Annotated in this window: 33 protein-coding genes, 1 tRNA gene and 1 other RNA gene (1 of these 35 running past the window's edge); 5 read left to right on the top strand and 30 right to left on the bottom strand. The window is 72.0% G+C overall.

What is annotated here, in order from left to right; all coding sequences use genetic code 11:
* Positions 1–474: 474 nt before the first annotated feature.
* Together ACFV88_RS07025 and ACFV88_RS07020 are read right to left on the bottom strand one after the other, a co-directional pair.
* Entirely contained in the window at positions 475–2,265 is a 1,791-nt protein-coding gene (locus tag ACFV88_RS07025) for a DEAD/DEAH box helicase (RefSeq protein ID WP_385486894.1), read from the bottom strand.
* 235 nt (positions 2,266–2,500) lie between these two features.
* Positions 2,501–4,141 carry an MFS transporter gene (locus tag ACFV88_RS07020; protein WP_385486892.1) on the bottom strand — a complete coding sequence of 547 codons (1,641 nt, stop codon included), beginning with the start codon at positions 4,139–4,141 and terminating at the stop codon, positions 2,501–2,503.
* Between the two features lie 183 nt (positions 4,142–4,324).
* Between ACFV88_RS07020 and ACFV88_RS07015 the strand changes: the two genes are divergently transcribed.
* Positions 4,325–5,287, top strand: coding sequence for an N-acetyltransferase (locus ACFV88_RS07015; protein ID WP_385486890.1), 963 nt, complete (start codon positions 4,325–4,327; stop codon positions 5,285–5,287).
* Positions 5,288–5,363: 76 nt separating this feature from the next.
* Here ACFV88_RS07015 and ACFV88_RS07010 read toward each other — a convergent pair whose 3' ends face one another.
* Both ACFV88_RS07010 and ACFV88_RS07005 read right to left on the bottom strand, forming a co-directional pair.
* Complete coding sequence (locus ACFV88_RS07010; RefSeq protein WP_385486888.1) at positions 5,364–6,587, bottom strand: alpha/beta hydrolase family protein; 1,224 nt, start codon at positions 6,585–6,587, stop codon at positions 5,364–5,366.
* Between the two features lie 141 nt (positions 6,588–6,728).
* Entirely contained in the window at positions 6,729–7,127 is a 399-nt protein-coding gene (locus tag ACFV88_RS07005; protein WP_385486886.1) for a VOC family protein, read from the bottom strand.
* A 221-nt stretch (positions 7,128–7,348) separates the two neighbouring features.
* Here ACFV88_RS07005 and ACFV88_RS07000 point away from each other — a divergent pair.
* Both ACFV88_RS07000 and ACFV88_RS06995 read left to right on the top strand, forming a co-directional pair.
* Positions 7,349–7,423 (top strand) — tRNA-Cys (locus tag ACFV88_RS07000).
* 121 nt (positions 7,424–7,544) lie between these two features.
* Positions 7,545–8,363 carry a hypothetical protein gene (locus ACFV88_RS06995; protein WP_385486884.1) on the top strand — a complete coding sequence of 273 codons (819 nt, stop codon included), beginning with the start codon at positions 7,545–7,547 and terminating at the stop codon, positions 8,361–8,363.
* Here the strand turns inward: ACFV88_RS06995 and ACFV88_RS06990 are convergent.
* From ACFV88_RS06990 to ACFV88_RS06945, 10 genes are all read right to left on the bottom strand, one after another.
* The gene (locus tag ACFV88_RS06990) at positions 8,315–9,601 is read right to left on the bottom strand and encodes an SUKH-4 family immunity protein (RefSeq protein WP_385486882.1); all 1,287 of its coding nucleotides are present in this window, start codon (positions 9,599–9,601) and stop codon (positions 8,315–8,317) included. The genes ACFV88_RS06995 and ACFV88_RS06990 overlap by 49 nt on opposite strands.
* A 137-nt stretch (positions 9,602–9,738) precedes the next feature.
* The gene (locus tag ACFV88_RS06985; RefSeq protein WP_385486880.1) at positions 9,739–12,066 is read right to left on the bottom strand and encodes a xanthine dehydrogenase family protein molybdopterin-binding subunit; all 2,328 of its coding nucleotides are present in this window, start codon (positions 12,064–12,066) and stop codon (positions 9,739–9,741) included.
* Positions 12,063–13,925, bottom strand: coding sequence for a 2Fe-2S iron-sulfur cluster-binding protein (locus ACFV88_RS06980; RefSeq protein ID WP_385486878.1), 1,863 nt, complete (start codon positions 13,923–13,925; stop codon positions 12,063–12,065). Before ACFV88_RS06980 ends, ACFV88_RS06985 begins: the two co-directional genes overlap by 4 nt.
* Positions 13,922–14,815, bottom strand: coding sequence for an FAD binding domain-containing protein (locus tag ACFV88_RS06975; protein WP_385486876.1), 894 nt, complete (start codon positions 14,813–14,815; stop codon positions 13,922–13,924). Before ACFV88_RS06975 ends, ACFV88_RS06980 begins: the two co-directional genes overlap by 4 nt.
* A gap of 392 nt (positions 14,816–15,207) precedes the next feature.
* Positions 15,208–16,920, bottom strand: a complete 1,713-nt coding sequence (locus tag ACFV88_RS06970) for a beta-N-acetylhexosaminidase (RefSeq protein WP_385486874.1) — start codon at positions 16,918–16,920, stop codon at positions 15,208–15,210.
* Between the two features lie 188 nt (positions 16,921–17,108).
* Positions 17,109–17,948, bottom strand: coding sequence for a carbohydrate ABC transporter permease (locus ACFV88_RS06965; RefSeq protein ID WP_385487410.1), 840 nt, complete (start codon positions 17,946–17,948; stop codon positions 17,109–17,111).
* 152 nt (positions 17,949–18,100) lie between these two features.
* The gene (locus ACFV88_RS06960; RefSeq protein WP_385486872.1) at positions 18,101–19,072 is read right to left on the bottom strand and encodes a carbohydrate ABC transporter permease; all 972 of its coding nucleotides are present in this window, start codon (positions 19,070–19,072) and stop codon (positions 18,101–18,103) included.
* Positions 19,073–19,089: 17 nt separating this feature from the next.
* Positions 19,090–20,427 carry an extracellular solute-binding protein gene (locus ACFV88_RS06955; RefSeq protein WP_385486870.1) on the bottom strand — a complete coding sequence of 446 codons (1,338 nt, stop codon included), beginning with the start codon at positions 20,425–20,427 and terminating at the stop codon, positions 19,090–19,092.
* Between the two features lie 712 nt (positions 20,428–21,139).
* Positions 21,140–21,427, bottom strand: a complete 288-nt coding sequence (locus ACFV88_RS06950) for a DUF3039 domain-containing protein (protein ID WP_385486868.1) — start codon at positions 21,425–21,427, stop codon at positions 21,140–21,142.
* A 70-nt stretch (positions 21,428–21,497) separates the two neighbouring features.
* Positions 21,498–22,070, bottom strand: a complete 573-nt coding sequence (locus ACFV88_RS06945; RefSeq protein ID WP_385486865.1) for a YqgE/AlgH family protein — start codon at positions 22,068–22,070, stop codon at positions 21,498–21,500.
* Positions 22,071–22,321: 251 nt separating this feature from the next.
* Between ACFV88_RS06945 and murA the strand changes: the two genes are divergently transcribed.
* Positions 22,322–23,668, top strand: coding sequence for a UDP-N-acetylglucosamine 1-carboxyvinyltransferase (murA, locus tag ACFV88_RS06940; protein WP_385486863.1), 1,347 nt, complete (start codon positions 22,322–22,324; stop codon positions 23,666–23,668).
* Positions 23,669–23,917: 249 nt separating this feature from the next.
* On the opposite strand, the gene ACFV88_RS06935 is transcribed toward murA, so the two are convergent.
* From ACFV88_RS06935 to ftsE, 14 genes are all read right to left on the bottom strand, one after another.
* Positions 23,918–24,199, bottom strand: coding sequence for an HU family DNA-binding protein (locus ACFV88_RS06935; RefSeq protein ID WP_385486861.1), 282 nt, complete (start codon positions 24,197–24,199; stop codon positions 23,918–23,920).
* 334 nt (positions 24,200–24,533) lie between these two features.
* Complete coding sequence (locus tag ACFV88_RS06930; protein WP_385486859.1) at positions 24,534–25,958, bottom strand: NAD-dependent malic enzyme; 1,425 nt, start codon at positions 25,956–25,958, stop codon at positions 24,534–24,536.
* 464 nt (positions 25,959–26,422) lie between these two features.
* Positions 26,423–28,762 carry a HelD family protein gene (locus ACFV88_RS06925; RefSeq protein ID WP_385487408.1) on the bottom strand — a complete coding sequence of 780 codons (2,340 nt, stop codon included), beginning with the start codon at positions 28,760–28,762 and terminating at the stop codon, positions 26,423–26,425.
* Between the two features lie 297 nt (positions 28,763–29,059).
* The gene (locus ACFV88_RS06920; RefSeq protein ID WP_385486857.1) at positions 29,060–29,851 is read right to left on the bottom strand and encodes a zf-HC2 domain-containing protein; all 792 of its coding nucleotides are present in this window, start codon (positions 29,849–29,851) and stop codon (positions 29,060–29,062) included.
* Positions 29,848–30,426, bottom strand: coding sequence for a sigma-70 family RNA polymerase sigma factor (locus ACFV88_RS06915; protein WP_385486855.1), 579 nt, complete (start codon positions 30,424–30,426; stop codon positions 29,848–29,850). Before ACFV88_RS06915 ends, ACFV88_RS06920 begins: the two co-directional genes overlap by 4 nt.
* 203 nt (positions 30,427–30,629) lie before the next feature.
* Positions 30,630–31,232 (bottom strand): CGNR zinc finger domain-containing protein, encoded by a 603-nt coding sequence (locus ACFV88_RS06910; RefSeq protein ID WP_385486853.1) that lies wholly within the window; start codon positions 31,230–31,232, stop codon positions 30,630–30,632.
* A 588-nt stretch (positions 31,233–31,820) separates the two neighbouring features.
* Complete coding sequence (locus ACFV88_RS06905) at positions 31,821–33,116, bottom strand: acyltransferase (protein WP_385486851.1); 1,296 nt, start codon at positions 33,114–33,116, stop codon at positions 31,821–31,823.
* A complete protein-coding gene (locus ACFV88_RS06900; protein ID WP_385486849.1) occupies positions 33,113–35,287 on the bottom strand; it encodes a glycosyltransferase in 2,175 nt (724 codons plus the stop codon). Before ACFV88_RS06900 ends, ACFV88_RS06905 begins: the two co-directional genes overlap by 4 nt.
* Entirely contained in the window at positions 35,284–36,042 is a 759-nt protein-coding gene (locus ACFV88_RS06895) for a hypothetical protein (protein ID WP_385486847.1), read from the bottom strand. Before ACFV88_RS06895 ends, ACFV88_RS06900 begins: the two co-directional genes overlap by 4 nt.
* Positions 36,043–36,412: 370 nt before the next feature.
* Positions 36,413–36,782: a transfer-messenger RNA gene (ssrA, locus tag ACFV88_RS06890) on the bottom strand.
* 165 nt (positions 36,783–36,947) lie between these two features.
* Positions 36,948–37,427, bottom strand: a complete 480-nt coding sequence (smpB, locus tag ACFV88_RS06885; RefSeq protein WP_385486845.1) for an SsrA-binding protein SmpB — start codon at positions 37,425–37,427, stop codon at positions 36,948–36,950.
* Between the two features lie 81 nt (positions 37,428–37,508).
* Complete coding sequence (locus ACFV88_RS06880) at positions 37,509–38,807, bottom strand: S41 family peptidase (protein ID WP_385486843.1); 1,299 nt, start codon at positions 38,805–38,807, stop codon at positions 37,509–37,511.
* A gap of 181 nt (positions 38,808–38,988) precedes the next feature.
* Entirely contained in the window at positions 38,989–39,906 is a 918-nt protein-coding gene (ftsX, locus tag ACFV88_RS06875) for a permease-like cell division protein FtsX (RefSeq protein WP_385486841.1), read from the bottom strand.
* A 57-nt stretch (positions 39,907–39,963) separates the two neighbouring features.
* Positions 39,964–40,653 carry a cell division ATP-binding protein FtsE gene (gene ftsE / locus ACFV88_RS06870; RefSeq protein WP_385486839.1) on the bottom strand — a complete coding sequence of 230 codons (690 nt, stop codon included), beginning with the start codon at positions 40,651–40,653 and terminating at the stop codon, positions 39,964–39,966.
* 330 nt (positions 40,654–40,983) lie between these two features.
* Between ftsE and ACFV88_RS06865 the strand changes: the two genes are divergently transcribed.
* Entirely contained in the window at positions 40,984–41,178 is a 195-nt protein-coding gene (locus ACFV88_RS06865) for a hypothetical protein (RefSeq protein WP_385486837.1), read from the top strand.
* A 134-nt stretch (positions 41,179–41,312) separates the two neighbouring features.
* Here the strand turns inward: ACFV88_RS06865 and ACFV88_RS06860 are convergent, their stop codons facing one another.
* Together ACFV88_RS06860 and prfB are read right to left on the bottom strand one after the other, a co-directional pair.
* On the bottom strand, positions 41,313–42,281 hold the full coding sequence (locus ACFV88_RS06860; RefSeq protein WP_385486835.1) for a hypothetical protein: 969 nt from the start codon (positions 42,279–42,281) through the stop codon (positions 41,313–41,315).
* 419 nt (positions 42,282–42,700) lie between these two features.
* Positions 42,701–43,645, bottom strand: partial view of a peptide chain release factor 2 gene (gene prfB, locus ACFV88_RS06855; protein ID WP_385486833.1) — the 3' portion only. It continues 162 nt past the right edge of the window; 945 of the gene's 1,107 nt are visible here — the last part of the coding sequence; the start codon falls outside the window, past its right edge — the gene reads right to left on this strand; the stop codon is at positions 42,701–42,703.

Raw genomic sequence — 43,645 nt, 5'->3', positions numbered from 1 at the left:
CTCCCCTGCGGGTGCGTTGTCCTGGACGGGTGCGCTGTTGCTTCGCACAGTTCCCCGCGCCCCCGGGTGGGTGCCTCCCGGGGTGCGTCGTTCACCGCGGGTGCGTCGCGCTTGCTCGCGCAGTTCCCCGCGCCCCTTTGGTGCGCTTGCCTGCGGGTGCGTTGTCCTGGACGGGTGCGCTGTTGCTTCGCGCAGTTCCCCGCGCCCCCGGGTGGGTGCCTCCCGGGGTGCGTCGTTCACCGCGGGTGCGTCGCGCTTGCTCGCGCAGTTCCCCGCGCCCCTTCGGTGCGCTCCCCTGCGGGTGCGTTGTCCTGGACGGGTGCGCTGTTGCTTCGCACAGTTCCCCGCGCCCCCGGGTGGGTGCCTCCCGGGGTGCGTCGTTCACTGCGGGGGGCGGACGGGTGCGCCCCGATAGGGGCGCGGGGAACTGCGCAAAACCACCGCGCACCCGCACCGCCCCCCACCCGGTGAGGGTCACCGCATGCGGGTGGCCCACTCCCGGACCTTGTCGATGCGCTGGCGCAGCTGCCCCGCCGTGGCCTCCGCACTGGGAGGCCCCCCGCACACCCGCCGCAACTCGGTGTGGATCACCCCGTGCGGCTTCCCGCTCTGGTGGACGTACGCCCCGACCAGCGTGTTGAGCTGCTTGCGCAACTCCAGCAGCTCCTTGTGGGAGACGACCGGGCGCCGCTCAGCGGGCAGTTCCAGCAGATCGGCCTCGGTGTCCGGCTTCTTGCGGGAGTGCGCGATCTGCCGGGCCTGCCGCTTCTGGAGCAGCATCTGTACCTGGTCGGGTTCGAGGAGACCGGGGATGCCGAGGTAGTCCTGCTCCTCGTCGCTGCCGGGGTGCGCCTGCATCCCGAACTCCGCGCCGTCGTAGAGCACCCGGTCGAAGACGGCGTCGGACTCCAGCGCCTCGAAGGGCAGCGAGTCCTGCTCGCCGGTGTCCTCGTCCTGCTCCCGGTTCGCCTCGTCCATCTCCTTCTCGGACTCGGCGTAGGGGTCCTCCTCCCCCTCCTTCTTCGGCTTGTCCAGGACGTGGTCGCGCTCGACCTCCATCTCGTTGGCGAAGCCGAGCAGGTCGGGGACGGTGGGCAGGAACACCGAAGCGGTCTCACCACGGCGCCGGGACCGCACGAATCGACCGACGGCCTGCGCGAAGAAGAGGGGCGTGGAGATGGTCGTCGCGTAGACGCCGACGGCCAGTCGAGGTACGTCGACTCCCTCAGACACCATGCGCACCGCGACCATCCAACGGTCGTCACTGTGGCTGAACTCGTCGATGCGGTCCGAGGCCCCCGAGTCGTCCGACAGGACCAGGGTCGCCTTGTCGCCGGTGATCTCCCGGATCAGCTTGGCGTACGCACGGGCCGAGTCCTGGTCGGTGGCGATCACCAGGCCGCCGGCGTCCGGGATGCCCTTGCGGACCTCGTTGAGTCGGCGGTCGGCGGCCCGCAGCACGTTCGGCATCCAGTCGCCCCGCGGGTCGAGGGCGGTGCGCCACGCCTGCGAGACCGCGTCCTTGGTCATCGGCTCGCCGAGCCGGGCGGCGATCTCGTCCCCCGCCTTGGTGCGCCACCGCATGTTGCCGCTGTACGAGAGGAAGATGACGGGTCGCACCACCCCGTCTCCGAGCGCGCTGCCGTAGCCGTACGTGTAGTCGGCGGAGGAGCGGCGGATGCCGTCGTTGCCCTCCTCGTACGTGACGAACGGGATCGGGTTGGTGTCCGAGCGGAACGGCGTACCGGTGAGCGCCAGTCGCCGGGTCGCGGGCTCGAACGCCTCCAGGCACGCCTCGCCCCAGGACTTCGAGTCGCCCGCGTGGTGGATCTCGTCGAGGATCACCAGCGTCTTGCGCTGCTCGACCCGGTTGCGGTGCAGCATCGGCCGGACGCCGACACCCGCGTACGTCACGGCCACCCCGTGGTAGTCGCGCCCCAGGGGGCCGGCGCTGTACTCGGGGTCCAGCTTGATGCCTATCCGGGCCGCCGCCTCCGCCCACTGCTTCTTCAGGTGCTCGGTCGGCGCGACCACCGTCACCTGCTGCACCACGTGGTGGTGGAGGAGCCAGGACGCGAGGGTGAGCGCGAAGGTGGTCTTGCCGGCGCCCGGGGTCGCGACGGCCAGGAAGTCGCGGGGCTGTTCCTGGACGTACTTCTCCATCGCCCTCTCTTGCCAGGCGCGCAGCTTGCTGGCGGTTCCCCACGGTGCACGGTTGGGGAAGGCGGGCGACAGGTGATGGGAGTGGGTGGCGGTGGTAGTCACGGTCTCCGGTTCGACGGTGGTCCGGTCGGCGGGCCGTCGAGCCGCCCGCACGGGTATGACAACCGGGCCACCCTATCGGTGCTCAGAACCCGGTCCGGGCGGGACGGGGTCCGCTCGGCGGGGGTGAGACGGGCTTCACACGACGCCCCGTGAGGGACGGCCACCGAGACGTCACGGATCACCCGACCCGGTGGATAAGCCCCGTTAACATCCGGTGTGTCCGGCCTCTGTGGGGTCAGTGGGACTCCCGCACCCGCACCCGGGTGGCCACCCACACGCCCAGCGCGGCCACCACCGCCATCGGGAGGAACACCACCACGAAGGCTCCGGTGTGGGCCTCGGAGCCCCCCGTGGTCGCGGCCCCGTGCCCGGCTCCCACGGCACCGCCGCCCAGCGCCGCGAACGCCGCTCCGCCGAGCGCGAGTAGCAGCACGTTCGACAGGCCGTCCGAGATCTGGAGTGCCGCGGAGTTGTTGCCGGTCTCCTGCGGCGGCGACAGTTGGAGCAGCAGCACGCTGGTGGAGGAGATCACCAGTCCCATGCCGAGGCAGCCGAACCCCCAGGCGACCGCGACGATCCACACCGGCACCGAGGCGATCAGTACCGTCGGCGCGACGGCGATCGACGCGGCGACCAGCACCATGCCGAACGCCATCAGCCGGTGGCGGTGCGCGGCGGCCCGGCCCCGTGACTGCACGAAGCTGCCCAGTGCCCAGGTGGCCCCGCCGGCGGCCAGGGAGAGTCCCGCCAGCGTCGGCGACAGTCCCCGCTGGGTGACCAGCATCAGCGGCACGAACGACTCCGCCGCGATGAACGAACCCGCCGCCACTCCGCGCAGCAGCACCACGGAGGGCAGCCCCCGGGCCGCCCGGTAGGTTCCGCGCGGCAGCAGCCCCAGCACGGCCGGGACCAGCAGGGCGATGCCCAGCGCGCCCGGGAGCAGCGAGAACCAGCGCAGGTCCTGCGCCGCGTACTGCAAGAGTCCGGCCCCGGCCGAGATCATGAACGCCAGCCGGATGCGCTGTCCCTTGGGTGCGGTCGTCGCACTGGTGGTGGGCGGCCCGTCCTGCTGCCCGTCCTGCTCGCTCCCGGGTGCCGGGCCCGACGCACGTCGACGTATCTGCGGCAGCGCGAGTGCCAGCGGGAGCAGCACCAGCACCGGGATGCCCAGGAACACCCAGCGCCAGCCCAACTGCTCGGTGACCGCTCCGGACACCAGGGGTCCCACCACGGACGGGATCACCCAGCACGCCGCGAACGCCGCCATGATCGCCGGCCGCAACGGTTCCGGGTACGCCCGGCTCACCACCACGTACAGCGCGACGATCACCAGGCCGCCGCCCAGTCCCTGCACCGCCCGGCCCAGGATGAACAGCCACATCGTGCCGGCCGTCCCCGACAGTGCGAGCCCCACTGCGAAGGCGATGATCCCGGTGGTCAGCGGTCGGAGCGGACCCCGTCGGTCCGCCCACTGTCCGGACAGCACCATGCCGAACAGGCTGGTCGTGAAGTACCCGGAGAAGGCGAACGCGTAGAGCGAGACCCCGTCCAGTTGGCGGGCCGCCACCGGCATGGCCGTGCCCACGGCCGTCGCCTCGAACGCGATCAGCAGCACGACCGACACGATGCCGATGCTCAGGGCGCGGTAGGACTTGCCGAGCACTCCGTCCGTTACGTGGGTGTCCTGCGCGGCGGCGTCCGGCGCGGTGATGATGTCCTGCGCGGCGGTGTCCGTGGCGACCGGAGTGGGTGCGGTGGCCTGCACGGTTCCGGTGTGCGCGCTTCTCCTGAGCGTGGTGTCGCTACTCCGCTTCCCCAGGTCGTCGGTTCCGGTTCCGTCCGCGGCTGGTCCACACTCACTGGGGTCGGTGCTCATGACAGCCAACGTAAGAGGCGAACCCCCGCTGTGACCATTGCCGCGGAACAGGAATCCCTTGGTCCCTTGGTCCTAGGACTCCCCGGCCGGCGGGCGGGCTCCCCTGAACGGCAGGGTGCTACCGTGGTTGGCGTACCGCACCTCATGGCGGCCTCCCCCTTGTCACTCCACGGAGGTATCGTCATGCCCACTTCTCTGAACGTGCGTACCTTTCACCGCGAGGATCGCGACCAGCTCACCGATCTGATCAACGCCCATGTGGCCGCGGTCGTCCCCGGCGCCAGCGTGTCGGTCAACACCGTCATCAGCAGCCTGGAGCGCCGACCCGACGAGTACGTCCTCGACCCCTGGGTCGCCGAGCGGGTGACCCTGGTCGTCGAGCACCAGCGCCGCATCGTCGGCGCCGCCCATCTGCTGCGGTACCGCAACGACCCCGATGTCGGCGAGGACTTCCGCGACGCCGGTTCCCTCCTCTGGTCCGTTCACCTCCCGGTCGAGCCCGACGCTCCCGCGCAGACCCATGAGTCCGTGGACGGCACTGCCGGGGGCGAGGAGCAGGTGGCCGATCTGCTGTTGTCCGCGTGCCTCGCCCAGTTCACCCGCTGGCACGTCCGGGTCCGGTACGCCGACGGACAGTTGCCCGCCCCCGGTGTCTACGGGGTCCCCGCCCCCTGGCCGCACATCAGCACGGCCCTGGAACGGGCGGGCTTCGCGCACACCGGGGACACCGAGATCCTGCTGCTCGCGCCCCTCTCCGACCTCCCCGATCCGGCACTCGCCCCGCCGCTGCCCGGGCTCACCGTGCACCGCACCCTCGGCACGGGGCTGGGCACCCGGCTCACGGCACGGAGCGGGGCCGACGACCTGGGGTACGTCGAACTCGACACCTCCCTCGGCCGTCCCGAACGGCATGCGCGCCCCGGCGGCATGGCCGACCTCAGCGACTACGACCTGGCCGACGACGCGCACCCGGAGCTGTTCCGCTGGCTCCTCGGTCAGGCCCGTGCCTGGCTGGCCCTGTGCGGGGTCGACCGTGTCCTCACCTATGCCGCACCGGACGACACCGATGACCTCGCCCTGCTCGCCACCGGCGGCTTCCGTGAACTGACCCGCACGGCGCGGGGTTGGGAACACCGTCCGTCCTGAGCCGAGTTGACTGCCCCCTCCCCCGCGCCGGTGCCGGCCGACCCGGTCGGTGCGGGGGAGACCAGGCCCGATGAGGTCAGGGGTTGTGGAACTTCACCTCCGGGTTCCCGGTCGTGGGGCCGTCGAGTATCGGGCGGGCGGCGCCGCGCAGGTGCCGGTCAAAGAACGCGGCGACATAGGTGCGGGTGATGCCGATGCCCCGGGCCGCCGGGTAGGGCTCACCGGGCAGACCGTAGTGCTCGGTGATCACCGGGAAGTCGGAGAAGGTGCCGTGGTGCGCCCCGGAAACGGTGAGCCAACGCTTCCAGCCGTCCAGCTTCGGCCAGGTCGCGTCCCACGACCGGTCCACGCCGCCGGGGCGGTGCACCTCGTCGTCCGTGCCGAGGAACATGAACGGTCGCCCGTTGAGCCCGCCCTGGGGCATCTCCTCCCAGAACGCTCCGTCCATGTTGATCCCGGCGCGCACCCGGCGGTCGCCCACCATGGCGGAGGCGGCACCCGCGCCGCCGATGGAGTGGCCGGCCATGCCGACCCGCTTCTTGTCGATCGCCCCCGAGTGGCGCCAGACCGGATCGGGGCCGGTGAGCTGGTTCAGGAGGAAGGACACGTCCTTCGCCCGGGTCTGGGTGACCAGCGTGATCGGGACGCCGTTGTTGTCGACGGCCTCGCAGGAAGCGCAGTTCAGCGTGCGGCCGTCCGGCATCGAGGTGCCGAAGGACTCGTAGGCGTGGTCCATGGAGGCCACGACGTAACCCCGGCTGGCGAGGTCCTCGGCGAGGTTCGTCTGGGTGTAGCGACCGGCACCGTAGCCCGGCGACAGCAGGACCAGTGGGTAACGCCCCTTCGCAATGGGCGCGTTAGCTTTGCTGTGCGTCCGTATCCGGCTCAGCTGCTCGGCGGGGATGGCCGCTGGCAGGGCGAAGCCGTCCCGCATCCGTCGGGTTTCCTCGGCCGTGGCGTACCGGGCCGGGCTGCCCTTGGCCGAGCGGGCGGCCGGATAGTGCAGGGTGACCATCAGCTCCCGCCCGTCCGCGGTGGGAACCCAGGGGTCGGCGCGGGAGTGGTCCACCAGGTGCAGGATCTTGCTGCCCACGCCGAACTTGCCGGTGGGGCGCGGAAGGTGGGCGGGGTGGGCGGGGACGGACTCCGCCGATCGGGACGCCGACGAGGACGCCCACAGGGACGCCACCGACGGGAACGCCGACCGGTCCTGGGCGGCCGCCGTGCTCGCCAGGCCCAGTGGCACGGCGAGGGACATCGCGAGGGCGGCTGCGGTGGCCGCCCGGCTCATTCGGGTCATGGCCACAAGGTAGGGCCGGCGTACCCGATGCCACATCACCCTGCGGTAGCCATTGCCCGGGCGCCACATCACACCGTGGTCCCATAGGGCGGTAGCCCCCAAGTATGGTCACCAGTAGGGCAGTTCCGGTCGGCGCCCGGATCACTGGCCGGAGGGCGCCAGCGTGCGCAGGACGCAGAACTCGTTCCCCTCGGGATCGGCCATGACCACCCAACTCCGACCGGGGCCCTGGTTCACGTCCACCTCGGTGGCGCCGAGCTCCAGCAACCTGGCCACCTCGTCGGCGGTGCTGGAGTCGATCGGGCTGACGTCCAGGTGGAGCCGGTTCTTCGCGTCCTTGCCCTCGGGGACCCGGATGAACTGCACGGTAGGCGGCATCTGCCGGGCCCGAACCTCCTCGATCGTCGGCTCCCAGGAGCCGATCTCGACCTTGTGCGCGCTCCGGTCGATCACCTGGAAGTCCAGGACCGCGCACCAGAAGGCCGCGAGCCGCTCCGGATCGTGACAGTCGACGGTCAACTCCGTGAACCTGCTGGTCATGTGACTCCCATGAGGGTGAGGGCGAGGGCTCAGCCTAGGCGGGCCGCCCGTCACGCGCCTCTGAATTCTTCCCGGCCCCTGAAGCGGGCGGAGCGGGGAGGGCGCAGCGCGAGCCGCCGCCGCCCGATTGTGAACGGCGGATTGCGGTCCCGTGGCACGGTGGCGCCACACCTTGAGCAGGAGTGCGCTCCTCTCCTACGGTGAACACGTCATCAGCACACGGCCGTGTGCCCGAGTGGTTTAGGGACTCGCCTGCAAAGCGAGTTACGTGGGTTCGATTCCCGCCACGGCCTCCAACTGCCCCACCGGGCAGCGCGAAGGGCGGTACCCGGAACGGGGTGTCGCCCTTCGGCCCGTCCGTCCCGGTTCGTGGGAAGCGGTGGCGCGGCCCGCGGCGCCTCGCGAGAATGATCGGTCATGTCGACCAAGCGCACGCTCTGGGTGGGAGCCACCCTTCTGAGCAGTTCCCTCTCGGGTGTTGCCTTCGCGGTCATCGCCGTTCACGAGGGCCGGCCGCTGTCCGAGAGCCTGACGATCGGGGGCGCGGCCGCCTTGGCCACGATCGGGTTGGCCTTCGCCGTCTTCACCGCGCTCGACCCGAAGGAGCCCCGGCAGGTCGCCGAGGGGCGGTTGCGGGTCCGCCAGGCGGAGCAGGGATTGGAGGCCGCGCTCTCGCACCCCGACGTACCCGCTCCCCGCACCGCGGCGGGTGGGATCCCCGGGCTGGACGAGGACGCGGCCGGGGCTCCCGGACCGGACGGGGCGGCGGCCGGGCGGGGGTTGGCGCTGGCGCAGCTGTGGCAGTTGACCCACAGCCGACTGGACCTCTACCACGAGATCGCCACGCAACAGGCGCGGCAGTCGTTCCGCAACGCGCAGGTGGCGATGGTGATCGGCTTCGTGCTGTTGACGGCGTTCGTCATCGTGGCACTGAACGCGAGTACGACGGCCGGGGCGGTCGTCGCCGGTGCCCTGGGCGCGGTGTCCGCCGCGCTCTCCGGGTTCGTGAGCAGTACGTTCGTGAAGTCGCAGGAGACCGCCGCCGGGCACCTGAAGGCGTACTTCGACCAGCCCTTGGAGTTCGCGCGGTACCTGGCGGCGGAGCGTCTGGTGGCGGACGCGGGCCTGACCACCGCGCAGCGGGCCGAGGTCATCACGACCCTGGTCCGGGCGATCGCCGCGGGCCCTCAGTCGGCGGACTCCCAGGCGAACGCCGCGGGGGACGTCTCGTCGTAGGGCGGGTGCAGGGGTGCGCGGAGGTCGGGGCGCCCTCCTGGTGGGGTCCAGGCGGTCTCGGGGTGGCGGGCGGTGACCGGGTCGACGGACTTCAGCACCGCGTGGACCGCGCCCGCGAGCAGGTCCCCGGACTGCGCGGTGAGCCGGCGGTCACGGTCGGCTTCCCAGTCGCGCGCACGGTGCCCGAGCCAGTTCGTGAACGCCAGGGTGGAGACGTCCGTGTTGAGGGGGCGGGGGCACGGGTCGGCCCAGTGCCAGGAGAGGACCGCACCGGTCGCGCCGTCGACCACGACGTCCGTGTCGTGCATCAGATGTCCGACGGGGATCAGCCGGGCCGCCCGTGCGGGAAGGTCGGCGGGCCGGCCGGTGACCGGATGCGCCCCGCAGTGGTGCTCGGCGAGGGTCCGCAGCGGGAGCCGGGCGGCGACGAAGTCGTGTTCCTCCTCGGGCAGTCCGACGTCCTTGAGGAAGCGGCGGGTCGGTTCGTGGGTGAGCGCGGCGGGCAGGTCGGCGTCCTCGCAGCGGCTGACCTCCCCGGCGCCGAACTCCTCGTCGAGCAGCCGGCCGGGTAGGTCGACCTGGAGGTGGATGCCAGGGGTCGGGACCCGGGCCAGGGGCCGGACCCATGCGGTGACCAGCCAGAAGACCGGGACGGGCGCGCCGTGCAACTCCGCCCGGAACAGGTCGAGGAGGTGATGGCGGGCCAGGGCCGCGGCTCCGGGTCCGTAGCGGGGGCCGCCGTGGTCGGTGGGCGGGTCGCCCGGGTCCGCCGGTTCCGCGAACTCCCGCACCGCGCGCTCGAAGCGCAGCAGCGTGGGGAGGTCGGGGGCGAGCGGGTCGCCGGGGGCCGGTCGTGGGCCCGGGCCGTCGTACGGGTGGTGGTGCCTGGGGTCGGGGCCGGGGCGGGGCGTGAGGAACAGCCGTCCGGTGGCGCCTTCGAGGGTGACCAGGGGCCCGGGGCGGTGTCCCCGTGAGCCGCCGGAGCGCGAGCCGTCGGACCGTGACCCGCTGGACCCCGCCCCGTCGGCAGCGCGCTGCCCGTCGGACCCGGCGCCGCCGGTGCTCAGTCCGCCGAGGACGAGGAGGTCACCCACCAGGGTGCGCGGCGGGCCGAAGCGGAACAGGGGCCCTTCCCCGGCCGGCAGTCCGGGCCCCGTGAGGTGGCGCCGGGTGGGCCCGTGGGTGAGGGAGCGCGGCAGCTCGTCCTCGGTGAACCTGATCGTCTCGGTCGTGGCCATGGAACCCCCCGTGGCGTGTCAACGAACGGTCGGCGGGGCTCCGCACCGGCTGACCGGGCGTGATCCCCACCGACTTCGACGGTACGCGGCACCACTGACAGCGCCCCGGGCGCGGAGGGCGGGCGGGGCCGAGGCGGTCAGGCCGTCGGGGTGGTGACCACCGCGGCCTGGGGGCGGATCGGCAGCCGGGCGACCGGGCGACCGGTCGCCGCGCGCACCGCCGAGGCGATGGCCGCGGGGCTGGTCACGACGGGCACCGCGCTGACGGCCTTCGCCCCGAAGGGGGCGACCACGTCGCGTTCCTCGATGAGGCTGACGATGTGGATGTCCGGGGCGTCGAGGGCGGTCGGCAGGGCGTAACCGGTGAGGTCGGGGTGGCGGACGAGTCCGCGCGGGGTGCGCAGGTTCTCGGTGAGCGCGGCCCCCAGCCCCTGGGTGACGCCGGCCTCGATGCGGGCCCTGAGCTGCGCCGGGTTGAGGATGCGACCGACGTCCTGGGCGACGGCGAGTTCCACCACGCGCACCGAGCCGAGTTCGACGTCGACGTCGACGATCGCACGGATCGCGCAGAACGCGAGGCCCACGAAGGCGTCGCCCTGGCCGTTCTCGTCCAGCGGCTCGGTGGGGTGCGGGCGGCACTGGGCGGTGGCCCACAGTTCCTTGCCTTCGAGGGCCTCGCTGACGGTGGTGGACAGGACGCCGTCGTAGGAGGTGATCTTCCCGTCGGTGATCTGGAGGAGTTCGGTGGACATGCCGAACTTGTGGGCCAGCGGCTGGAGGAGTTGGGTGCGGACCATCTTGGCCGCGCGTTCCACGGCCCCGCCCGAGACCCAGGTGTGGCGGCTGCGGCAGGCGGCTCCGGCGGACGGCTGGTCGGTGTCGACGGGGGCGATGTGCACCTCGTCGACGCCCAGGGTCTCCTGGACGATCTGACGGGCGAGCATGCCGAAGCCCTGGCCGGTCTCGACGGCGGCACAGATGACGGTGGCGACGCCGTCGTGGACCTTGACGGTGGCGGTGGAGACCTCGTCGGTGCCTTCCGCGCCGAGCATGTGGACCATGCCGAGCCCGTAGCCGACGCCGCGGCGGATCGCGGACGGCTCCCCGGCGCCTTCCAGTCCCCCGGGCAGCAGCCACTCGTCCTCGGGGGTGTCCTTGGGCAGGGCGGGCAGCGGGAAGTCCCGTACCGCGGTGAGGAGTTCCGCGACGGGCGCGGGGCAGGTGACGGCCTGGCCGGTGGGCAGCACGTCACCGGTGGCGAGGACGTTGCGCATCCGCACCTCGGCCGGGTCGGCGCCGAGTTTACGGGCGAGCTTGTCCATCTGCGCCTCGTACGCCGCGCACACCTGGAGGGCGCCCTCGCCGCGCACGTGGCCCGAGGGCGGGTTGTTGGTGCGCACGGCCCAACCCTCGACGAAGGCGTTGGGCACCACGTAGGGCCCGCAGGCGAACGCAACGGCGGCGGCGAGCGCTTCGGAGGAGGTGTCGGCGTAGGCGCCGGCGTCCAGGAGGACCTGGGCCTCGACCTTGACGAGCCGGCCCTCGGCGTCGGCGTGGTGGCGGTAGCGCAGCAGGGTGGGGTGGCGGTGGGAGTGGCCGAGGAAGGACTCCTCGCGCGTCGCGGTCAGCTTGACGGGGCAGCCCGTCTTCAGGGCGAGCAGCCCCAGGGGGAGTTGGAAGCCGGGGTCGTCGCGGTCGGCGGTGGCGCCGGGCACCCCGGTGACGACGATCTTGACGCGTTCGGGGTCGAGCCCGTAGCAGGCCGCCGCGAGGTCCCGGTCGCCGTGCGGGTCGGTGGAGGCGACGTACAGTTCGACGCCGCCGTCGGGGCGCGGTACCGCGAGGCCCGCCTCGGCGCCGATCGGGGCGGGGTCCTGGCGGCCGACCCGGTACACGCCCTCCACCACGACGGCGCCGGTCGCCCCGGGGTCGCCGTGGCGCAGCGGGATGTGGCGGATGAGGTTGCCGTCGGGGTGGAGCGGTTCGGCGGAGAACGCCTTCTCGGGGTCGGTGACGGGTTCCTGGATCTCGTACTCGACGATGACGGCGGCGGCGGCCATCCGCGCGGTGTCGGGGTGGTCGGCGGCGACGGCGGCGATGGGCTCGCCGTGGTGGCGCACGACCTCGGAGGCGAAGACGGGGCGGTCCCGCACGCCGCGTCCGTAGACGGCGCCGGCCCCGTTGCCGGGGACGTCCTCGTGGGTGATGACGGCGCGCACGCCGGGCATCGCGCGGGCGTGCGAGGCGTCGATCGACACGATGCGGGCGTGGGCGTGCGGCGAACGCAGCACGGCCGCCCACAGCAGCCCTTCGGCCCAGAGGTCGGCCGCGTACGGGAAGGTGCCCTCGGTCTTGGCGCGGGCGTCGGGGGACGGCAGCGAGGAGCCGATGCCGTGGGGCGACGGATCGGGTCCGGGTTCGGTGCCGCCGGGGGTGGTGACCATGGCCGTCGCCTCGTTGCTCATGCCTGGCCTCCGCCTTGGCCGTACGGACCGTAGGGGTCGTGCGCGTGGGGGTGGACGCCTCCCGCGCCGGGGCCGGCCTGGTGCGGGATGCGGGGTTCTCCGGGGCCGCCGAGGTGGGGCGGTGCCTCGCCGGTGCCGGCAGGGGCAGTGGGGTCGGCGGGGGCCGGGGGGGCGGCGGCCGCCGCGTGCGCCTCGCGCTCCTCGACGACCTCGCGGACGGCTTCCAGGACGCCGCGGTAGCCGGAGCAGCGGCAGAGGTTGCCGCACAGGGCCTGGCGGGCCTCGCGTTCGGTGGGGGCGGGGTTGCCCTCCAGCAGGTCGTGGACGGTCATCGCCATGCCGGGCACGCAGAACCCGCACTGGACGGCGCCGCACCGGGCGAGGGCCCGCTGCACGTCGGAGGGCCGGCCGTCGGCGGCGAGCCCCTCGACGGTGCGGATCTCGCTGCCGGCCGTGGTGGCGGCGGGCACCAGGCACGAGGCGACGAGGCGACCGTCGACCTGGATGTTGCAGGCTCCGCACTCGCCCTGGGAGCAGCCGTCCTTGGCGCCCGCGAGGCCGAGGCGCTCGCGCAGGACGTAGAGCAGCGACTCGCCGATCCACGCCTCGGTGACGGGGCGGTCCACGCCGTTGACCCGCAGGGTGTACGAGATGAGGGGGTGTTCGTCGTGGTGGACGAGGGTTTCCTCGGCCGCGGCGGGCGCCGGTGCCGCGGGGTCGTCGTCCGCCGCTGCGTCGTGCTCGACGTGGTGCTGCGGTTCGGTCTCCGGGGGCGCAGCGGGTTCGTCGTCCGCCGTGCGTCCGGTGGGGTCCGTGCCGTCGACGGGGTCGGCCGCCGTGGTGTCCTCGCGGACGCGGCCCGGGGCGGCTGCGGCCGGGTCGTCGGCGGGGTGTTCGGGGGCGTCCTGCGCGGCCGGCACCGCTACGGGTGCCTCGGGTCCGTCCTCGGCGACCTCGGGCGCGCCGGGCCCCGCGGTCGGCCGTGCGCCGCCGTCGGGGGCGGGCGCGGGTCCGGTGCTGCCCTCGCCCCGTACGGGGTGTTCGGCGGGCGGCGGGTGCGCTCCGGTCGGGTACCCGCCGGGGCCCTGCGGTCCGGTGGGCGCGTCCGCGGGGTGCGCGGTGTCCGTGCCGTGCTGCGGAGTGCCGTGCGGGGGCGTGCCGTGGTCCGTCGCGGGGGCGGTCCAGTCGGGGCCCGGGCCGGTGGCCCAGGGCGCGGGGGCGCCGCCGGGCAGGGTCGCCGGCGCGGTGGCGCCCCACTGCGAGGCCAGGGTGGAGGTGGTGAACTCACCGGACTCGTCCGGCAGGTCGCTCGCGGCCAGCGGGATGGTCCACTGCCCGGTGCCGTCCTGCGTGGGCTCGCGCCCCGGCCCACCCGGGGCGGACCCCTCGGTGGGCACGACGTCCGGGAACGTCCACTGGGCGGTCTCCCCCGGGTCGTAGCCGGAGCGTCCGGGAGCGGTGCGCCCCGCTTCGAAGGCGTGCTCCCCGCCGGTACCGGCGGGGCCGTCCACCGCGTCGGAGGCGTGCGGGACGTCGGTGTTGCGCGGGGGGTGCTGCGCATGGCCACCGGACGCGGCCGGTTCGGGCCAGCCCACCGTGCGCGCGGGCCCGGCGGCGCCCTGCGGCGCCCACGTCCCGGCGGGGGGTGCCGTGGGGTCGACGGGCTGTCCGGTGGTCGGGGCGGCCGTTATCCGCGGCGGCACGTAGCCGTGGCCGGGGGCGGCCAGCGGCGAGTGGGCGTGCAGGTCGAAGCCCTCGGGGAGCCGGACGAAGGCGGTGGCGTCGGCGCCCGCCTCGGGATCGTGCTCGCCGCGCGAGATCGGCTCCCAGCCGCCCGCGCCGCCGTGTCGGTCGGTCACGACAGTGCCCTCCCCAGTGCTCGTCGGGCCAGCACCGCGACGGTGCGCCGCAGGTGGAGTACGGCGGGCGGCAGCGGCTGCGGCGTGCCGTCCTCGGCCGGGGCGGCGTCGGGGATGCAGGCCGCGGCGACGTACTCGCCGAACGCTTCGAGGGCCTCGGGGACCAGGGTGCGGCTGCCGTCCCAGTCGATCAGCGAGGCCACCCACTGCTCGGCGTCGAGGGGCCGCAGCGGCATCGGGGCGACGGCGCCCACCGCACAGCGCACCCCGCGCCGGGCCGGGTCGAGGACCAGCGCGACGGACGCGGTGGCCCGGCCGGGGCCGGTGCGCCCGGTGGCCTTCAGGAAGATCTGCGGGGCGTGCAGCAGCGGCACGCGCACGTAGCCGATGAGTTCGCCGCCGCTGAGTCCCGCCACGCCCGCGAGCAGGTGCGATACGGGGATCTCCCGGCGGGCGCCGCCGGGGCCGGCGACGATGACGGTGGCTTCGAGCGCCGCGAGCACCGGCAGGGCATCCCCGGTGGGGGCGCCGGTGGCGATGTTGCCGCCCAGGGTGCCCGCGTTGCGGATCTGGGGCGGGCCGGCGGCGCGGGCCGCGGCGGCGAGCGCCGGGATGAGCGCGGCGAAGTCGGGGCGGCCCATGCGGGCATGGGTCAGGCCGGCGCCCAGGAGCGCGTGGCCGTCCTGGTACTGCCAGCCCCGGATCTCGCTGATGCGGCTGAGCCCGACGAGGGCCGCGGGCCGCAACTGACCGGAGTTGACCGAGGTCATCAGGTCCGTGCCGCCCGCGACGGGCACGGCTGCGGGCGTCGCGGCGAGGGCCGCGACCGCCTCGTCGAGTGTGCTCGGCAGCGTCACGGATCGCGCCGCCTGCGGTGCGTGCGTGGTCAAACCGGCTGCCCCTTCCCGCTGTCCCGCCTGGTCGTCCTGTGGCCGTACGGTACGTGCTCACAGGCCGGCCGTGGCAACTCTGGCACATCTTCACCGGCGTCCGACGCGGGGGTCCGCTAGGAGTTTTTCTTCCGAACTCCGGGGGAATCGTCCGTTTTCCCACGTGCTCGGCGGTGCGCACCTCTTGCCACTCTTTTGGCGGCAGTTGTGTGACATCTCCGCCGGGTCCGGGAGGCGGGGCGGGCCGTTTCCGAAGGCGGTGGACCGCCTTCGAGGGTCCTGTGCGGGGAAGGCGTGCGGGAGGACGTGCGGGTCGCGGCGGACACACTGCGGACATCGCGCGGACACGCCGCGGGGGCGGTCACCCTGGAGTGACCGCCCCCGCGGGAAACTCACACGTTCGGCGGCGGTCCGTCGATCGGACGGCCGATCAGTCCGGGCCGCTGCTGCCAGGGCGCCGGGCCGGTCGGCGGCCGGTACTGGACACCGAGCGCGTCGAGCCGGCGGTAGTGCTCCGTCATCCGGTCCTCGAAACCGTCGAAGTCCCGCTCGGCGGAGGGCGGGAGCGCACTCCAGGCCACCTCGGCGAACGCGGCCAGGCGCGGGAACACCTGGTAGTCGACGCGCGAGGAGTTCTCCATCACCTCGGTCCACACGTTGGCCTGGGTGCCGAGCACCCGGCGGGCCTCCTCGCGGGTCAACTCCGGCGGCACCGGCTCGAAGCGGTAGACGTCCTCCAGCGTGCGGACGAACCCGATCGGTACCGGCTCGTCGGGGCCGTCGTGCTGACGGTGGTCCAGGTACACCTGTTGTTCCGGGCACATGACGACGTCGTGACCGGCGCGCGCGGCGGTGATGCCGCCGCCGTAGCCGCGCCAGGAGGAAACCGCCGCGCCGGGTGCGAGACCGCCCTCCAGGATCTCGTCCCAGCCGATGAGCCGCCGGCCGCGCTCGGAGATCCAGGTGTCGAAGTGGCGGATGAACCAGGACTGGAGCTCGTCCTCGTCCTTGAGGCCCAGTTCCCGGATGCGGGCCTGCGCCGCCGGGGACTCCTTCCACTGGTCCTTGGGGCACTCGTCGCCGCCGATGTGGATGAACGGCGAGGTCTCCACGGGGAAGAGGTCGAGCACCTCCTCCAGGACGCCCTCGTAGAAGCGGAGGGTGTGGTCGGTGGGGGCGAGGATGTTGGGGCTGACGCCCCAGGTGTCCCAGACGGAGAGCGCGGCCGTGTCGATGACGTCCGTGTTCCCGAGTTCCGGATAGGCCGTGATGGCCGCCTGCGAGTGGCCCGGTACGTCGATCTCCGGGATGACGCGGATGTGGCGGGCGGCGGCGTAGGCGACGATCTCGCGGATGTCGTCCTGGGTGTAGTAGCCGCCGTGCGGCTTGTCCTCCCACAGGGGGGAGGCCCGGTGGCCCCACTTGGTGCGGGAGCGCCAGGCGCCCGCCTCGGTGAGCTTCGGGTAGCGCTTGATCTCGATGCGCCAGCCCTGGTCGTCCGTGAGGTGGAAGTGGAAGACGTTCAGCTTGTGCGCGGCGAGGAGGTCCAGGTAGCGCAGCACGCCTTCCTTGGGCGTGAAGTGGCGCGAGACGTCGAGCATCATGCCGCGCCACCCGAAGCGCGGCGAGTCCTCGACGGTGACCGCGGGCAGCGTCCAGCTCCGGGCCGGGTCGAGGGGCACCCGGCGGTGGGCTTCGGCGCCGAGCAGCTGGCGCAGGGTCTGGGCGCCCCAGAACACGCCGGCCCCGCTGCCGCCCTCGATGCGGGCGGTGGGCGCCGCGACGGTCAGCCGGTAGCCCTCCTGCGGCAGTTCGGGGTCGATCGCCAGCGCCAGTCGGTCGATCAGGGCGCCGTCGCCGTCCCCGGCGGGCGCTCCGTCGGCGGGGGCCTCCCCCAACAGCAGTCCGGTCGCCGCACCGAGGTACGTGCGCAGCCACCGGGCGGTGTCCTCCGTACCCGGTCCGGTCTCCAACAGTGTTCCGGCGTGCAGCGCGAGGCGCTGGTCCCCGGCGTGCGCCAGTCGCAGCGGGGCGGGGATGAGCGCCCCGTCCTGCGCCGGAGCTCCCGTCCGTTCGGTCGCGTTCGTCACAGCGTCACCCGTCATCACGTCACCCGTCCCCACGTCAGTGGTGGATTCACTCGTGTCATCCGTTGTCCGTCCGCCCTGCACTGAGCGTCCGTCCCCTCTCCGGTCTCCGGTTCCGTGGTCGTCGGTGGTCGCGGTCAGTGGTGTCATCGGGCTCGTCTGCTCGTCGGTACTGGTCGGTGCTCGTCGGGTGTCTCGGGTCCGGGTCAGTCTTTGACCGCTCCCCCGAGCCCGGACACCAAACGGCGCTGCACGAGCACGAAGAAGATCAGCACCGGAATGGTCATCACTGTAGACGCCGCCATGATTCCGCCCCAGTCGTTCTCGTCCGGCTTAAAGAAGACGAGCAGGGCCATCGGCAACGTGGATTGCGAGGTGTCGCTGATGATGAAGGACTTGGCGAAGAGGAAGTCGTTCCAAGCGGAAATGAAGGAGAAGACGCTCGTCGCCACGAGACCCGGGAACACCAACGGGAAGAGGATCTGCCAGAGGAATCGACTGCGGCTCGCGCCGTCGAGTGCGGCGGCCTCTTCCAGGGCCTCCGGAACGGCCTTCACGAAGCCCCTGAGCATCCAGATCGCGAACGGCAGCGAGAAGGCGATGTGCGGCAGGATCAGGGCGCCCAGCGTGTTGAGCTGGTTGAGGTCCCGCATGAGGAAGAACAGCGGGATCGCGAGCCCTTCCACCGGCACCATCTGCGCGATGAGGAACATGATGAGCAGGGTGGTGCGGAATTTGAAACGGAACCTCGTCACCGCCGTGGCGGCGAGGAACGCGATGATCGCGGACACCAGGACCACGGATACCGCGACGATGAGGCTGTTGAGGAAGTAGCGACCGAAATCCTGCTGCCCGAAGAGCCGTTGGAAGGAATCCAGCGAAGGATTCAAGGTCCAGGGCCGGGCCTCGGTCGACTCGATCTCCCCGGCCGGTTTGAAGGCCGAGAGGACCATCCAGTACAGGGGGAACGCGACCACCGCGGCGACGACCAGGGCCGTCAGTTCGGCGGCCAGCCGCCACGGTCGCTGGATCAGTCCGCCGCCCAGCCGGAGCCGACGCCCGCCGCCGCTCCCGCCGCGCTTGGGCGACCCGTCCGCCGGGGAACCGTCCGCGCGGTCCGCGGCGGGGGCGTCCACCAGGGTGCCGGGGCCGCCGTCGCGCGGGGCGTCCGCGTGGCCGCCCTCCACCGCCGTGCCGCTCACAGTTCCTCCCCCTGGCGCCGCAGCAGCCGCAGATAGACGAGCGTGACCACGAGCAGGATCAGCAGCATGACCACGCCGATGGCGGAGCCGAGGCTGTACTGCGAGGACGCGAACGCCTTTTGATACGCGTACACATTGAGGACCATGTTCTGGCCGGCGATGCCGCCGCCGTTGGTCATCACGTAGATCTGGGTGAAGACCTTGAAGTCCCAGATGATGGACTGGATGGTGACGACCACGAGGATGGGGCGCAGCATCGGCATGAGCACCGACCGCCAGATCCGCCACTGCGAGGCGCCGTCCAGCGACGCGGCCTCCAGCACCTCGGAGGGCACCGCGCGGATGCCCGCGTAGACGGTGACCATCACGAACGGGAACGAGCACCAGACCACTTCGAACAGGACCAGCGCGAAGGCGCTGAGCCGGTCGTAGGTCCACGAGTGGTCGCCGAGCCCGAGGACCTTGTTGACGGGTCCGAAGTCCGGGTCGAACAGGAACACCCACACCGTGGAGCCGGTGACCGCGGGGGTCGCCCAGGCGCCGAGGGCCGCCATCATCAGGGCGAGCCGGGGCACGGCCCGGATGCGGGTGAGGAGGACGGCCAGGGCGCAGCCGATGGCGAGCGTGGAGACCACGCAGGCCGCGGCGAACAGCACGGTGGCCAGGAGCACCTGCCAGAACTGTTCGTCGCGGAAGAGCGTGGCGTAGTTGCCGAACCCCTTGAAGGTCGTCGGTTCGCCACCGCTGACCTGGGCCTGGGTGTACTCCAGGAAGGAGATCAGACCGAGCTGGTAGATCGGGTAGACGAGCAGGCCGGCCAGGACGACCAGGGCCGGCGCGAGGTACAGCCAGGGTGTCCAGGCGGAGCGCCCGGGGCGCCGCGGCGGCCGGGCACCGGGCCTGTTCGGCCGGCGCCCCCGCCCGCGCAACGCCGCCGGGGGCTTGTCGACGGTGATGTCGTGCGTCATGGGTCAGGACTCTCGGTTCAGCCCGCGGAGGTGAAGGCGTCGTTCATCTTCTTCGCCGCGTCCTTGGAGGCGGTCGCCACGTCCTTGCGGCCGCTGACCACCTCCTGGAACATCGTCGGCAGCACCAGGGAGGCGTCGATCTGGCCCCAGGCGGGCGACGCGGGCACGAACTTGGCGCCCGAGGCGAGGGTGTCGATGAAGGGCTTGATGAACGGCTCCTCGGCCGCGGCGTCCTTGCGGACGTCCGTGAAGGTGGGCAGGAAGCCCATCGCCTCGAAGAGTTCGCCCTGGGTCTTCTTGCCGGCGATCTCCTTGACGAGGTTCACGGCGAGGGTGCGGCGCTCGGTGCTCTTGAGGACGCCGATGTTGTTGCCGCCGGCGAAGGCGGGGGCGATGTCGCCCTCCTTGACGCCGGGCAGCGGGACCACCGCGTACTTGTCCTTGACCTTGCCGGCTTCCACCGCGGCGTGGCTGAAGTCGCCGCCGATCGCCATGCCCGCCTTGCCGGACGCGAAGGCGGTGACGGTGTCGTTGCCGCCCATGCCCGCGCACTTGGCGGCCGGACAGTTGTCGTCGCCGAACAGCGAGGTGTACGCCTTGATGCCCTTCTGGGAGGCGGCGCTGTCGAGGGCGGACTGGTACTTCCCACCGCTCTCCGAGGCTATTTCGCCGCCGTTGGACCAGAGGAACGGCATGGCACCGTAGGTGTACGCGCCGCCGACCGCGAGGCCGTAGAGCTCCGGCTTGGCCTTGCGGATCTTCTTCGCGGTGCTGATCAGCTCGGCCTGCGTCTTGGGGACGGCGAGGTCGAGCTCCTTGAGGATGTCGGTGCGGTAGTACAGGGCGCGCACGCCGACGAAGTAGGGGGCGCCGTAGACCTTGCCGTCGACGGTGACCGACTCGCGGGCCGTGGGGTCGGTGTCCTTGGCGTCCGCCCAGTCGCCGAACTCCTTGGTGATGTCGGCGAGCCCGCCGTCCTTCACGTAGCCGGCGGTGTCGGTGTTGCCGTACTCGACGATGTCCGGGGCGCTCTTGGGGTCGTTGAACGCGGCCTTGATCTTCTCGGCGCGGGTCTCGACGGGGATGTACTCGACCTTGACGTCGGCGCCGTCGTTGGCCTTCTTGAAGGAGTCGATGGCCCGGTTGACCACGTCCTCCTTGGGCTTGTTGTTGACCTCCTGGAACAGCCAGACGCGCAGGGTGCCGGACTTCTCGTCCTTGTCGGACGAGTTGTCCGAGCTCTGCGGGGCGCAGGCGGTCGCGGTCAGGGCGGCGACGGTCAGGGCGGCGAGGGCGGCGGACCGTCGACGCTGGCCGGCCGTCGCCCGGTTCATGAACTTCTGCGGGAGCTTCATCGAGCGGTCCTCCGAGTTCACGTTGCAATATGCGCAACGAGTGTTTCGCGGTGCACAACAAGACGGAGGCTAAGGCGGTTCCCTGGGTTCATCAAGGGTTCAGCGGACGGTCTCAACCAGTCCGTGACCGGCGGAAGCAGGGTGCGCAACGGGGTGCTGGGTTTTGTGGTGGTTTGGTCCTGACAGGTCTGGACCATTGGGACGTAGCCCTCGCCGGGCCGGCGCTCATTCCGTGCGGGTGCGCTGTCCCGTGCGGGTGCGCTGTTGTTCTTGCGCAGTTCCCCGCGCCCCTGATCGGGTGCGTCCGGCCTCGGGTTCGTTGTTCTGTGCGGGTGCGCTGTTGGTTTTGCGCAGTTCCCCGCGCCCCTGATCCACCCTGGGGTGCGCTGTCCCGTGCGGGTGCGTGGTCGTTTTGCGCAGTTCCCCGCGCCCCTGGATCACCCTGCCGTGCGCTGTCCTGTGCGGGTGCGTGCCTATCGGGGACCGCACACCCCCGCCAGAGCGCCCCGATAGGGGCGCGGGGAACTGCGCGAATCCACAGCGTGCCCGCGCCGAACAACGAACCCGAGGCCGGACGCACCTGATCAGGGGCGCGGGGAACTGTGCGGAACGACCACGCACCGCACAGGACAGCGCACCGCACGGTGAAATGCGTGTGGCGGGGCCCACCGGGGCCCCGCCACACGATTCGTTCCGTACCGAAAGGACGGAGCTACTTGCCGTCCTTGCCGTTCTTGCCGCCGCCGATGCCCATGGACTCGTAGATCTCCTTGCACATGGGGCACACCGGATACTTCTTCGGGTCGCGGCCCGGCACCCAGACCTTGCCGCAGAGCGCGACGACGGGAGTGCCGTCGAGCGCGCTCGCCATGATCTTGTCCTTCTGGACGTAGTGGGCGAAGCGCTCGTGATCACCGTCACCGTGCGAAGTCTGCGGCGTCGGCTCGACGAGGGTCCCCGTACCAGTCCCGCGCTCGGGCTCGGGCTCAAGAGTGCTCATAGCTGCCAAGGGTACTGAAACCCGGGGGTTCACGGTCCCACGGGCGCCGGGGTGCGGGGACCCGTGGCCGTCAGTTGAGGGACGGGTCGTCCGGATAGGTCGCCACCATCGCCAGCTCGCTGCGCTGCCGCCGCAGGACCTCCCGCCACAAGCGTTCGGGCACCGGCGAGGACACGTCCCCGGGCTCCGACTCCACGACGTACCAGGCGCCCTCGCTCAGCTCCTCCTCCAACTGGCCGGGGCCCCAGCCCGAGTACCCCGCGAAGATCCGCAGCGAGCCTAGGGCGGCGGCCAACAGCTCCGGCGGGGTCCCCAGGTCGACCAGGCCGATCGCGCCGTGCACCCGGCGCCAACCGAGCGGAGCCCGCTCGGCGCAGCCGCCGCCGGGGATCACCGCGACGCCGAGCGCCGAGTCGAGCGAGACGGGGCCGCCCTGGAAGACGACGCCCGGCTCGCCGGCCAGTTCGGCCCAGCCCTCCAGGATGTCGCCGACGCCCACCGGCGTCGGGCGGTTGAGGACCACGCCGAGCGAGCCCTCCTCGTCGTGGTCGAGGAGCAGCACCACCGCGCGGTCGAAGTTGGGGTCGGCCAGGGCGGGCGTTGCCACGAGCAGCCGCCCTGTGAGCGAGGACACCTCGGTCATGGATGACATGATCCCGCATCTTCCCCGCCCGGGGGCGTCAACTCCCGGACCGGGACCGAACGGTCCGCCCGCCCGTCGACGAGTGCGGGCGGCGAATGCCGGAGGTCACCCCGTGTGCCCGAATGACCCCGGTTCGTGTTGTGGCGAAGTCATGACGGACCCGTGGCCGCAGCGGGCTTACAGAAGGGGGGTGCGCGGCCATTACGCTAGCTGCTCGGCCCCCTGCCCGTCTCACTCGGAACGCGAGATACATGACCGTCAACGACGATGTCCTGCTTGTCCACGGCGGAACCCCGCTGGAGGGCGAGATCCGTGTCCGCGGCGCGAAGAACCTTGTGCCCAAGGCCATGGTCGCCGCCCTGCTCGGCAGCGGTCCCAGCAGATTGCGCAACGTGCCGGACATCCGTGATGTCAGGGTCGTCCGCGGTCTGCTCCAGCTCCATGGCGTGACGGTCCGCCCCGGCGAGGAACCGGGCGAGCTGGTGCTCGACCCGACCCACGTCGAGAGCGCGAACGTCGCGGACATCGACGCCCACGCGGGTTCCTCACGCATCCCCATCCTGTTCTGCGGCCCGTTGCTGCACCGACTGGGCCACGCGTTCATCCCCGGCCTCGGCGGCTGCGACATCGGCGGCCGTCCGATCGACTTCCACTTCGACGTGCTGCGGCAGTTCGGTGCGCGCATCGAGAAGCGCGACGACGGCCAGTACCTGGAGGCGCCGCAGCGGCTGCGCGGCACCAAGATCCGGCTGCCGTACCCGTCGGTCGGCACGACCGAGCAGGTGCTGCTGACGGCGGTGCTCGCCGAGGGCGTCACCGAGCTGTCGAACGCCGCGGTGGAGCCGGAGATCGAAGACCTGATCTGCGTGCTCCAGAAGATGGGCGCGATCATCGCCATCGACACGGACCGCACGATCCGCATCACCGGCGTGGACAAGCTCGGCGGCTACACCCACGCGGCGCTCCCGGACCGGCTGGAGGCGGCCTCCTGGGCGTCCGCCGCGCTGGCGACCGAGGGCAACATCTACGTCCGCGGGGCGCAGCAGCGCTCCATGATGACGTTCCTGAACACCTACCGTAAGGTCGGCGGCGCCTTCGAGATCGACGACGAGGGCATCCGTTTCTGGCACCCGGGCGGCACCCTGAACGCCATCGCGCTGGAGACGGACGTGGCTCCCGGGTTCCAGACCGACTGGCAGCAGCCGCTGGTGGTCGCCCTGACCCAGGCCACCGGGCTGTCGATCATCCACGAGACGGTGTACGAGTCGCGGCTCGGCTTCACCTCGGCGCTGAACCAGATGGGCGCGCACATCCAGCTGTACCGCGAGTGCCTGGGCGGCTCGCACTGCCGGTTCGGGCAGCGCAACTTCCTGCACTCGGCGGTCGTGTCGGGGCCCACCCGGCTCCAGGGCGCGGACCTGGTCATCCCGGACCTGCGGGGCGGGTTCTCGTACCTGATCGCCGCGCTGGCCGCGCAGGGCACCTCCCGGGTGCACGGGATCGAGCTGATCAACCGGGGTTACGAGAACTTCATGGACAAGCTCCAGGCGCTCGGCGCGAAGGTGGAGCTGCCGGGCGGGGCCCCGCTGAGCGACTGAGCGGGCCGCACACGGTCGAGAAGGGCCCCGGACGGTCGTCCGGGGCCCTTCGGGTGTCGCAGGGCGTTCCTGGCGCCTCGGTGGGCGGTACACGCGCCTCGTGGGCCCGTGCGCGCCGCCCGGGACCGGACGTGGGGTGCAGGGACCGGACGGGCGGTACGGAACGCGACGGGGCGGCACCCTGGCCCGGGTGCCGCCCCTTTCGCCTGTGTGGGTCCCGTGCCGTCTCCGGCACGGGCACGGGCCGCCTTACTTGCCCTTGGCGGCTTCCTTCAGCTTGGACCCGGCGGAGACCTTCACGCTGTACCCGGCGGGGATGTTGATCGGCTCACCGGTCTGCGGGTTGCGGGCGGTGCGAGCGGCACGGAGGGTGCGCTCGAAGGTCAGGAAGCCGGGGATGGTGACCTTCTCGTCGCCCTTGGCGACGATCTCGCCGACCGTCTCGGCGAACGCGGCCAGCACGGCGTCGGCGTCCTTGCGGGTCACCTCGGCGCGGTCGGCCAGCGCGGCCACCAGCTCACTGCGGTTCATGTTTGTACTCCCGTGTTCATCTTGCCGTTGAGGCGTGAGATCGAAGCCGATGCTGCCAGGTTCCTCGGTCGGGCCCCTGACCCGGGTCCGTCGCCGGACCCTCGCGCCCAGAGAGGCATCCTGCCCCCACCTGCGGCGGGAACGCCAATCCGGCACCCCTGGGAGTCACACGAAAAGCGCCACCGCCGCGAAACGGTGACGCTCCGTTCGGTCCCGGAAGCGGAGCGCAGGGGGCTGTTGGGTCGGCCGGTCCCCTGCTGGCCGCAAGCCTAAGCGGGGGGTCGGCGGTCGGTTTTCGCGACGCGCCGACCCCGTGGGTTCCTCCGGGTGGCGGTCAGCTCCGCTCGGCGGCGGCAGCAGCGGCCTTGGCGGCCTGGCGGACGGCTCCGGCGACCGCCGGGGCGACCTTGTCGTTGAAGACGCTCGGGATGATGTAGTTCGGGTTCAGCTCGTCCTCGGTGACGACGCCCGCCAGCGCGGTGGCGGCGGCCAGCATCATGTCCGTGTTGACGGTGTGGGACTGCGCGTCGAGCAGACCGCGGAAGACGCCCGGGAAGACCAGCACGTTGTTGATCTGGTTGGGGAAGTCGGAGCGGCCGGTGGCGACCACGGCGGCCGTCTGACGGGCGATCGTCGGGTCGACCTCGGGGTCCGGGTTGGCCAGGGCGAAGACGATGCCGCCGTCGGCCATCGCGGCGACGTCCTCGCCGCCGAGGACGTTCGGGGCGGAGACGCCGATGAAGACGTCCGCGCCGCGCACGGCCTCCTTCAGGGTGCCGGTGAGGCCCTCGGGGTTGGTGTTGTCGGCGATCCAGCGCAGCGGCGACTCGGAGTCGGCGGACACCAGGTCCTCGCGCCCGCTGTGCACCACGCCGTGGATGTCGGCGACGACGGCGTTCTTGACCCCGGCGGCGAGCAGCAGCTTGAGGATGGCGGTGCCGGCGGCGCCGGCGCCCGACATCACCACGCGCACGTCGCCGATCGCCTTGTCGACCACGCGCAGGGCGTTGGTGAGGGCGGCGAGGACGACGATGGCGGTGCCGTGCTGGTCGTCGTGGAAGACGGGGATGTCGAGGGCCTCGCGCAGCCGTGCCTCGATCTCGAAGCAGCGGGGCGCGGAGATGTCCTCCAGGTTGATGCCCGCGAAGCCGGGGGCGATGGCCTTGACGATCTCGACGATCGCGTCGGTGTCCTGGGTGTCCAGGCACAGCGGCCAGGCGTCGATGCCGGCGAAGCGCTTGAAGAGGGCGGCCTTGCCCTCCATCACGGGCAGCGCGGCCTTGGGGCCGATGTTGCCGAGGCCCAGGACGGCGGAACCGTCGGTGACCACGGCGACGGAGTTGCGCTTGATGGTGAGCCGGCGGGCGTCCTCGGGGTTCTCGGCGATCGCCATGCAGACCCGCGCCACCCCGGGCGTGTAGACCATGGAGAGGTCGTCACGGTTGCGAATGGGGTGCTTGGACTGCATCTCGATCTTGCCGCCGAGGTGCATGAGGAACGTACGGTCGGAGACCTTGCCGAGGACGACGCCCTCGATGGTGCGCAGCTTGCCGACGATCTCCTCGGCGTGCGCGGTGGAGGTCGCGGCGATGGTGACGTCGATGCGCAGCTTCTCGTGGCCGGAGGCGGTGACGTCGAGGCCGGTCACCGAGCCCCCGGAGGACTCGACGGCGGTCGTGAGCTGCGATACCGCGGTTCCGCTGGCGGGCACCTCCAAGCGGACCGTCATCGAGTAGGAGACGCTGGGCGCCGTTGCCATGGCCGACTTCCTCTTCTTCCCTCTGTGTCGCGTGCACGTCGTCGTGTCACGTGCGCGCCGCCCGGCGGGGCCGGACAGCGCCTTCCGATGGTCGCACCTACCGTCGGGTACGTGTTAGCCGCCCCGTATTGCGAAGCTTTTGTTCACGCAGCCGGACCGTTGCTTACGGAAGTTCCCTTCCAGCATACGGAATCCACCGGGAAAGCCGAGAGGCCCACGTCACAGCCGAGAGGCCCGCGTCACGAAGGACGCGGGCCTCTCGGTCTTGCTGGACGACACCGACCCGCCATGCTCGCCTCGCGGCAAGTGGTCGCTCGTAGCGACGAAGGTTGGGCCCGGGGGCTTGGATCGGGCCGGTGTCACGTCCACGGTAACAAAGGATCCCCGCAAGGCAATTCCCGTCGCCCGGGTCCGCCCCGCATCAGGCCGAACGGACGGTGCCGAGTCACCCGCGGGAGTGGGTCTCACTCCCTCAGCAGGTCCGGAACACCGTCCGCGTCGGGTTCGTCACGCGCCCCGGACAACACCGTGAGCTGCTGGGTCGCGCGGGTCAGGGCCACGTAGAGCACCCGCAGCCCGGCGGGCGACTCGTCGGCGATCTCCGCCGGGGACACCACCACCGTGGCGTCGTACTCCAGGCCCTTGGCCTCCAGGCTGCCGAGGGCGACGGCCCGGTCCCCCAGTCCGGCGAGCCAGCGCGCGGCCTCCGACCGGCGGTTCATGGCGACGACGACACCGACCGTGCCGTCCACCGCGCCGAGCAGCCGTTCGGCCTCCGCGCGCACGGCGGCCCCCAGCCCCTCGTCGCCGACGGTCGCGAACCGGGGCCGCAGGCCCGTGGAGCGCACCGCGGACGGCGAGGTCGCGCCGGGCATCGCCAGGGCCAGGACCTTCGCGGCGAGCTCCGCGATCTCGGCCGGGTTGCGGTAGTTCACGGTGAGGGTGAAGCGGCGGCGGGGGCGGCTGCCCAACGCCTCGTCCCGGGCTTCGGCCGCCTCGTCCACGTCCGACCAGGAGGACTGTGCCGGGTCGCCGACCACGGTCCAGGTCGCGTGCCGTCCGCGGCGCCCCACCAGCCGCCACTGCATGGGCGTGAGGTCCTGCGCCTCGTCCACGATGACGTGCGCGTACTCGACCCGTTCGGCGGCCAGCCGCTCGGCCCGCTCGCGGCGGGTCTCCTCGCGCACCGGCATCAGCTCCTCCAGGCCGGTGAGCTGGTCCAACGGGTCGGCCTCGCGGCGCTGGCGGGGGCGGGCGGGGGTGCCCAGGATCGCCTGGAGCTCGTCGAGCAGCGCCACGTCGTGGACGGAGAGCGCGCCGCGGCTCAGGGAGCGGGCCACCCGCCGCGCCTCCCCCGGGTTGAGGATGCGGCGCGACCAGCGGGCGAGCCGCTTCTCGTCGCCCATCGCGGCCAGCACCCGGCGGGGGGTCAGCTCCGGCCACCAGGCGTCCAGGAAGGTGGTGAAGGAGTCCTCCGAGGTGACGTCCTCGTCGAAGGAGGAACGCAGTTCGGCGGCGAGTTCGGGATCGGTGTGCCGGGAGGCGGAGCCGGACTGCGCCCACAGCGCGTCCAGCAGCAGCCGGCGGGCCCGCGGGCGCAGCAGGTTCACCGGGGCGGTGCCGCCGAGGGCGGCCTCGCGGATGCGGGCGAGCCGGTCGGCGTCGAGCTCCAGGCGGCGGCCGTGCGCGACCACCCGCAGTCGGTGCGTCGGGACACCAGCCGCGGCCGGGGGCGTTTCCAGGGCGCCGCGGGCCGCCTTGCGCAGCACCCGCACCATCCTGGACGAGCCCTTGACCCGGGCGGTCGCCGGGGCGTCGTAGACGGTGGCCTCGGCGCCGTCGACGAGGTTGCCGAGCGCCCGGATCGCGACCTGGCCCTCCTCCCCGAGCGAGGGCAGCACGCCTTCGGTGTAGGCGACCAGCAGTGGGGTCGGCGAGACGATCAGGATGCCGCCGGCGTAACGGCGCCGGTCCTGGTAGAGCAGGTACGCGGCCCGGTGCAGCGCGACGGCCGTCTTGCCGGTGCCGGGCCCGCCCTCGACCAGGGTGACGGAGGCGGCGGGGGCGCGGATCACGAGGTCCTGTTCGGCCTGGATCGAGGCGACGATGTCCCGCATGGTGTGTCCGCGGGCCTGACCGAGCGCGGCCATCAGCGCGCCGTCCCCGATCACGGGCAGTTCGTCGCCGTCGAGGTACGCGGTCACCTCGGGGCGCATCAGGTCGTCCTCGACGCCGAGGACCTTGCGGCCCCGGGAGCGGATCACCCGGCGGCGGACGACCCGGCCGGGTTCCACGGGCGTCGAGCGGTAGAAGGGCGCGGCGGCGGGCGCCCGCCAGTCGATGACCAGCGGGCTGTAGTCCGCGTCGAGGACGCCGATCCGACCGATGTGGAGGGTCTCCGCGATGTCCGCGACCTGGCGGGCGGGGTCCTCGGGGTCGACGCCGATGACGCCGTCGGCCGGTTCGACGGAGGTGTACGCGCCGTCGGGGCCCCGCTGGCCGTCCTTGCCCTCCAACAGGTCGATCCGGCCGAACAGGAAGTCCTCGAACTCGTTGTTGAGGCGGTTGAGATGCGCTCCGGCGCGGAAGACCTGCGCATCGCGCTCGGCGAGTGCGCCGGGCGTGCCGACCTGGCTGAGCCGGGCCGCGTCCCGCATCAGGAATTCGGCGTCCTGGATCTTCTCCTCAAGGCGTCGGTAGACCTGGTCGAGATGATCCTGTTCGACACCGATCTCGCGTTCACGGACCGAGTCGAGAGCGGTGTGCTGAGCGGCCACCGGGCCCCCTTCTGACGTGCATGGCAGCCGTCCACCGTACGCCACCGGACCCGCCGGGCGCCACGCGCCGCCGCCCTCGGGAGACGGGTCCGCCCGCCCGGCCCCGTCGTCCACCGGCGTCGTCCCGCCGGCCCCGTCCTGCCGGGCCCGCCCCGATCGCCGGTTCGGTGGGGGCTTTCGGTGCCCGGGACGACAAGACGCCCGGACGCTGCCCCGCGCTGCGGGGTGTGCCGGGCGTGCGTGCGCGGGGGCCCGTGTGGGGCCGGTGCGCGGGGGGCGGCCGGGTGAGGGAACCCGGCCGGCACTGAGGAGCGGCCGTCGGAACTACGCCTCCACCTTCACCAGTTCCCTCCCGTCCAGGGTCCGCACCTCGAAGTGGCTGATGTCCTCACGAGCCATCGCGGCGCCGCCGTGCACGTACAGCGGGTTGCGTGCCTCGCGGCGCTCGGCGCCGGCGATCCCGTACCCCCAGGTGGGCACCGACCAGGTGGTCACGGTCTCGCGTTCGCCGTTCTTGCCGACGGCGATCAGGCTGCACTTCTCGGGGCCCTTGACGTTCTTCAGCTCCAGCACGGTGTGGGTGCCCCACGCCTTGTGTTCCATCCCGATGGTGGCGGTGATCTTCGTCTTGGCGTCGGTCGCCACCACCTTCTCGTCCATGTGGTTGAAGAAGGCGTCCTCCGCGGGGCTCGTCGGGCTCGTTCCGTGGCCGGCGGCGGGCGGCGGGGCGTCCTGACCGCCGGTGGCCGCGACGACCGTCAGCGGACCCCCGATGATCAAGGCCGCCGCGGCGGCCACCAGGTACAGTCCGCGGCGCTTCTTGCGGGTGCGCCGGGCCGCGACCTCGTCGACCAGCCGCTCCGCGAGCCGGGGGCTCGGCCGCGTGGTGAGCTGTCGGGCGACCGCCGGGTTGCCGACCGGGAGCCCGGGGGCCGCCGGCAGATCGGCGAGGGCGGCCAACATGGGTTCCATGCCGGCCAGTTCGTCCAGTTGGCCGGCGCACCACTCGCAGCCGGCGAGGTGGTTCTCGAAGGCGCTCGCCTCGTGCTCGTCCAGGATCCCCAGGGCGTAGGCGCCCACCGTCTCGTGGACGTCATTCGCCTCGTTCGGTGTCATGCCGTCACCCCCCGCTCCTCCAGTGCCAACTTCATCGAGCGAAGGGCGTAGAACACCCGTGAACGCACGGTCCCGCTGGGTATGCCGAGTGTCTGGGCCGCCTCGTTGACCGTACGGCCCTTGAAATAGGTCTCGACGAGGACCTCCCGGTGCGCGGGCGTCAGGTCGTCGAGCGCGTCCGAAAGTGTCATCAGCCACAGCGCCTTGTCGATCTCGTCCTCCGCGGGGATGACCTCCAGAGGTGACGGTTCGACCTCCTGCGGCCGGGCCTGCCGGCTGCGGTGGCCGTCAATCACGATACGTCGGGCCACCGTCACCAGCCAGGGGCGTACCGAACCCGTGGCCCGGCCCAGTTGGCCGGCGTTCTTCCACGCCCGGATGAGGGTTTCCTGGACCACGTCCTCCGCCCGCTGACGGTCCCCCGCGACCAGCCGCAGCACATAGGCGAGCAGGGGGCCGGCGTGCTCCCGGTACAGCGCGCGCATCAGCTCCTCGTCCGGTTCGGACTTGGGCTGGTCCCTTCGATGTCGGGCCCTTGGCGGGCGTTCATCGGCCACGGCTGAATCCTTGCGCACGCCTACCTCCGGTGTCCCCGATTCGACCGGGCGGGGCCCGACCGCTCGCTTGCACCCCGGGATACGCGCAGGGTCGGGCAGCTGTTCAACGGAGCTGCGAAGTGACCGTGCATCGGGGGGAGTTGTAGCGGCGGGCGCACGGTGGGTGAGGGCCGGAACGGGGCATGTCCGGTTATGCCGGAGCGTGGCGGGCGGCGGCCCGGTCAGGCCCGGGCCACCTGGGCGCGGCGCCGGTGGCGGGCCACCCGGGTGCGGTTGCCGCAGCGTTCGCTGGAGCACCAGCGGCGGCGGGCGCCGCGGGAGGTGTCGAGGTAGACCCGCGAGCAGTCGTCGGCCGCGCACTCGCGCAGTCGGGCCCGCGCCTCGGGGTCGGTCAGCAGGTCGATGACGTCACGGGCGACGAGCGCGAGGAGCGCGGCACAGCCCGGGTCGGGGTGGAGGGCGCGGGTGAGGGTGCCGTCGTCGGTGCGCACGGCGCGCGGGGTGGGGGGCGCCGATCTGGCCAGGGCGTTGATCCGGGCGAGGGCGACGGGCAGCGCGGGGTCGGCCCGGGCGCCGCGGGCCGCGAGTTCGGCCCGGACCAGGACGGCGACCTGGGTGCGGAGGTCACGGAACGCGGTGAGCCAGCGGGTGGTCGCGGTGTGCAGCCCGGTGCCCGGCGGGACGAGACCCGTGTCGGCGCACCAGGCGCGCAGGGCGTCGAGCGTGTCCAGCGGGTCCCCGGCGTGTGCGGTGTCCAGCAGGTCGAGGCAGGGGCGGCCGGCCGGGGAGGACGGCTCGTCGGAGACGGAGGGATGCGGGGGCATGCGCGGTCACCGGCCCTTCACGGTGCCGTGGGCCAAGCGGTCGTCCCTACAGTGCCCGTCGGGGGGCGCCCGGGGAAGACCCCGCGCGGGAGCGCGGTGGTTTCGCGCGGGGTCGCCGTGCGGCGGGCCGAGCGGGGGCTGCCGACCGGGCGCCCGGGGCCCGGGCCGCCGTGCCGGAGCGGTCGCGTATCGGGCCGGGGTCGTGGCCACCGCGCCCGCACGGGTATCGGCCGGCACCGGCTGCCCAGTCAGGTGGCCGTGTGACGGGCCGAGGCCGAGGTGTCCGCGCCCGGGGCGGGGGCGGGCGGCACTCGTTGCCGGCGCCGGCATGGACAGGTGAGGGACCGGCGGGGCCGCCGCGCCGGCGAACGGGGCCGAACGGTCACCGGGTCGACCGGAACCACAGGTGCCCCGCCGACGAGCGACCGAGCGGGACGCCCGCGTGGCGGGCCGGTGCCGGGGCCGCCGCGCCGGCGTCCGGGGTGCGGGCCGCCGCACGTCGGACGGTCCGGGCGAGGGCTGCCGTACGAGCGGTCCGGAGCGGGTCGCCGTCCGGAGAGTGCGCCGGCGCCGCCCCGGACCGTGTGGTCAGGCGCGGCGACGCGGGGAGCCCCGGCGCGGCGCGGTGGTCGGCCACAACCGGGGCCGGCGCCGGGCGGCGACGTCCTCCAACCAGCCCACGGAGAGGATCATCAAGGCGATCAGCGGCCAGATCAGGACCAGCATCCAGAACTGGAAGGTGGCCGTGAGCACCCGCATCGAACCCTCCGTCATGAACGGCAGGCCGTACAGCTCGGAGATCATCGGGATGGTGGCGACGATCAGGGCGTTGTGCCAGAGGTAGATCGTCACGGCCCGGTTGTTGAACAGCGTGACGAGTTTGTCCCAGCGGGCGAAGCGGCCGGGCAGCTGCTGCCAGGAGGGCGCGTAGACCAGCAGGATCGCCACGGCGCCGAACGACCAGGTGGCCTGGGCGAGCGGGATCTCGTTGAGGTCCATGCCGAACTTCGTCTGGTGGCCCGCGGCCCACCACAGGCCGAACGCCATGATGAACGCGGCGACCGAGATGGTGACGTAGCGCGGGAGCCGCCGTAGGACGCCCTCCTCGTGGGCGAAGCCGAGGGCCCAGCAGCCCGCGTAGACGGCGAAGCCCTCGATCGCGTAACCGGTCGAACCGGGGATCTCGACGAGGTCGGTGCCGACCACGGCGGTCAGCCCCAGGGGGGCGAGCATCGTGACCCAGGGGGCCCGGCGGAACGCCCACAACAACAGCGGCGAGGCGACGACCAGCCACAGGTACGTGCGCAGGTACCACAGGGGCCCGGCGGCGTACATGGCCCACTCCGGGTCCAGCAGCCCGCCCTCGTGCCCGACGCTGAGCGGGTAGATGGGCGAACCGACGGGCAGCAGGTAGTTGAGGAGCTTGATCCAGCCCCAGTTGCCCGTCTGGTTGGGGTCGTTGCCCGGGTCCCAGCCGGCCAGGAACATCAACGGCACGACCGCCGCGCCGAACAGCCACAGCGGGGGCAGCAGTCGGCGGACCCGGCTCTTGATCACTCCCCAGGCGGGGCGCTTGAGGGAACGGGCCATCAGGGCGCCGGCGAGCGCGAACATCACGCCCATGGAGGGGAAGACGATCGTCAGCCAGGCCCAGCCGTAGATGTGGTAGACGACCACGCGGACCAGGGCGAAGGTGCGCAGCAGGTCGAGGTACCGGTCACGGCCCGCGGCCCGCCCGGTGGACGGCCGCGCCGACTCCTCCGGGGCCGGGGCCGCCGGCGCGGGCGCGGGCGGGGCGGACTGGTGGGTGTCCCAGCCGGCGGTGACCCAGTCGGGCGTGCCGGCCCCGGGGCCCGACCCGGGCCCCTGCGGTGGGTGCGTCATGCCACCGGCCTCCGGTCGCGTGCGTCGTCCAGCCGGGGCGCGCCGCCCGGGGCGGCGCCGACGACACCGGTGCGGCGCAGCTTCTGCCAGCGCAGTCGGCCGCCGGTCAGGGCGGTGATCCAGGACTGGAGCAGCACCACGTACATCAGTTGCCGGTACAGGATCTGTTGCAGCGGCAGCGAGATCAGGTGGACCATCTTCTCCCGGTCGAGCCGGAAGGCGTACGCGGCGCAGGCGGCCTGGATCGCGAGGACGCCCAGCCAGGCGACGACCGTCTTGCCGGTGGGCCCGAAGACGAGCCCGTACAGCAGGAACACGTCGATCAGCGGGGCGAGCAGCGGGCCGAGGACCATGAACAGGGAGACCAGTGGGAGTCCGACCCGGCCGAAGCGGCCGGAGGGGCCGCGCTCCACCAGGGCGCGACGGTGCTTCCAGATCGCCTGCATGGTGCCGTACGACCAGCGGTAGCGCTGGGACCACAGCTGTTGCACCGACTCGGGTGCCTCGGTCCAGGCCCGGGCCCGCTCCGCGTAGACGACGTGCCAGCCGTCGCGGTGCATGGCCATGGTGATGTCGGTGTCCTCGGCGAGCGTGTCGTCGCTCATGCCGCCGACGCGTTCCAGTGCGGAGCGGCGGAAGGCGCCGACCGCTCCGGGGATGGTCGGCATGCAGCGCAGCAGGTCGTACATGCGGCGGTCGAGGTTGAAGCCCATCACGTACTCGATGTGCTGCCAGGCCCCGATGAGGGAGTCCCGGTTGCCGACCTTGGCGTTGCCCGCGACGGCACCGACCTTGGGGTCGCCGAAGGGCTGGACGAGTTCACGGACGGTGGACGGCTCGAAGACGGTGTCGCCGTCCATCATCACGATGAGGTCGAACCGGGCGTTGGCGATGCCGCGGTTGAGGGCGGCGGGCTTGCCCGCGTTGAGTTGCCGCACCACGCGGACGTTGGGCAGCCGCATGTCCTCGACGATGCGGGCGGTGCCGTCGGAGGAACCGTCGTCGATCACCAGGATCTCGATCGGGTGGTCGCTGTCCATCAGGGACCGGACGGTGTTCTCGATGCACTTGGCCTCGTTGTACGCGGGCACCAGCACCGACACCGGTTCGGTGATCGTCGGCCCCCAGCGGAAGTTCCGGCGGCGGACCTTGCGGGCGTGCAGGAACGACAGCAGGAGCATCAGCCCGAAGCGGGTGATGACGAGGAACCCGATCACGGCGAGCCCGGCGGCGAGGATGCCGGTGAGGTGCTCGGCGGCCTGGACCAGGAAGATCCACGCCTTGCCCTTCCACAGGTCGAGGCCGCTGACCGGGGTGTGCGCGCTCGGCATGTCGAGGGCTTCGGTGAGGTGGGTGAACTCGTAGCCCTTGGCCTTGAGGTCCGGCACCATCCGGTCGAGCGCGGCGACGGTCTGCGAGCGGTCGCCGCCGGAGTCGTGCATCAGGACGATGGCGCCCTTGCCCGGCTTGGGCACGGACCGGCGGATGATCTCGTCGACGCCGGGCCGCTTCCAGTCCTGGCTGTCGGTGTTGTTGACGACGGTCAGGTAGCCGTGCCCGCCGATGTACTTGGTGACCGGCCAGTTGCGGTTGTCGAAGGCGTGCGCGAACGACGAGTACGGGGGTCGGAACAGGGAGGTGCGGATGTTCGCGGCGCCGGCGAGGGCGAGCTGGTTCTGGGAGAGCTCCCAGTCGATGCGGCGGGTGGACTGGAGCGACAGGTCGGGGTGGTTGAAGGTGTGCAGCCCCACCTCGTGGCCCTCGTCGACCATCCGCTTGACCAGGCCCGGGTGACGGGAGGCCATCGTCCCGGTCACGAAGAACACGCCGCGCGCGTCGTGCTTCTTGAGCGTGTCCAGGACCTTCGGCGTCCACTCGGGGTCGGGGCCGTCGTCGAAGGTGAGGACGATCCGGTCGTCCGGCACGCCGACGGTGTTGAGCTTGCCGCCCCGCACGTCGATCACCGGCTTGCCCTTGCGGACCGCGTCGGGGACCTGGTCGTTGTGGGTCGACGGGGCGATCCGGTGGTCCGCGAGGATCTCGCTGTGCACATAGCCGCGCAGCATGAGCATGGCCATCAGCGCCGCCAGGACCAGGCTGGGCAGCAGATAGCGCAGGGGAAGGCGGCGGCGCCGGGGAGAGGCCCGGCGACCGCGCTTGCGGGACTTCATGACCGAGCGTCCTCCGGGGCCGCGAGGGGCTGTCCGTCCTCGTCGTCATCAGGCGACTCTTCCGGTTCGCCGCTCGGTGAGGCCGGGGCGGACGCGGAGGCGGTGGGCGGGGCGGTGCCCTCGCCGGGACGGTCGGTCGCGTCCGGTTCGCGGACGCCACCGGTGATCGGCGGGCGACTGATCCCGATCTCGGGGCGCACGGGCGCGCCGCTGCGGGTGCCCGTGGGCTCGGAGTCGGGGGCGTCGGCGGACGCCTCGGGGGTGGCGGAACCGGGATCGGCGGCCGGCGCCTGCGTACGGCCGCTGGCGGACGGGCCGGGGTCGGCGGCGGGTGCCACGGATTCCGCGGTCGCCGAGGCCGGGGCGCTGGACGGCGCCGAGGCCGAGGCGGAGGGCTCGGCGGAGGCGGAGGGGTCCGGAGAGGTGTCGACCTTCCCGGCGGGCTCGGCCTGGGTGTCGGGCATGGGCAGCCAGGGGGCGCTCGAATTGCCGGAGACGACCGTCGCCACGATGACGCACGCGTAGACCGCGCAGCCGATGACGACGGCCATGCCTATCCTGCGGTACAGCCGGCTGCGCCGACCCGTCTCGTCCACGAACACCGGACCGTCCGGGGCCACCGCCGCGTGGCGGGCCCGGGCGGTGGACTCGGATATGAGTTCCCCGAGCTCCTTGCCGACGCCGTCCATCTGGACGGTGACCTCGTTCGGATCATGCGTCTGCCCAGGTTGGGTGTGTTCTCGCCAATTTTCCATGCGCGCGCGCATCCCCCCACACGAACTTCGTGAGCGCGCCGGCGACGTCGAGCACACGTCGCTTCACCAGGCCCCCACCCGGTCCGAGCGCCCCCACTACCACGATTGCTCAGGCGACGAATGTAGCGCACGTGAGCGAAGGTGGAGGTTCCAAGCCAGAACGTGGACAACGCGGACCCCTCTGCGAGCTGTCCGGAAACCGCTCTCGCATGACACCGGGTGAACCCCGGGACACCCGTTCGGGGCGCCCGACCGAGGGGGCACCCGGTCGGGGGCGGAGGGGTGCCCCCCTCTCACTACCGACGGGTAGACCGGCAGAAAAACAGAAGGGCCCCCGACCTGTTCTCACAGGTCAGAGGCCCTTCCAGGGATGTGGAGATGGCGGGAATCGAACCCGCGTCCAACGGTGCAGAACCAGGGCTTCTCCGTGCGCAGTTCGCTACGATTTTCTCGGCCCCGGAGATCACACGAACAAGTCTCCGACGGGCTCAGTCACTGTGAGATTTCCTCCTAGGCCCCGTGACCGGGTCTAGGAGTTTAGTTCCCTAGCTGATGCCAGGATCCGGGTCGGGAACACCCCCGGGCTGACACTTCACGCGTCGCTACTTAGGCAGCGAGGGCGAAGGAATCGCGCTTGGTTTCGGCGATTATTGGTTGCGACATATGGTTTACGAGATCATTGCCGCTTCCTCGACACGCTTCCCCTGCTTCGACAGCCGCTGTCGAAACCGATCATCCCCATGTGTTTTTTTCAAGGTCCACACCCCGCTCGCTCGCGCTTTGGGGTGCGATCACCATCGTACGGGAACAGCACCGCGCGGGGCCAGCGCATTCCCGCGGCGGGGCACCCGACGGCGTACGGCCCCGGCTCGGCGTGCGGCCCGGCCCGATGTACGGGCCCGGCCTCAGGCGCGCTGGCGTCGACGGGCCGCCGAGATCGCCCGGTCCGTCTCCCGGCGGTCCTGCTGCTCCCGTAGCGTCTGCCGCTTGTCGTACTCCTTCTTGCCGCGCGCCAACGCGATCTCGACCTTCGCCCGGCCGTCCTTGAAGTACAGGGCCAGCGGCACGATGGTGTGCCCGGTCTCCTGGGACTTGGCGACCAGCTTGTCGATCTCCGCACGGTGCAGCAGCAGCTTGCGCTTGCGCTTGGCCGAGTGGTTCGTCCAGGTGCCCTGGTGGTACTCCGGTACGTGCACGTTGTGCAGCCACGCCTCGCCGTCGTCGAGCTGCACGAAGCCGTCGACCAGGGAGGCCCGCCCCTGGCGCAGCGACTTCACCTCGGTGCCCGTGAGGACCAGCCCGGCCTCGAAGGTGTCGAGCACGAGGTAGTCGTGCCGCGCCTTCTTGTTCTGCGCGATCAGCTTGCGCCCTTTTTCCTTAGCCATAGTGCCGACATTTTCGCACCACACAGGGGGTAGTAGGCCAGCGCATTTGTGGGGACCGGGCCGCGGGGAGCTCCCGGCGCGCTACGGCTGGTCGCCCAGTCCGCTCAGGACGGTCTCGGCCTGGCGCTCCACGGGGTCGGGCCCGTCGCCCCCGGGGCCCCTGCCGGTCGGGCCGGACGCAGCGGACGCGGCGGGAGGGGGCGGCGTCCCGGGCGCGGCGCCGCCGGCCTCCAGGTCCGGGGTGATGCCCTCGCCGTCGAGCGCGCGCCCCGAGGGGGTGCGGTAGTGCCCGACGGTGATCTCGGCGACCGAACCGTCCGGCAGCGCACTGGGCAGCTGCACCGAGCCCTTGCCGAAGGTCCGCGAGCCCACGACCACCGCGCGTCCACGGTCCTGGAGGGCGCCGGTCAGCAGCTCGGCCGCGCTCATCGTGCCCCCGTCGACCAGGGCGACCACCGGGTGCCCGGTGTCACCGCCGGGCCGTGCGTGCACGGCGTGCTGTTCGCCCCGCACGTCATAGGTGGCGACGAGCCCGCCGTCGAGGAACGCGGACGCCGCCTCGGCCGCCTCGCTGACCAGCCCGCCGGAGTTGCCGCGCAGGTCGAGCAGGATGCCGGCGCCGGGCGGGGCGGAGCGCACCGCCGAGCGGACGTCCGCGCCGGAGCCCTGGGTGAACGCGGCGACCTTGATCAGCACCCGGGGGTCGAGGTCCGTGCCGCGGCGCTCCACGGTCACCGGCTCGGTGGTGAGGACCGCCCTGCGCAGCGTCTCGGTCCAGGTCCGCCCACCGCGCTGGAGGCGCAGCCGCACCTCGGTGCCCGCGGCGGCCGGACCGCCGTCCACCGCGGGGTCGTCGCCACGGAGCAGACCGATGACCTCGGTGACGGGGCGCCCGTCCACGCGCGTGGTGTCGATCTGTCGGATCAGGTCGCCCTCGCGCACCCCGGCCCGTCCGGCGGGGCCTTCGGGCCGCACCCGGGTGACCTCGATCAGTCCGCCCTCGGCACGCCGCGCCCACAACCCGACGCCGGTGTACTCGCCGTCCAGGGCCCGGGCGAACTCCGCATACTCGCCCTCGGAGTAGACCGCACCCCAGCGGTCACCGCTGCGGCTGACCGCGCGTTCGGCGGCCTCCAGCGGGGACTTGCCGTCCAGCATGGCCGAGACGGCGGCGTCGGCGACCTCGTCGGGCTCGACGGGCCGGTCGGGCGCGGCATCGGCGGGAACGCCCCGGGTCACCGGTCGGGCGGTGCTCTCCCCGGCGGGGCCGGTCCAAGAGCCGGCGGCGGCACCGGTGATGAGGACGCTGGTGAACACCAAGGTCAGAGCCGCCCCGCGGCGGACGCGGCGGGGATCCGAGAACAGGTCCGGGCCTGACATGCCGGTGAGTCTAGGACAACGTCGGGCACCGCACGGCGGGTTGGCGAGGCGGCGCCCGGGGCGAATCTCACACCGCGGGGTGCGGCCCGCCCATGGACGTGAGCCCGCGCCCGTGGCAGGGCGCGGCACGCACCCGGTCGCTCGTTCCCCGCCGGGCGCGCCCCCGGCGGGGAGGTGACCGTCAGACCTTCAGGTACTTGCGCAGCGCGACGAACGCCGCGAGCGCCGGCATCAGCACGCTGATCGCGAGGATCAACGGCAGCGTCTTCAGGACCGCGTCCCAGCCGATGAAGTTGATCAGGGTGAGCTTGTCGGCCAGCGCCAGCCCGTTGTCGATCATGAAGTAGCGGCCGGCCAGCAGGAATCCGCAGGCCACCCCACCGCCGATGAGACCGGCGACGGCGGCCTCCATGATGAACGGCGCCTGGATGTAGAAGCCGGAGGCGCCGACGAGCCGCATGATGCCCGTCTCGCGCCGCCGGCTGAACGCCGACACGCGGACGGTGTTGACGATCAGCATCAGCGCCACCACCAGCATCAGCGCCATCACGGCGAGGGCCGCCTTGCGCATGCCGTCGAGGAGTTCGAAGAGGCTGTCCAGCGTCTCCTTCTGGTCCTCGACCGACTGGACGCCGTCCCGTCCGGAGATCGCGGTCGCCACGACCTGGTACTTCTCCGGGTCCTTCAGCTTGACCCGGTACGACTCCTGCATCTGGTCCGGGGTCAGCGACGCGGCCAGCGGGGAGTCCCCGAACTGCTCCTTGTAGTGCTTGTACGCCTCGTCGCTCGACTCGTAGAGGACCTTGTCGACGACCGACATCTTCTCCAGGTCGGCCTTGATCCGTTCCTTCTGCGCGCTGGTCACCGCGCCCTTGGCGCACGCGGGGTCGGACTCCGCGTCGTTCTTGTTGCACAGGTAGATCGAGACGTTGACCTTGTCGTACCAGTAGCCCTTCATGGAGCTGACCTGGTCCTGCATGAGCAGGGAGCCGCCGAACAGGGCGAGCGAGAGGGCCACCGAGACGACGACCGCGAAGGTCATCGTCAGATTGCGACGGAGACCGACGCCGATCTCCGACAGGACGAACTGGGCGCGCATCGCGTGCTTTCTGCCTTTCGGTACGTGATGTGTGTCGCGTACGTCGCGTACGTCGGGTCAGTGCTGGTAGCCGTAGACGCCGCGCGCCTGGTCGCGGACGAGACGGCCCTTCTCCAGCTCGATGACGCGCTTGCGCATCTGGTCCACGATGTTCTGGTCGTGGGTCGCCATCACGACGGTCGTCCCCGTGCGGTTGATCCGGTCGAGCAACTTCATGATGCCGACCGAGGTCTGCGGGTCGAGGTTGCCGGTCGGCTCGTCCGCGATCAGCAACTTCGGGCGGTTGACGAACGCCCGGGCGATCGCGACGCGCTGCTGCTCACCGCCGGAGAGTTCGCCGGGCATCCGGTCCTGCTTCTCGCCGAGGCCGACGAGGTCCAGCACCTGGGGCACCGACTTGCGGATCTCGCCCCGGGAACGGCCGATGACCTCCTGGGCGAAGGCCACGTTCTCGCCGACGGTCTTGTTGGGCAGCAGACGGAAGTCCTGGAAGACCGTGCCGAGCTGGCGGCGCATGTGCGGCACCTTCCAGTTGGACAGTCGGGCCAGGTCCTTGCCGAGGACGTGCACCTGGCCGTGGCTCGCCCGTTCCTCGCGCAGGATCAGCCGCAGGAAGGTGGACTTTCCGGAACCGGACGATCCCACGAGGAACACGAACTCACCACGCTCGACCTCCAGGGAGACGTCCCTGAGGGCCGGGCGGTTCTGCTTGGGGTAGCTCTTGGACACGTTGTCGAATCGGATCACGGGTGCACCACGGGTAGCCGGAGGTAGGTGTCCGTGACCATACGCGACTGCGGGGTACGAGCGCAGTCGGCGCCGCCCGTTCGCTCGCCCTTGCACGGGTTTGTCTGCACGGGTCCGTCGCTGATCGGGCCGGTCGACGACCGGCCGTACGAGGCGTGATTCCGGCGGCGGCGGGCACCGCGGGAACACCGGAATACGGGCGCCCACGTCGGGCCGCGCCGAAATCCGCGGAAGCTGGCACAGTGGTAGGGGGAACGCTCGCGTTTCCCTGAGCGTTGCGCGGAGAGAAGGTCGTTGCGGCAGGCTCCGCCGCGCGGGAGGAGGAAGGGCATGACCTACGACCGATTGGTGTGCGCGAACTGCGCTGCCCCAGTCAGTGAGGGACGCTGCCCGGTCTGCCGTGCCAACCGGGAGCGCCTCCAGCGCAGCGGCGGCCCCTGGTCCGGCATGAACCCCGCGGCCCTGATCGGCCTGCTGGCCGTGCTGGTGCTGGCGCTGGCCCTGCTGGCGCGCCAGTCCATGTGACCCGACCGTCGGGTCGGCGCCCGATACGTGCGGAGAGGGCCCGGAGCGACGCTCCGGGCCCTCTCTGTGTCCTTGCGCGCCACCTGGCACCCCGGTCCGGACGGATCGTCCGTGGGGTGGATCAGGCGGGTGGATCAGGCGGTGCGGCTGCCCGTGGCCAGTCGGGGCAGCAGGCGGAAGCCGATGCCACCGGCGATCATCGTCGCGGCGCCGACCAGCAGGAACGTGGTCTCCATGGCGCCGGTCTCGGCCAGTTCGTCCTTGGCCTTGCCCTGCTCGACCGGCTGGGAGCCGGTGTCGGTCAGGCTGTCCTTGCCCTGACCCTGCGGGAGCGGAGCGGAACCGCTGTCGGGGCTGGTGCCCTCGCCACCGGTGCTGCCGCCGGTACCGCCGGTGCTGGTGCTGCCGCCCGTGGCGCCGGTGGTGCCGTTGCCGCCGTCGTCGCCACCGTTGCCGCCGTCGTCGCCGCCGGTGGAGCCGCTGGAGCCGGTGGTCCCGGTCGTGCCAGTGGAGCCCGTGGTCCCGGTGGAGCCGGTGGAGCCGGTGGTACCAGTCGTGCCGGTGGTACCCGTGGTACCGGTCGTGCCCGTGGTACCGGTCGTACCGGTGGAGCCGGTAGTCCCGGTCGTGCCGGTGGTACCCGTGGTCCCGGTGGTACCGGTCGTGCCGGTAGTCCCAGTGGTACCCGTGGTCCCGGTCGTGCCCGTGGTCCCGGTGGTACCGGTCGTGCCGGTAGTCCCAGTGGTACCCGTGGTCCCGGTCGTGCCCGTGGTCCCGGTGGTACCGGTGGTACCCGTGGTCCCGGTCGTGCCGGTGGTCCCGGTCGTGCCGTTGGTGGTGGCCCCGCCGTCCGTGGCCCCGCCGTCCGTGGCGCCACCGTCGGTGCCGTTCGTGGTGCCGTTCGTGGTGCCACCGTCCGTGCCGGAGCCGCCGGTCGTGGGCGCCGTCGGGATGCCGGTGGGCTCGTCGCTCGGGGCGTCGGTGGTGACTACGCCGTTGCTGTTGAGCGCCTGGGCCGCGCCCGCCGCGGTCAGGGACGCCCCCGCCGCGATCAGCGCGCCGGCCGCGATCCGTGCGACACGGACCCGCGTCTTCTTGGTCATCTGGTTGCTACCCCCAGTAGCTCATCGTCAATGGAGCAGCGCCGGGGTCGCGGACACCAGGGGGAAGTACCGCACGTCGCTATCGCGCGCCGCGCACCATCGCCCCGTTCACGCGCGCCCCAGAGATGCGCATGCCGCGCTCACCCTTCCCACTTTCGGTAAACGCGTCAAGGCCATTGCGCGCACGATGCCCGAAATAAGGGCAGTTGGGGGTGGCACGTTTATCCGACGGTGACGCAGAACACCGATCTTCGCCACAACTGCCGCCCCGGAAATGGCAGTCGAGCCGGAACCACGGGCCTCGCGCCGGGTTCCGCCCGTATACCGGTGGCACCTCCGAAAATCATCCGGAAGAGGTGTTCGGAACGACGGCCGGGGTTGTCATGTCGACATGTATGCAAGCCGTCATACGGTTGCGTTTACTTCTCCTGCTGCTTGCGCCAGCGAATTCCGGCTTCCAGGAATCCGTCGATCTCGCCGTCCAGCACCGCCTGCGGGTTGCCGACCTCGTGTTCCGTGCGGAGGTCCTTGACCATCTGGTACGGGTGCAGGACGTAGGAGCGCATCTGGTTGCCCCAGGAGTTGCCGCCGTCGCCCTTGAGGGCGTCCATCTTGGCCTGCTCCTCCTGGCGGCGGCGTTCGAGCAGCTTCGCCTGGAGGACGTTCATCGCGGTCGCCTTGTTCTGGATCTGCGAGCGCTCGTTCTGACAGGAGACGACGATGCCGGTCGGCAGGTGCGTGATCCGGACCGCGGAGTCGGTGGTGTTGACGCCCTGACCACCGGGGCCCGAGGAGCGGTACACGTCGATGCGCAACTCGGACTCGTCGATCTCGACGTGGTCCGACTGCTCGACCACGGGCAGCACCTCGACGCCCGCGAACGAGGTCTGGCGGCGGCCCTGGTTGTCGAAGGGCGAGATCCGCACCAGGCGGTGGGTGCCCTGCTCGACGGAGAGCGTGCCGTACGCGTACGGGGCCTGCACGGCGAAGGTGGTGGACTTGATGCCCGCCTCCTCCGCGAAGGAGGTCTCGTACACCTCGGCCTTGTAGCCGTGGCGCTCGGCCCACCGCAGGTACATGCGCTGGAGCTGCTCGGCGAAGTCCGCGGCGTCGACGCCACCGGCTTCGGCACGGATGTTGACCAGGGCCTCGCGGGAGTCGTACTCGCCGGAGAGGAGGGTGCGGACCTCCATCTCGTCCAGCGCCTTGCGGACGTTGGTCAGCTCGCCCTCGGCCTCGGTGCGGGTGTCCGCGTCGTCCTCGGCCTCGGCCAGCTCGAACAGGACGACGAGGTCGTCGATGCGGCCGCGCAGCGTCTCCGCCTTGCGGACCTCCGCCTGGAGGTGCGAGAGCTTGCTGGTGAT

Origin of the sequence: Streptomyces sp. NPDC059816 (assembly GCF_042732055.1) — a bacterium.
Classification (GTDB): Bacteria; Actinomycetota; Actinomycetes; order Streptomycetales; family Streptomycetaceae; genus Streptomyces.
Note: the sequence above shows the minus strand (reverse complement) of the source record. Positions and strands in the feature narration are given on the sequence as shown.

Bases quoted from the DNA above. Each gene is read 5' to 3' on its own strand.
- ACFV88_RS06910 (WP_385486853.1), bottom strand. From the start codon at position 31,232: ATGCCCCCGCATCCCTCCGTCTCCGACGAGCCGTCCTCCCCGGCCGGC.
- ACFV88_RS06865 (WP_385486837.1), top strand. From the start codon at position 40,984: ATGACCTACGACCGATTGGTGTGCGCGAACTGCGCTGCCCCAGTCAGT.
- ACFV88_RS06955 (WP_385486870.1), bottom strand. From the start codon at position 20,427: ATGAAGCTCCCGCAGAAGTTCATGAACCGGGCGACGGCCGGCCAGCGT.
- ACFV88_RS06990 (WP_385486882.1), bottom strand. From the start codon at position 9,601: ATGGCCACGACCGAGACGATCAGGTTCACCGAGGACGAGCTGCCGCGC.
- ftsX (WP_385486841.1), bottom strand. From the start codon at position 39,906: ATGCGCGCCCAGTTCGTCCTGTCGGAGATCGGCGTCGGTCTCCGTCGC.
- ACFV88_RS06985 (WP_385486880.1), bottom strand. From the start codon at position 12,066: ATGAGCAACGAGGCGACGGCCATGGTCACCACCCCCGGCGGCACCGAA.
- ACFV88_RS06930 (WP_385486859.1), bottom strand. From the start codon at position 25,958: ATGGCAACGGCGCCCAGCGTCTCCTACTCGATGACGGTCCGCTTGGAG.
- ACFV88_RS07010 (WP_385486888.1), bottom strand. From the start codon at position 6,587: ATGACCCGAATGAGCCGGGCGGCCACCGCAGCCGCCCTCGCGATGTCC.
- ACFV88_RS06895 (WP_385486847.1), bottom strand. From the start codon at position 36,042: ATGGAAAATTGGCGAGAACACACCCAACCTGGGCAGACGCATGATCCG.
- ACFV88_RS06860 (WP_385486835.1), bottom strand. From the start codon at position 42,281: ATGACCAAGAAGACGCGGGTCCGTGTCGCACGGATCGCGGCCGGCGCG.
- ACFV88_RS07015 (WP_385486890.1), top strand. From the start codon at position 4,325: ATGCCCACTTCTCTGAACGTGCGTACCTTTCACCGCGAGGATCGCGAC.
- ACFV88_RS06905 (WP_385486851.1), bottom strand. From the start codon at position 33,116: ATGACGCACCCACCGCAGGGGCCCGGGTCGGGCCCCGGGGCCGGCACG.
- ACFV88_RS07005 (WP_385486886.1), bottom strand. From the start codon at position 7,127: ATGACCAGCAGGTTCACGGAGTTGACCGTCGACTGTCACGATCCGGAG.
- ACFV88_RS06960 (WP_385486872.1), bottom strand. From the start codon at position 19,072: ATGACGCACGACATCACCGTCGACAAGCCCCCGGCGGCGTTGCGCGGG.
- murA (WP_385486863.1), top strand. From the start codon at position 22,322: ATGACCGTCAACGACGATGTCCTGCTTGTCCACGGCGGAACCCCGCTG.
- ACFV88_RS06995 (WP_385486884.1), top strand. From the start codon at position 7,545: ATGTCGACCAAGCGCACGCTCTGGGTGGGAGCCACCCTTCTGAGCAGT.
- ACFV88_RS06920 (WP_385486857.1), bottom strand. From the start codon at position 29,851: ATGACACCGAACGAGGCGAATGACGTCCACGAGACGGTGGGCGCCTAC.
- ACFV88_RS06945 (WP_385486865.1), bottom strand. From the start codon at position 22,070: ATGACCGAGGTGTCCTCGCTCACAGGGCGGCTGCTCGTGGCAACGCCC.
- smpB (WP_385486845.1), bottom strand. From the start codon at position 37,427: ATGGCTAAGGAAAAAGGGCGCAAGCTGATCGCGCAGAACAAGAAGGCG.
- ACFV88_RS06880 (WP_385486843.1), bottom strand. From the start codon at position 38,807: ATGTCAGGCCCGGACCTGTTCTCGGATCCCCGCCGCGTCCGCCGCGGG.
- ACFV88_RS06970 (WP_385486874.1), bottom strand. From the start codon at position 16,920: ATGACGGGTGACGCTGTGACGAACGCGACCGAACGGACGGGAGCTCCG.
- ACFV88_RS06950 (WP_385486868.1), bottom strand. From the start codon at position 21,427: ATGAGCACTCTTGAGCCCGAGCCCGAGCGCGGGACTGGTACGGGGACC.
- ACFV88_RS07020 (WP_385486892.1), bottom strand. From the start codon at position 4,141: ATGAGCACCGACCCCAGTGAGTGTGGACCAGCCGCGGACGGAACCGGA.
- ACFV88_RS06900 (WP_385486849.1), bottom strand. From the start codon at position 35,287: ATGAAGTCCCGCAAGCGCGGTCGCCGGGCCTCTCCCCGGCGCCGCCGC.
- ACFV88_RS06935 (WP_385486861.1), bottom strand. From the start codon at position 24,199: ATGAACCGCAGTGAGCTGGTGGCCGCGCTGGCCGACCGCGCCGAGGTG.